Source organism: Kribbella steppae, assembly GCF_004342025.1.
GTDB classification, from domain to species: Bacteria; Actinomycetota; Actinomycetes; order Propionibacteriales; family Kribbellaceae; genus Kribbella; species Kribbella steppae.
Genome location: NZ_SLWN01000018.1, coordinates 115,344 through 171,314 on the forward strand (window position 1 = coordinate 115,344; position 55,971 = coordinate 171,314).

The following is a 55,971-nucleotide window of genomic DNA, read 5'->3' on the forward strand; positions in this document are numbered from 1 at the left end:
TGCTCGAGCAGTCGGGTGACGTCGGGGCGGCCCGGCAGGCTTATGCCGAGGCAGCGAAACGAACCACGAGCGCCCCGGAGCAGCGCTACCTCCGCAACCGCGCCGCCCGACTGCCCTAGATAGTTGCGGTGACTTTCCTGTAGATGTTGGCCGGTGCAGATCGAGATCCGAGAGCCGTCGCGCGCCGAGATGACCGATTACTACCGGGCGCTTCCGTTCGCCAACGGGTTGCCCAGCTGGGAGCCGGCTCCGGCGGCATGGCACGGCGGTCCTGAGCCGTGGCCGCCTCCACGGACGCCCGCGACGGTCGAGCAGATGGAGAAGTGGGCTGACGCCGACCTGGCCGATGCCACCTTCCACCCGGTTGCCGCACTTGTCGACACCAAGGTCGTGGGCGCCTCTGCCATGCTGTCGTTCGAGGTCACGGTCCCAGGCGATCGTTCACTCCCGATGGGAGGTGTTACTGGGACGGGGGTCATCGCAACCCACCGACGACGGGGGCTGCTACGCCGCGTTCGAGGCCACGAGCCCGGCCGCCTACCGTGCCATGTGGGCGCTGCTCCTCGACTTCGATCTCACTCAGACCATCATCGCCCCCGGTCGCCCGCGAGAGCGAACCGTTGAGGTGGATGCTCGCCAACCCTCGTGCCCTTCGGATCACCCGGCAGTCCGACAATCTGTGGGCGCGGATCCTCGACGTCCAGAAGGCCCTTGAAGGTCGCGCCTACGAAGTGCCCGGCGAGATCACTTTCACCATCGAGGACGACCGCATGTGTCCCGCCAACGTCGGCACCTGGCGCCTGGCTGCTGACGGCCCTGCCGCACAACTGTCACGGATCACCGGACCGGCGGACCTCGTCATCGATATTCCGGCACTCAGTTCGCTGTACCTCGGCGGAATGTCAGCCCGCGACCTCGCCCAGGCCGGACATCTCAAGCCTCTCACCGGAGATGCAGTCGGGAAGCTCGCACGGATGTTCCGCACCGATCCTGAGCCTCACAACTCGTTCGGTTTCTGAGCCGGGTCATGGACGAACGGGGCTGGACGAACGGGGCGCAGGAGGCTCAGAAGTCGATGCGCATGACGGCGCGGCGGTTGCCGGGCCGGCTCACCTCGGCGAACCCGGCGTCGGCGAACATGGCGAGAGTGCCGACGGACCCGCCGTCCACGAAGTCCGGGTAGCCCTCCACGGCGCGCGCGCCGCGTTCACGGGCGAACCCGACGGCGGCACGGGCGAGTGCGCGGCTGACCCCTCGGCGCCGGTAGCCGGCGCGGGTGACGAAGCAGGTCACGGCCCAGACGGTGGTGTCGGCCTTGTCCTGGTTGCGGCCCAGCCAGGGGACGCGGTAGTCGCGGAGCAGCCTCGGGTGATCCGCCCGCGGCGCGACGGCGCACCAGCCGACTGGCTCGCCATCGAGGTACGCGACCACGCCGCTCGTGGCCCGTGCCTTTCGGTCTCCGCAGGCGGTCTGGTCGCGGAGCCGCGCGGCGAGCTCTTCGGGACCTTCAGACGCCCAGGACTCCTTGGGTAGCATCCGGAACCGCTGGCACCAGCACCGTGCGGTGTCTCCGGTCGTGCCGAACACCGCCTGCAGGTCCTCCCAAGCCGCCTGGTTGGCCGGAACGATCGTCAACTGCTCGGCGGTGACCGGCTCCCGCGAGCCCGTCGGGCGGGGAACGGTCACCCGCTTGGCCGGACGTTTCTGCTGACGGGGCAGCGCGTCGAACGTGAGCCGAACGTCCACCGCGTCGCCTGCGTCCAGTCCTTGGGGCTTGCGCACGGCGTCCTTCAGCGGCAGCAGGTAGCCACCGTCCTTCGGCCACAGCGACGTCTTCCACTCGGTGCTGCCGATCCGAGCGCGGATCGGGAGCATCCCCCAGCCATAGCTGGCAGCCGAGGCCGCGGCCCGCAGCGCGACACCTTCCTGCTCCGGCACAGGGACGAAGTAGTACGGCGCCGGACCGCGCCACTCGATGACCTCGCCGCTGAACTCTTGATCCATGGCCAGATGCTAGGCCCCATTCCGGACATACCGCTTCCGGATTCACCGCCAGATGATCCGAAAGACCTGGTTGCTTCAGCGCCCGAACGCCCAGGCGACCATCAGCGGGAACTCGGCTTGCCAGAACGGGTCGCCGTGGTCTCCGACCCGCTCGGTCATCACGACGTCCGCATCGGCATCGCGCAATGCGTCCGCCCACCGGGCCGCGTTCTCGAGGAAGAACGGCTCCAGCGTGCCGGCGACGAGGTAGGTGCGCGGAAGTGGGCTTGGCATCACGGCAGGCGGGCGATAACCCCCGCCGGGCGAGGCGGAGAAGACCGCACCGTAGATGTCCGGATGCCGAAGCCCGATAGCGAGCGAGAGCTCGCCACTCGCCGACACGCCGCACACCGCGGTGCGTTCGGCCGGGAACGCGACGCTGAAGCGCGACTGCACCCAGCTGCGGACGTCGTCGACGAAGAAGCTCTCGTGGGCCGCGAACCGCTCCTCGTCGAACGACGGTGAGTACTCGCGGATGCGCACCATCTCATCCTCAGCGTCAGTCCGGTAGGTACCGACGATCATCGTGGGCGGTACGTCGGCCGCCTCGAGGTACCCGCCCCACTGCGAGATCAGCTGACCGTCACCGGCGAACACGACTGCCTCCGGCGGATCCGGCGGCACGTACACCGTGACTTGCCGGCCGCCGTCGTACTCGAACGTCTCGGTGACGAGCTCCCCCGCTATCGGATCAGCACGAGCTGGTTCCGGCGCCACTTTCCCACCACCGGCTGCTTGGTCATCCACTGGTTGCACCTCGATCTGAGTGATGAGGCGATCGACATGGCCGCAGCCACCGCACGCTGGGCCTCTGACGCCTGCATGGTTTCGCCTCGGTCCTCTCCTTTGAGAGCCGTCGAATCGCTCCAAGCGGTAGAACCTGGGCACCATACCAAGCGGTCGACAGCGACCTCAGGTCATTGCTCCGCGGCGAAGTCGGCGAGGATCTCAGCGATGAGAGGGTGCGCGTCGCGCACCGCGGCCGGATTGCGCGTCCGGTAGTAAGGGATCGCGATCATTCTCAGGGACAGGACCCAGCCGCGGGCGCGGGCCCAGGTTTCCTGGTCGATCTCCATCGCGTCACGGAAGGCCCGTCGTGAGTCACCCTCGAACAAGTACCACGCGGCCAACAGATCAGCTGCTGGGTCGGCGGCCCACGCAGTACCGAAGTCGATGACCGCAGAAAGCTTGCCGTCGGCCACCAGTACGTTGCCCGGCATGAGGTCGCCGTGGATCCACCTGGGCGGACCGTCCCAGGTGTCCGCTGCCAGCGACGCCTCCCACGCGGCAAGCACGAGTCCGGTATCGAACTCGTCGCGCAACTCGTCCAGCGCCTCGCGGAAGAGCGCGTCACGCGGCGCCAACGGCGTACCCCGACTGAACGGGTCGTCCGGCGGAACCGGAGCCCCGGTCGTGTCGACCGTCTGCAGGCAGTGAACGAACTCGGCGAGGTCGCGCGCCGCGGCGATCGGGTCGGCAAGCTGATCCTGCTGGAAAGGCTCACCCTCAAGCCACCGGTAGACGCCCCAGCTGAAGGGATAATCCTCGCCAGGCGTCCCGAGAGCCAGTGGCTCTGGTACGGCGAGCGGAAGCTGAGGCGACAGACGCGGCATCCAGGTCAGGTCCTTCTCCACCTGACCCTGCGTCCGCTCGGTGCGAGGCAGCCGGACAGCCAGGTCAGCACCGACCCGAAACGTCACGTTGTCCGTCCCCGACGAGGCGACGACCTGAACCGGAGCACCGGCCCATTGCGGGAACTGCTCGGTCAACAGCCGCGTCACCAACGACGCGTCAATGTCCACCTCGTCATCGTGCAGCTTGGCGACCTTAGACATGGCAACGGAGTTTCACACCCGCCCCGCCAACGGTCAAACGACTTCCACCCTGGTCGCCTCGCCTTCGGCGATGCGGATGACTCGTTTGCCCCGGCTGTGGCCGGATTCGATTGAACGGTGCGCCTCGGCGATGGAGTCCAGCGGGTACGTCTCTTCGACGACGCTGCGCAGGTCTCCATGGACTACTGCGGCGGCGAGTTCGTCGAGGTCGGCGCGCTTCGGTTTCATCATCGCCATGCGGACGCGCGGACCGGGCAGTACGGACGACAAGATCACGTAGCCCATGCCTTTCGAGGCCAGCGAAATCATCCGTCCGCCAGTGGCCAGCCGCCGGCGGTATTGGCCCAGCGAGGCGCCGTACAGGTCGATGATCGCGTCGAACTTCGGTGCATCGGCGAGGCTCTCCAACCGCTGATAGTCGTAGGTCACCTCGGCGCCGAGGTCGGCGCAGAACTCGGCGTTCCGGGCCGCCGCCACCGCGGAGACCCGGGCTCCCGCGACACGTGCCAGCTGGACCGCGACGCTGCCGATCCCACCGCTCGCGCCAACGACCAGGACTCGGCTTCCCGGCCGTACCCGGACCGCGCGAGTCGCTGTGATCGCTGTCAGGCCGACGGTCGGCAGTGCCGCGGCGGCGACCAGGTCGTACCCGGCAGGCGCTTGCGCTGTGAGGGATTCCTTGACCTGGACATACTCGGCGGCGGTGGCGCTGCCCAGGCCCAACTTCGTTCCCCAGACCCGCCGTCCAACCCTGGCCGGGTCGACTCCGGGGCCGACGGCAACCACCTCGCCGGAGAAGTCCTGCCCAGTGCCCTTGGGGAAGCGGAACCCGCTCATCGGCCGCATCCCACCGGCGCGGACCTGAGCCTCGACCGGGTTGACGCTGGTCGCGCTCACTCGTATCAGGACCTCACCGGACCGCGGCTCGGGCACCGGTACGCTCCGGACCTCCAGCACTTCCGGCGGCCCGTACCGCTCGTACCGCACTGCTCGCATCTCGGTCATCCACGTCCTCGTCTCTGTTGACAGCTCGAGAGTTAACGAGACACTGTGTCTCGATCGAGGCACTGCGTCTCCAGCTCCGAGTGTCGTCAGGTCGCGGTGGTTGCGACAAGGATCGGTTCTCGGTGGGTGTCCCGAGTGAGACAAGGAGCCCGAAATGTCACAGTCCGCGGACAACCTGCGCGTCCGGCGAACCCGCAAACTGCTGCGGGAGGCGTTGATCGAGCTCATTGACGAGCGCGACTTCGAGCGGCTCACGGTGGGAGAGATCACCGAGCGGGCGATGGTCAGCCGGGCCGCCTTCTACCGCAACTACCGCGACAAGTACGAGCTGGTCGAGCAGATCTTCGACGAGGCGATGAGCGCGGTGCTCGGGACGATGGCCGGCGGCGGCGCGGACCCACCGCTGGACCGGTGGGTGGTGTTCTTCGAGCACGTCGGCGAGTACCACCGGCTCTACGGTGCGTTGCTCGGCCGGCGAGGGAGCCCCTGGTTTGCCACCCGGATGCGCGGCACCCTCGCGGACATGGTCAGCGAGCACCTGGAGATCCCGAACGCACCACCGTCACCCGGTCGCGGAAAGGCCGACGGCCTGGTACCCACCGTCCTGGGTGCGATGTTCGTCCAGGCCATCACCTGGTGGCTGGACCAAGGTCGTCCCGTGGCGCCCCAAGTGATCGCCACCCAGACCGCAAAGCTCGCCGAAGCCGTCATCAACGAGGCCAACCACTGGACCTCCCAGCCAACGCTTGCCAAAAGCACCGATCACGGGCTACCTAGGGCTTGACCAGGACCTTGAGGGCTGTGCGCTGGTCCATCGCGCGGTAGCCATCGGCAACGTCGGCCAGGGGTACCTCGCTGTCGAAGACCTTGCCGGGGTCGATCTCACCCGCGAGGACGCCGGGGAGCAGGGTTTCGATGTATGCGCGAGCCGGAGCCGGGCCGCCAGTCAAGGTGATGTTGCGACCAAAGAGGCTGCCGAATCCGACCGGCGCGTCCTCATACTGCGGTACGCCGACCCGGCTGATGACACCGCCGTCCCGGACGACGCCGACCGCCTGCTCGTACGCGGGCATGTGGCCGACGGCCTCGAGTACGACGTGCGTGCCGTCACCGCCGGTCAGGTCACGAACGCGCGCGATGCCCTCGTCGCCTCGCTCGGCCACGACGTCGGTCGCCCCGAATTCGCGGCCGAGGTCGGTACGCACGGTGTGGCGGCCCATCAGGATGATCCGTTCGGCGCCGAGGCCCTTGGCGGACAAGACGGCCAGCAGTCCGACGGCACCGTCGCCGATGACAGTGACGGTCGTGCGCGGGTTGACATTGGCCTTGACGGCCGCGTGGTACCCGGTTCCGTACACGTCGGACAGTGTGAGCAGGGAAGGGATCAGCGGGGAGCTCTCCTCCACGGGTACGGCGACCAGTGTGCCGTCGGCAAGCGGGACCCGGACAGCCTCAGCTTGTCCGCCGCCGACGCCGTTGGCGTTCCAGAAGCCGCCGTGCCGGCACGAGGTCTGCAGGCCCTCGCGGCAGAAGTCGCAGGTCCCGTCGGACCAGGCGAACGGGGTGATCACCAGATCGCCGGACTTGACCGTCGTCACCTCACGGCCGGTCTGCTCGACAACCCCGACGAACTCGTGGCCCATCGAGTTGCCCTCGGGTTTGGCGGCCATGGAGTGGTACGGGTGGAGGTCGGAGCCGCAGACGCAGGCTCGCACGACGCGGACGATCGCGTCGGTGGGTTCCTGGACGGTCGGGTCGGGTACGTCGACGACCCGGACGTCACCGGCGCCGTACATGAAAGTCGCTCGCATCAGATTCCTTCAAATTCATCGGGTTCGGGATGGCTAGTCAGTAGCCAGTGGGTTCGCGCGGGGTGTACTGCGCTTCCAGCGCACGAACCTCTTCGTCAGTGAGGGTGATGTCCAGAGCAGCGGCCGCGTCGGCGAGATGGTGCTCTTTGGTCGCGCCGACGATGGGCGCAGTGACCACGGGGTTCCTCAGCACCCAGGCCAGCGCGACCCGGGCCATGGGGACACCGCGTGCGTCGGCGACCTGCTGGACGGCGTCGGCGATCGGCTTGTCGTCATCGCTGAAGAACTGCTCGGCGATCGGGTCGTTGCCCGCACGGGCGGTGCGGGTGCCCCAGGGACGCGCGAGCCGGCCTTTGGCGAGCGGGCTCCAGGGGATCGACCCGACCCCTTGGTCGGCGAGTAGCCCGAACATCTCGCGTTCTTCCTCGCGCTGCATCAGGCTGTACTGGTTCTGCATCGAGACGAACTTCGTCCAGCCGTGCAGCTGGGCGGTGTACTGCATCTTGGCGAACTGCCAGGCCCACATCGACGACGCGCCGAGGTAGCGCACCTTGCCGGATTTCACCACGTCGTGCAGCGCCTCCATCGTTTCCTCGACCGGCGTGTCCGGGTCGAAGCGATGGATCTGGTAAAGGTCGACGTACTCGGTGCCGAGCCGGGTGAGCGAGGCGTCGATCTGCTCCATGATCGCCTTGCGGGACAGGCCTTTGCCGCCTGGGCCGTCGTGCATCGGGAAACGCACCTTGGTAGCGAGCACGATGTCCTCGCGGCGCGTGTACTTGTGAATCGCCCGGCCGACGATCTCCTCGGAGGTCCCGAAGCCGTAGACGTTCGCGGTGTCCCAGAAGGTGATGCCCAGATCGAGGGCCTGGCGGAAGATCGGTTCGGCGGCAGCGTCATCGAGCGCCCACGCGTTGAACCCGCGAGAGGTGTCGCCGAAGCTCATGCACCCCAACGCAACGCGGCTCACTGTCAGGCCCGAGTTGCCCAGTCTCGTGTAGTGCATGGACTCACTCCTTCTCGGTGTGGCTGGGTACGAGCCGCAGCGTGCCGGGCGCGGCTTTGGCGCCGACGACGGTGCCGACGATCTGCGGACCGTACCGGTCGTACTTCGCGTGGTACGCCGCGTCGACCGCTGGGTGCACGTCGTCACCTGGAACCACGAAGTCGACATCTCGTTCGATGCCATCGGCACGGATTCGGCCCCGGCCGCTGATCGTTGCGTAGCGGAACCACGGGTTGTCAGTGCCGTAGGCAGACCGGACGTAGAGGTCGTCGCCGGCGCGCACCACCCAGATCGTCCTGAACCGTCGCAGCGATCCGTCCTTGCGCAGGGAGCTGACCTGCAACTCGGTCGAACCCCCGATCCGTTCCAGCTCCGTGTCGCTCCAGCCGCTCATTGTCCGCTCCCTGCGTCGCCGAAGACGTCCTTGGCGACCGTGATCGCTGACATCGCACGCGGCCAGCCCGCGTAGAAGGCCAGGTGGATGATGGCCTCTTTCAGCTCGGTCTCCGTGAGTCCGTTCGCTTTCGCACGAGCCAGGTGGCCACGCAGCTGTTCAGTGCTGCCGTTGGTTACCAGTGCTGCGCAAGTGATCAGGCTCCGGTCGCGTTGACTGAGCTCCGGGCGCGCCCAGACATCACCGAACAGCACGTCATCGGTGAGCGAGACCAGCTTGGGGGCGAAGTCGCCGATCAGCCGCTGGGCGGGTGTCTGTCCCTCGGTGTCCGTCATGGATCTGTGTCCTCCTTCTGATAGTACGTTCGTCGAATTCCCGGGTGGGTCAAGGCTGGGCCCGGTGTTTGGTCGGCTGCGTCGCGAGATGTCAGGTACAGGGCTACTCCACGGTGGCGGAGGTCGTGGCTGGTTCTGCCGGGCGAGCCCTGGAAGTAGGCGCGACGGTTTGGTGGCGCCGCGCCGGCGGCACGACGAGTGTCAACACGACGATCAGGCACAGGGCCAGTAGGCCGCTGCCGGCGAACAGCGCGGTGTCCACCCGCGCGGTGAGCGCCAAGGCGGCTGATTGCATACCTGTACCGGCTGTCGCTGAAGCTGCGACGAGAAGCCGAGCCCGAGTGCCATCCCCAGCTGGTGGAAGGTGTTCACGAGTCCGGAGGCCGCTCCGGCGTCTTCGGCCGGGACGTCAGCGATACCTGCCGAGGTCAGCGGAGCGAACGCCAGGCCCTGCCCGGCGCCAATCAGCACCATCGGCAATGCAACCGCGTCCCAGTACGAGTCGGTCGCCTGTACGCGGCTCAGCCAGACCATCCCGAGGAACGTCAGCACCACACCGACCGCCAACGGCACGGCCTGACCGAACCGCCTGGTCAACCGCGGGATCGTCAGGGCGACGGCGAAGTTCACCAGCGTCATCGGGAAGAAGGCGATGCCGGCCTGGAACGCGCTGAACCCGAGCACCCCCTGCATGAACTGGGTCGAGAAGTAGAAGAACCCGATCATCGCGCCGAGGTACAGCAGCCGTGCCAGGTAGGCGCCGACCCGCCGCCGGTCGGCGAACAACCGCAACGGCATGATCGGCTGCCGCGCCCGCCGTTCACCGGCGACCAGCACCACCATCAGCACCGCACCGAGGATCAGCATCGCGACTGTCATCGGCGATCCCCACCCGGCCTCGGCCGAATGAATGATCGCGAACACCACCGCGCCGACACCCAGGGTCGCGCTGACCGCGCCGGTCAGGTCGAACCGGCCAGAGATGCGGTTCGTTTCGGGGATGAACCGCGGCGCCAGCACGATCATCGCCACACCGATCGGCACGTTGATGAAGAAGCCGGCCCGCCACGACACCCAGTCGGCCAACGCTCCACCGATCACCATCCCGAGGCTGGCTCCGATCCCGGCCGTGGCGCCGTACAACGCAACCGCCCTGGCACGTTCCCGTCCTTCAGCGAAACTTGCCGTCAGCAACGATAGCGACGACGGTGCAACGATCGCCGCCCCGACACCCTGAAGAGCCCGGGCGCCGATCAGCCACCAGCCCGACTGGGCCGCTCCGACGAGCAGCGACGCGACCGCGAAGACAGCCAGGCCGAACACGAAGACCCGGCGCCGTCCCAACAGATCCCCGGCGCGAGCACCGAGCAGCAGCAACCCGCCGAACACCAGCGTGTAGGCGTCCTGGACCCACGCCAGCCCGGTCGTGGAGTACCCCATCGCGGTATGAATCGTCGGCAGCGCCGTGAAAATGATCGAGTTGTCCAGCAAGATCATGAAGTAGCTGACCAGGATGATCGCCAGGATCACCGAGCCGGCCGGCCGGGCAGCGTGCGGGTGCGATGGGTTCACGCTGCCAGTCAACGCCCGCTCGCGCGGCCGCGGGAGTGCCTGTTGTTCCAGGTAATGCCAGTACCTCCCTCACCGTGACCGCCCCCTCTACGGTGGTGGCATGGACAACCGAGCTGAGGTGCGTGAGTTCCTCGCCTCGCGGCGGGCGCGGATCACGCCCGAGCAGGCAGGCCTCCCGGCGTACGGCCGAAACCGCCGGGTCAAGGGACTGCGGCGCGAAGAGGTCGCCATGCTCGCCGGTGTCAGCATCGACTACTACGTCCGGATGGAGCGCGGCAACCTCGGCGGCGCCTCCGACGCAGTACTCGAAGGCGTCGCCCGGGCACTGCAACTCGACGATGCCGAGCGCGGCCACCTCTTCGATCTCGCCCGCGCCAGCGACCCGGCGCCCGCCCGAAAGCGCAAACCCGCGCCCGCCACGGTGCCCACCAGCGTCCAGCTCGTCCTCGACGCCGTCGGTGACGCGCCGGCCTGGATCCGCAACGCCCGCCATGACATGCTCGCCGCCAACCGGATGGCCCGGGCGCTCTACGCGCCACTGCTCGCCGACCCACGCAGACCGGCGAACAACGCTCGCTTCGTCTACCTCGATCCGGCGTCCCAGGACTTCTTCCCCGACTGGGAACGCGCCGCCGACGACATCGCGGCCATGCTGCGTTCCGAAGCCGGCCGCAACCCCCACGACAAGAAGCTGATCGAGCTCATCGGCGAACTGTCAACGCAGAGCGAGGACTTCCGCACCCGCTGGGCCGCTCACAACGTGCGTTTCCACCGCACCGGCCTGAAGCGGCTCCATCACCCGGTCGTCGGCGACCTCGAAATCATCTTCGAGGCGATGGAGTTCCCCGCCCACCCCGGGCTCACCTTGCCCGTCTACACCGCGGCCAAGGACAGTCCTACCGCCGACAGCCTCAAACTGCTGGCCAGCTGGGCGGCCACCGCCGAAGAATCCGGAGAGCTGGCAACACACACGTACAGCTGACCGACGTCCTCCGGCCACCCGCCGCTGAGCCTCGTAGCCGGCGCGGACTTCCTCGGTACGTACCGTCGCGACGGTCATGCGCTGGCCCTCCTCGCGCGGCGACGCGATCGGGTCCAGCCAGACGTCACCGGTGAAGCGCTCGGGCGGGTTCTTCGTGGACGGCGTACGAGGATCGATCTGCATGCGTCCTCCTCAGGCCTCGGGGATCTGGAGGCCGAAGTTCTCGCGGGTGATCTGCTCCGGCTCGGGGCCACCGCGGACGCCGGTGTCGAGGGCGTCGATCGCAGACAGTTGGTCGGTGGTGAGTTCGAAGTCGAAGATGTCGAGGTTCTCGGCGATCCGCGAGGGCGTGACCGATTTCGGGATGGCCTGACGGCCCTGCTGTAGGTGCCAGCGCAGCATGACCTGGGCGGGCGTTTTGCCGTGTGCCGCCGCGATCTCCCTGATGGTGGCGTCCTCCAACGTGCTGCCGTGGGAGCCGTCGCGGTAGAAGGTGATCCCACCGATCGGCGACCATGCCTGCGAGAGGATCTCGTGCTTGGTGTCGACCGAGAGCACCTCGGACTGGCGGAAGTAGGGGTGTACCTCGATCTGGTTGACGGCCGGCACCACCGACGTGGCCTCCAGCAGCCGGCCAAGGTGGTCGGGCATGAAGTTGCTGACCCCGATCGCACGAACCTTGCCGTCGGCCAGCAGCTTCTCCAGCGCCGTATAGGCCCCGATGGTCAACTCGAACTCGCCGGGCAGCGCCTGATGCAGGATCAGGAGGTCGATCTGGTCGATCCCGAGCTTGCCCGCGCTCTTGTCGAAGGCGTGCAGCGTCTCGTCGTAGCCGTAATCGGTGATCCAGACCTTCGTCTCGACGAAGATCTCGGAGCGGTCGAGACCGGAGCGACGGATCGCCTCGCCGACCTCGCGCTCGTTGAGGTATGCCGCGGCGGTGTCGATGTGCCGGTAGCCGGTGGCCAGCGCCGTCTCCACGGCCGCGATGGTCTCGTCCGGAGGTGTCTGGAAGACACCGAAGCCGATTGCGGGCATCTCGACGCCGTTGTTGAGCCTGAGAACAGGAGTCGTCATGCCTGGAACGCTAGTCCCCGCTGCTGCCGGGTGGGAGTGACTGTCGAGCCAGGTACTGCCAGGGCATGTCTCGCACTAGACATGCAGGGTGGGCCGGTAGATGAGTTCTTGCGTGTGACCGTCGAGCGTGCGGCTCTCGATCAGCTCGAGGTCGAAGTCGGCCGCACCCTGGAAGATCGGGTCCACCCCGGTCTGACCGGTGATCACCGGGAAGAGCGTCACCTGGACGCGGTCGACCAGACCGGCGGCCATCAGCGCCCGGTTCAGCGACAGGCTGCCGTGCGAGCGCAACGGCACCTCGGACTCCTCCTTCAGCCGGGCGACGACGTCGACGGCGTCGCCGCTCACGAGGGTCGCGTCCGGCCAATCGAGGGGCCCTTCCAACGTCGACGACACCACCGTTGCGGGCAGGCTCCTCATCCGAGTGACCCAGGGGTCACGCACCTCGGACTCCTCGGTGCTCGCGGCCAGCATCCGCGCGAACGCCCGATACGTGTTGGCCCCGAAGACCATCCGCTGCTCCTCGCCGTACAAGGCAAGGCGGTGGTCGAGCAGCTCGGGGCCTTGCTTGCCCCAGTAGCCGGTCCAGTTGGCGCTGGCGGCGCCGTACCCGTCGAGGCTGGAAAAGACGTCGAAGGTGTAGGTAGCGGTCATGATGCTCTCCTTGAGTAGGTGGGCCGCCCTCGTGGGCGGCCGCTCACCCCTGCTACGAACACATCTGCCCAGATCCGACACCGCCTCCCGGACTTCTTTCGAGGACTTTCGGTACGCCGGTTGTGACGGTGGCGAACCAGCGTGGTCAGCGACAGGGCGCAGGTTTGACAGACTCGCCGCATGGAACCTGACCGTGTTGACGAGACCAGGGCGGGCGGTGGGGCCGACGCAGCCCCCGAGGACGTGGCCGGAGCAATCGTGACGGCTCTCGCATCCGAACTCGGTACGTCGTTACTTGGCGTCATCGGCCACGGGTCGTGGGTCCACGGCGACTTTGCGCCGGGTCGGAGCGATCTGGACTTGCTGGTCGTGCTGCAGCACGACCCCTCGCCAGAGCTGATGAGGCGCATCGAGCCCATCCTGTCCACGGTCGTCGAGGCCAATCCACCGTGGCGCGACCGCCTCGAGCTGGGCTTCGTCACGCGCGAGGCTGTCCACGATGTGCTCCGAGAGTCGAGCATTCCGCACCAGTCCGCGCGGATCAGTCCGGGCGAACCACTTCACCTCATCCCCGCCACGCGCCACCAGATCCTCGACTGGGAGGCGGCAACGCGGGGTGTCGCCTTGTACGGTCCGTCCCCAGCTGAGCTTCTTCCGCCGATACCCGCCCCGATCGTGCGAACGGTCGTCCAGGAGCATCTATCCAGCTGGACAACCTGGCTGGACGGGGTCGAAACCGGCGACCCTGCTGCCTACGGATCCCAGGCGTACGCAGTCCTCACCGTCAGCCGCGCGGCCGCTCTCCTGTGCACCGGAGAGCGACTATCCAAGCGGCAGGCGGCACACTGGGCAACCACCAGGTATCCGCAGTGGGACCGCTGGATCGGCTGGGCAGAGGCCTGGTGGTACGACGGAGGTTCGCACAACGACCCGCCACCCAGCGACGGGCGCAGCGTCAAGCAATTCGCAGCTGACGTATCAGCCTCATGTGAGCAGGCAGCCCAGGCCGTCCACCGGCGCCGCTGACCTCGGCGCGGACGGGTCAGGCGTCGGCTCGGTTTCGGTGGGCAAGGCTTTGGGCGCCGCGGACAGGGGCCTCCAGCATGTAGATCGTGGAGCGGATCGCCGAGGAGTGCCACACGTTGCGCCATCTCGACCATTGGCGTTTCTTGTCCACGCAGACGACCTTGGTGTCGACAGCCGCGTCCGGATGGCCGAAGTGTGCGGCCAGGTTGCCGAGTGTCTGGCTCCAGAATCGGTTCTCCTGGCGATGGCCGCCCATCATGAGCGCCAGTTCGAAGATCGGGTCCGAGGCGCGCATCAGAACCTGCGTCTGTACGACGGTCTCGTCGTCCTGCTGCGATGCGCTGAATGTGATCCAGCCGGCGAACATGTGCCCCTGTGGCGTCATCAACGTGAATGACTCCTCGTCGGCGTACAGCACCATCACGCCGGTCGACAGCTTGGACCCGCCAGGCATCCGCATGTTGAGGAGAGCGACGTCACCGGGTTCGATGCCGGTGAGCGGTGCGTAGAAGTGGTTGCCGGGCGGCCAGAACTCACCGAAGTCCTTGCGCCAGGTGGCGATGAGATCGGTCGGCGTGACGCGCTCGGACGGCAGCCGGACCAGGTAGGTTTTCTGCCACATCTTCCCGAAGCCCTGGATCGGGCTGGTGAGTTGGCGGCCGTCCACGTTGAGGTTCATGGCACCTTCGGGCACCTGCGAGACCTTCAGCCGCGAGACCAGTTTCGCCCAGTTGGCCGCGTCGCGGTTGGCCGCGGCTGGCTTGTCGTCGTTGCTGTTGGTCATGGCGTGCACTCCCTCTATGCCGCGCCGGCCGCGGCCAGCGCATCCTGCTCGGTATCGTGGATGCCGATCGCCTCGTCGAGGCGAGTGAGCTCGAAGATCTGGCGGTAGTGCTCGGACAGGCCGTACGCCAGAAGCCGTTGCGAACGCCGCCTGGCGCGCACCAGCAAGGTGACCAGCAGCCCGATGCCGCCGCTGTTCATGTACGACAGTCCGGTGAAGTTGAGGATCACCGCCGTGACGTCGCCGGCGCTCTCGTAGGCGTGCATGAGCACCTCCTCCGACCCTGCCGTGACGTCTCCCTGGACGTCGACGACGCCGGCCGTCCCCTTTCGGCGTACGTCGAATGTCGCTGTTGCCTCAGCCATCTCTGTCCCCTCCCGCGCCGTGGACGGCGCTGTCCTCGTCGGTGTCGATCGCCATGAAGTCGGCCAGCCGGGTGATCTCGAAGATCTCGCGGTAGTGGTCGGTGAGGCCGTACGCCCGGATCGGGATGCGGTGTGCCCGCGCGCTGGCGAGCAGGCCGACCACGAGGGCGATGCCGGTCGAGTTGATGTAGCCGCTGTTCTCGAAGCTGAGGACCACGGCATCGGGCCGCTCGGTGGTCGCGGCGCTCCAGGCCTCGTCCAGTGCGGACTCGGCCGCGGCGTTGAGATCACCGACCAGTTCGATGACTGCTACGCCGTCCCGCCGGCGTACGTGTGCGAGCGCTTCACGTGTCGTCATCGTCGTCTCCTACCTTCAGCTCCGGTTCGAGGTGCATGACGAGCTCGACGGTGTGGTGTTCCCCGTCGCCGGTCTCGCGCGCCTCGTCGACCATGTTCTTGATCAGGAACAGTCCCCAGCCACGAGGCCGCTGGAGGCCTGCGAGCTTCGCCTCCAAGTCGGGCACCTCGGCCTGGTCGGGCGCCGACGGCGCACCACCGAGGTCGGCGACCTCGACGCGGATCCGGCCGGGCTCGGCGTACACCCGGACCGTGACCGGACGGTCGGCCTGGTAGGCGTTGCCGTGCTCCATCGCGTTCATCGTGGCTTCGGCGACCGCGGTCTCGAGGCGGCGGAGCCGGGCGGGTGCGAGGCCGAGCGGCGCGACTGTCGCGGCGACTCGTTCGAGCGCCATCCGCTCGTTGCCCTCGGCACTCGGTACCTCGAACTCGGCGAGCAGCTGCCCGATGACCTTGCCGTTGGGGCTGTCGCTCTGATCCGGCTCCCGTTGCAGCACGACCATGGTGATGTCGTCCTCCTGCTCGGCGTCAGATCCGGTGTGGTCGTGCAGGTCCGCGAGCACCAGGTCGATCAGCTCGCCGCCGCCCGGGTACCGCGCGACCGCTTCCTTGAGACGCGGGAAACCGAACATCTGTCCCTGCGGGTCGTGCGCCTCGACGATGCCGTCGGAGTGCAGCAGCAACGAGTCACCGGGCGCGAGAAGCGTCTCGCGCTCCTCATACTTCATCCCGGTCATCAGACCCAGCGGCATGCCGCGGGCGCGCAGTTCGACCGAGCCCAGGGCTGTCTTGACGTATGGCAGGTCGTGCCCGGCGTTGGCGAATCGGAAGTGGCCGGTGGTCGGGTCGAGAACGCCGTACAGGCAGGTGACGAACATCTTCGCGGGCATGTCCGGGCAGAGGTGTTCGTTGACCCGCTCGAGCACCGCGCCGGGTTCGATCAGTCGCTGGGCGGAGGCACGCAGCACGCTGCGGGTGGCGGCCATGACCAGCGCTGCCGGTACGCCCTTGTCGGTGACATCGCCGATGACGAAGCCGACCTGGCCATCGGCCAGCGGGATCACGTCGTAGAAGTCGCCGCCCACCTCACGGGCAGGTTGGTAGCAGGCCGCGACCTGCCAGCCGGACAACTCGGGGAGCTGTTTGGGCAGGAAGTTCTGCTGGATCAGCCGGGCCACCTCGAGCTCTTGCTCGAAGCGCTGGCGGGTGCGGGCCTCAGCCTCCTGCTGGCGGACCAGCTGGCCGACCCGCAGGGCCGGCGCAGCCTGTGCGGCGAGGTTGTCGAGCAGTTTGCGGTCGTCGCTGGAGTACTCCTGCTCGGACCTGCGCGGTCCGAGGTTCAGTACGCCGATCAGTTCGCCCTGGCTCACCAGCGGCACGGCGAGCTTGACGCCCGCGGCCTTCAGCTCTGCCAGGGCAGGCGAGTCAAGCTTGAGCGCCTCCACGTCCACCGCGCCGCTCGCGCTCTGCAGGTAGGCCAGCAGCGGGTCGTTGGGAGCGATGTCGACCGGCGTCGACTCGTCGCCCGGGACCGGTTGCACGCGGCGCTCGGGCGTCGGGTCAGCTGCCCCGGCGGCGGTTCGCCTGCGGAGGCGGCGGAAGGTGCTGCTCAATGCGACCATCACAAGCCCTTTCTACTGGCCGGTCGTCCGGGAATCGTTACGGTCGTCGGTTCGCAGCCACAGCGACACATTGGTCGGCTGCATGGTGTCGTGAACGACGTTGCGCAGGTCTGCGGCCAGCGCCTGCAAGTCGAGTTCATGGCGCAGCCGTACGCCGAAAGCCTCCAGCGTGCGTGCGGCGTCGTACCGGTGCCGGAAGAACCGCCGATCCACCCCGGCTTGGATCCGCGAGCGCACCGGGCGGAACAACCCCGCCACCGCCAGGGTCGACACCGCCACAGCCAGGCCGGACCCCTGCGTCACCGGACGCAGCACCAGCTGCAGCAACAGGACACTCCCGAGGTACGCCGTACCCAGCGTCACGGTCAGAGCGCCGTACACCAACGTCTTGTTGATCACCACGTCGATGTCGTAGAGGCGGTATCGGAGGACGGCGAGCCCGGCGGCGACCGGCAGCCCGGCGAGAGCCAGCAGCCCGACGACGAAGGCGGCGTCCGCGACCGGCCCGGCAGGCATCGCGCTGGCCGCCCCGAGCCCCACGCCGACGATCACGGCGGCGTAGGTGAACCACTTGAGCTGTTGACGTTCAACCCCTCGCGATCGTCGCAGGCGGACGACCAGGGCGGCCGCGGCGGTCACCAGCACCGGGGGTGCCAGCAGGTCGGTGGCGTCCAACAGCCAGCGTGCGAGCTCGGCCCCCTGGCCGGTCGGCGCGACCGGGTTGTCGAAGGCGGGATTGATCTCGTCGGGGGCGAGTGCCACGGCCACCGTCGCCAGCGTGACGGCGACAGCGACGAACCACCCGGCCCAACGCCATCGTCGCGACGGCAGCCGGCCCGTCGGGAAGAGCATGAACAGGAAGGCGGTGAGACCGAAGATCAGCGGGATGCTGGTCCAGCTGCCGACCCATGCTGCCCACTCGTCACCGGGCAGCGGACCGAGGCCCTCCACCAGGCTCAGCTCGGCATAGGCATCCACCGCGAACGCCAGGTCGATCCCGACACCGAGTGCGAGCAGGATCCACCCCACGGCGTTCCGCGGGAGTCGGGACGCGACGACCGCGCCGAGCGCGCCGATCGCGGCGGCACCGAGGCCGACCAGCGCCAAACCGACACCGATGAGCAGTTCCGCCGGCCCCGTCCACCCGACCGCGGTCACCACCACCGCTGCGGAGACCCCGAGGGCGCTCCCCGTGGCGAAGATCAGCCAGGGCAGCCGCGCTGTCACCGCGGGCTCCGCAACCACAGCGTCACGTGGGTCGGCTGAATGGTGTCGTGAACGACGTTGCGCAGGTCGGTGGCCAGCGTCTGCAGGTCGACTTCTTCGCGCAGCCGTAGGCCGAACGCGTCCAGCGTCCGGGCGGCGTCGTACCTGCTCCGGAAGAACCGCCGGTCCACCGCGGCCTGGATCCGCGAGCGCACCGGGCGGAACAGGGCCGCCACCGCAAGAGTCGACACCGCCACGGCCGGTCCCGAGCCCTGCGTCACCGGACGCAACAGCAACTGGAGCAGCAGCACGCTGCCCAGGTATCCGGCGGCCAGCGTGACGGTCAGGGCGCCGTACACGATCGTGCGGTTGATCACCACGTCGATGTCGTACAGGCGATGGCGCAGGATGCCGATGCCGGTCGCGACGGGAAGACCCAGAACGCTCAGCAGGATCGCGGCGTTGGCCACGGCCGGAGTGAGAAGCTCGTAGCCGGCTGTGCCGATCGCGATCGTCGCGGCGGCCAGGGCACCGGCCCAGACCAGCCACTTGATCTGCTGGCGCTGCACGTAGCCGACTCTGCCGAACCGCAGGATCAGCGACAGCGACGAGGCGACGAGGACGCCCAGTACCGTCAGCATCGTCACACCCTCGCCGATCGTTCGCACCACGCTGTCGACGGCGTACGGGTTCGCCAAGGTGGGGAAATCTTCGAGCGGACCCGGCTTCGTGGCGCTGGTAGCGAAGAGTCCAGCGATACCAAGCACACCGCACCACGCCAGCGGTCGCCACCGTCGGGACAGCAGCCGGCCGTCCGGAAACAGCAAGGGCAGGTACGCCGCCGGCACCAGGACGACCGGAATCCACGAAACGGTCGCGTACGCGGCCGCCGCCTCGGCCAAGGAGCCGGCCGAACCTGACCCGGCTTGCCGGTAGTCGGCGTAGCCTCTGGTCAGGGATCCGAGACCGTTGGCCACCGCGGACGCGCAGAAGATCCAGCCGATCGGATTGCGCGGATGCCGTCGCGCGATCAGGATCCCGACAGTGCAGAACACCAGCAACACCACAACGATCAGGTCTCCCGAGCCCAACCCGAGCGTTCCGGCGGCGGCGGTCAGACCGATAGCGATCGCAGTAAGCCCCACGGCCACCCCGCCGAGCGCCCACGCCAGGAGCGCTGCGGCACGGGCGCTCATCGGTCGGCGCTCCGCAGCCAGAGGGACACGTGGTCCGGCTGCATGGTGTCGCGCACCGCGGATTGCAGGTCGGCGCCGAGGGCATCGACATCCAGTTCGTCGCGCAGCCTTACGCTGAAGGCCGCCAACGTCCGGGTCGCGTCGTACTTGCGCCGGAAGAACCGCCGGTCCACCACGGCCTGGATTCGCGACCGGACCGGGCGGAACAACGCGGCGACCGTGAGTGTCGACGCCGCCACCGCCAGACCCGATGCCTCGGTCAGCGGGCGCAGCACCAGCTGCAGCAGCAGGACGCTGCCGACGTACGCCGCACCCAGTGAAACCGTCAGACCGCCGTAGACGAGCGTCCGATTGACCACGACATCGATGTCGAACAGCCGATGCCGCTGGATCGCGATCCCGGTTGCGACCGGCACAGTGGCGAGCGCCAAGGAGGGGATCAGTTCCTGGTAAGGAGCGGTCGCCGGACCACCCAAGGTGTCCAATCCGACCACCGCGCAGAGACCGGCGGCGACGAGCATCCCGGCGTACATGAGCCACTTGATCTGCTGGCGTTCCACGGTGCGCGCGGCGCGATAGCGGACCACCAGCGACAGGATGGAGGCGGCGACTGCCATCAGAAGAGCGACCGTTCCGACCGCGGTCAGCGCACTCCACAGGTCAATGCCGACGTCGACCCCGAACGGGTTGTCCACTGTGATGTCCTGCATCGGACCCGGTGCGAACGCGGCTGCGACGAACTGCGCCAGGAAGCCGCCGACGGCAAGCCAGGCGACCGGACGCCAGCGCCTCGACGGCAATCGGCCGGTCGGAAAGAGCAGCAGCCCGAAGGTTGGCGCCAGCCACACCGGTAGCCAGGCCCAGGTCGAGAACCAACCGACCACAAAGGCCGGCTGGTCCATGCCCAGCCGGATGAGCTCGTCGGCCGCGTAGCCGGCGAATCCCACCAGCACCGAGCTCACTCCGGCCAGGAGCAGAATCCAGCCGATCGGATGGCGTGGTCGCCGCGACACGATCAGCGCGCCGACCGACACGAAGGCCAGCACGAACACCAACCAGCCGGCGGACGTCGGGATCCCGTCGCTCCTGGTGACCTCGTCCACCACACCAGCCATCGGGACGCTGACCGCGAACAACCAGACCAGACTGATCGGTACCCACCGCTTCATCGGGAACCCCGCAACCACAGCGACACCTGGGTCGGCTGCATGGTGTCGCGCACTACGACTTGCAGGTCGTTGCCCAGCGCATCGACGTCCAGTTGGTCCCGCAGCCGCGAGCCGAAGGCTTGCAGCGTCCGGGCCGCGTCGTACTTGTGCCGGAAGAACCGCCGATCCACCAGCAGCTGGATCCGACGCCGCGCCGGGCGGAACAACGCCGCCACCGCGAGCGTGGACATCGCCACTGCCAGATCCGACCCCTGCGTCAACGGGTTCAGCACCAGTTGGAGGAGCAGCACACTCCCGAGGTACGACGCACCCAGCGTCACGGTCAGAGCGCCGTACACCAGCGTCCGGTTGATGACGACGTCGATGTCGTACAGCTGATGACGAAGGATCGCGATGCCGATGGCCGACGGCAGACCGACGAGGAGCAGGACGACCAGCGACCACCAGGCAATCACGACGAGCACGTCCAGCCACGGCGGGAGATCGTCACCCGCGACCACGCTGACCAGCGCGAGAACCATGAACGGAACGAGCGCCAGCATGCAGACGTAGGCGAACCAAGTGACCTGCTGACGCGCGCGACCGCGCGATCGCCGCAGTCGCAGGACCACGGAGACCCCACCGAGTACGAGTGTGGCGGCCGCGAGAAGTTCGCCGGCGCCGTACAGCCAGGAGAGCGCGTCGCCAACGGGTCCTCCGATGCCGAGCGGGTTGCGAATCGGGCGGTCCGCCGGGAGTTCGAAAACGCCCGGCGCGAAAGCGGTCCCGACGATGTTGGCCCCGACAGCACCGACGCCGAGCCCGACGACGACCCGCCACCGTCGCGACAGCAGCCGGCCGGCGGGGAACACCAAGGCGAGGAACAGGGCTGGGAGATAGAGCCACACGAACAGCAACCAACTGTTGAGCCACCCCGCCCACGCCGCACCGGGCGCCGACGCCCGGCTGGCGTACACGGTCGTGAAGGTATCGAGGCCTAGGGCAACAGCAGCGACGAGAAGGAGCCAGCCCACTGCGTTGCCGGGCTGCCGTGACGCGACGAGCGCACCGACGAGCGCGAAGCCGATCCCGGTCGCGACCAGCGCGTCGGAGGCATGTCCGTTGCGAACCGCCACCAGCACAGGCGTTGTCGCGGCCAGCACCACGAAGAAGCCGAACAGGCTCCAGGCGAGCCACCTGGCGACCCGGGGGCTCATCGGTCGCCCCTCCGCAGCCACAGCGACACGTGGGCCGGCTGCATGGTGTCGCGCACAACCGCCTGGAGATCGGTGCCGAGGGCATCGAGATCCAGTTGGTCTCGCAACCGTGCACCGAACGCCTCCAGGGTCCGGGCCGCGTCGTACCGACGCCGGAAGAACCGCCGGTCGACCATCGCCTGGATCCGCGACCGCACCGGGCGGAACAGGCCCGCCACCAGGAGGGTCGACACCGCCACCGCCAGGCCCGACCCTCGCGTCACCGGGCTCAATACCAACTGCAGCAACAAGACACTGCCGACGTACGCCGCAGCCAGCGTCACGGTCAGGGCGCCGTACACCAGCGTCCGGTTGACGACGACGTCGATGTCGTACAGGCGATAACGCAGGATCGCGACACCGACGGCCACCGGCATGGCCAGCAGCAAACCCGCGAAGGCCAGTTCGGACACCGGGATGCCGCCGACGTGCAGTTCGGTGGACGACAGCGCGGTCGTGATGGGAATGGACCCGATCAGCAGGGCTCCGAGGTAGAACATCCACGAGATCTGCTGCCGTTCCACCCCTCGCGATCGCCGGAAGCGCAGCGCCATTGCCACCAGCGCGAAGACGAGCCCGGCGGCCAGGGCGGGTGCGGCGAGATCGCCGACCACGGACAGGGCAGGGATCGTGACCGGGAACGGGTTCGCGACCGTCGGGAAGTAGTGCAGCTCCCCCGGCGTGAGGAACGTGCCCGCGACGTAGGCCGCTACGTCGATCGCCACCGCCCAGACGAGCCACCGCCACCTTCGCGACGGCACGTGCCCGGTCGGGAACAGCACGAACACCAGGAGCGAGGTGGCCGCGACAGAGGGCCAGATCACGGCATCGGCTATGAGGCCGGCCCAGGCGCCACCAGGCACTGTCCCCGGCGCCCGGAGCAGGGCGTAGGCGCCGTACTCGAGCAGGGCCTGCGCGAAGGCGTTGCCCAGCCCGGTGGCGAGGAACAGCCAGCCGATCGCGTTGCCCGGCTGCCGTAGCGTGATCGCCACGCCGACCGTCGGAAAGCCCAGGATCGCCACGTCGATCACGGCATCCAAGGAGCCGTAAGACCCCGCCGGCCTGGCGTCCCCGTTGATGACGAAGAGTACGAGGGCAACTGCAGTCAGTGCGACACACAGGGCCCAGACCGGCCAGGCCAGGCGGGCAGCACCCACTCGATCCCCCATGGACTCCCCTCCCCCTTCAGGCACGGATACTCCTGATCCACCTCTGGACGACATGTTCGCGCTCCGCCGTGCAAGAATCGTTACGGTTTCGGTGCGCGGTCCGCCGCGCCGCCGGCGCACGGGGTGGGGGTGTGGTGATCGAGGTCAGCCTGTTGGGTCCGCCTCGGGTCGAGCGGGCGGGAACGCTGGTCGGGTTCGACACCCGTAAGGCGGTGGCGCTGCTCGCCCATCTGGCCCTGGCCGACCGGCCGCGCCCGCGTGACGCCCTGGCTGATCTGCTGTGGCCGGACAACGACATCGAGCACGCCCGCGGTGCGCTACGGCGGACGCTGTCGACGCTGCGCGCCGCGATCGGGCCCGAGTCCCTGGAGACCACCCGTGATCACCTACGCCTGATCAAGAGCCAGGACCTGACCGTCGATGTCGACTACTTCCGGGCCCTCGTGACCGAGGGGGACCTCGAGACAGCGGTCGGGCTCTTCCGCGGCGAGTTCCTGGAGGGCTTCGGCCTGCGGGACGCCCCGGACTTCGAGGATTGGGCCCGTAATCAGGGCGAAACTCTGCGCCGCGAGCTGACAGGCGCCCTTGCACGACTGGCTGCCGGCTTGGAAGAGACCGGCGACTATTCAGCCGCGCTTGTCCACGTACGGCGCTGGCTGTCGCTCGACCCCCTGCACGAGCCGGCACATCGCGCGCTCATCCGGCTGTACGCGCTCACCGGAGATCGGGCCGCAGCGCTGGTCCAGTACCGACAGTGCGTCCGCACCCTCTCACGCGAGCTAGGGGTCTCACCGCTCCCCGAGACCACCGAGCTCTACGAGGCCGTCAACACCGGCACTCTGGTCGCGGCTGGGTCGTTGCCTGCCGCAAAGACTGCGGAGACTGCGGAGACTGCGGAGCAGGAGATCGAGCCAACGCAGACACCCTTCGTCGGACGGAACGACGACATCCGTGCCGTCCGCGCGGTCTACGACGCGATCGATCATGACGGCCGGTTGGTCGTGGTCGAGGGCGAGGCCGGCATCGGCAAGACCCGCCTGGTCGAGGAGCTTCTCCTCGACCTGTGCAAGAACGGCGCCGCCGTACTGGCCGGCCGGGCGTACGAGGACGAGGCGGCGTTGGCGTACGCGCCACTGGTCGACGCTCTGAGGGCCCGGCTGCGCGAGGACGCCCGCTGGGTCGACGACGTACCGGCCCAGACGATCGCCGAGGTGTCCCGGCTCCTGCCAGAAATTGCCGACGCCCGCCCCGAGCCCCAGGCCGAAGGTCCGGGCGCCGAAGCCAGGTTCCTGGCCGCCGTGTGGGACACCCTCGCGGCGGCTGTGTCCGGGCCGGTCCCCGGCGTGATCCACCTCGACAACGCGCAGTGGCTGGACGAGGCGTCCTTGGTCCTGCTCAGGTACGGCCTGCGCCGGCTCGCGGGTCGGCCGCTGCTGATCACGCTCACCTGGCGAACCCCCGCCGACCACCCGTTCGGCAGTGTGGTCGCGGAGGTAGCGCGAGGCGGTGGCGTCGTACGCCGGCTCGGGCGGCTCGACGTGGATGCGATAGGTGAACTGCTCGCCGCCGCGCGACCCTCGATCGACCCCGAACTGTCGCGCAGGTTGTACGACGAGACAGAGGGCGTGCCGTTGCTGGTCGTCGAATATCTCAACGCCCTCACAACCGGTGCCGATGACAACTGGCCGGTGCCGACCGGCGTCAACGACCTCCTGCGCCAACGCCTCGACCGGGTCAGCGACACTGGCAGGCAAGTGCTGGCCGCCGCGGCAGTCCTCGGGCGATCGTTCGACGTCGACACGGTCCGTGCGGTCAGCGGGCGTACTGACGAAGAGACCGTCGCCTCACTGGAGGAACTGGTACGCCGCGGGCTGATCCGCGAAGGAGCCCTCGACTACGACTTCATCCACGACCAACTGCGAAGGCTCCTGTCCGACGACACCAGCCTGGCCCGGCGCCGACTGCTGCACGCCCGGGCGGCAAACGCCGTACGCGGCCCGGCAGCAGTCGTTGCCCACCACCTCCAACTCGCCGGCCAGGACCAGGAGGCCGCCCAGGCCTACGCAGCCGCCGCCGACCAAGCCCGCAAGGTCTACGCCAACGTTGAGGCCCTCGAACACCTCCACGCGGCGCTAGCGCTCGGGCACGACAGTCCGTCCACGCTGTACGCCTCGATCGGAGACCTTGAAACGCTCGCCGGGGATTACGCCGCCGCAGTGCGCAGCTACGAGTTGGCGGCCGCTGACGCAACCACTGCCAACCTGCCCGGGATCGAACACCGGCTTGGGCGCCTGCGTCACCGGCGCGGGGAGTGGGCACTCGCGGAGGCACACTTCCGCGCCGCGTTGGAAACCCTGCCGCCTGACGAACCCGCCGAGCATGCGCGCGTGACTGCCGACCTGAGCCTCACCCGCCACGACGCCGGCGACACGGCAGGTGCGACGGAACTCGCCCGCCAGGCACTCGCGTTCGCCACCGAGTCAGGCGACCGACGAGCCCTTGGCCAGGCACACAACATGCTCGGCATGCTCGCGACCGCCGACGGCCGCATCGACGACGCCTTCCAGCATCTCAGGACCGGCCGTGACCTCGCCGAGCAGATCGGCGACCTGCCCGGCCGCGTCGCGGCCCTGAACAACCTGGCCCTGGCCCATCGCGCGCATGGAGAACTGGAACCCGCGCTCGACCTCGCCAACACCGCGCTCGCACTGTGCACCGAGGAAGGTGACCGCCACCGCGAGGCCGCGTTGCACAACAACCTCGCCGACCTGCACCACGCGCTGGGTCACCCCGACGAGACGATGCGGCACCTGAAATCAGCGGTAGCGATCTTCGCCGAGGTAGGCGACCCGCTCGGCACGAACATCGACGACGACGAACCCCGTCCGGAGGTGTGGAAACTCGTCCGCTGGTAGGCAGTCAGCCGTCGCGCCGACGAGTGCTGGTCAAGGTGCCGGGGGTGCGACCTCGAAGTGGGCGACCGTTTCCTCCCTGTCGAGGAGGTAGTCGTCGTCTTCCGGGTAGTACTTGGCGCGGTCGATGTCGTCGCCGGCGAAGGCGCGGATGTGATCGAGGTCCGGCCACCAGCTCAGCGTGATGATCTCGGTTCGTCCGTCGCCGAGATCCCGGGTGAGCAGTTGAGCGCCCTGATTACCCGCAGTACGGCGATAGCCGGACATCCCGGTGCGCTCGACGATGTCGACGTACTCGGCCGCCTTCTCGGTAGGCACCCATCCCCGCCACATACGCGCAATCATGCACCCAATCTACCGACCAGCCCACCCAGACCGGTTCGGTGGCCGCCGCCAACGAGGCACTCGGGCATCCCACGAGCAATGACCCGGACAGGCAAAACTCACTCCGTCGTGGGGTCGAGTTTGTTCAGGTGGTTGGCGAGCTCTGTTCTCGAGCGGACCGAGAGTTTGCGGTAGATCCGGGTCAGGTTGGCTTCGACGGTCTTGACGGACATGAAGAGTTCTGCCGCGGCCTCCTGATTCGAGCGGCCCGATGCGACCAGCTCGGCCACTCGGCGTTCCGTTGCCGTGAGCATCGAAGTGGTCGGGTGCAGCCCGACCCGGCCTGCTTCGTCCCGGGCTCGCTCTGCCCAGCGTGGAACGCCCAACCCGTCGAAGGCTTCGGCGGTCACGCCGAGGATCTGGTTAGCCAAACCTTTGTAGCCGGCGCGGCGATAGACCTGTCCTAGCGCGAGCCGGGTCCGGGCCGCCTCGAACGGACACTCCGTTCCCGGTTGATCCACGAGTCGGCGAAGCAGGGCCAAAGCACTGTCCGTGTCCCCGCGCGCTGCTGTCAGCAGCGCCTGGCAGCGGTCGGCCGCGACTGCGGCTTCTGGCCTGCCGGCCGCGCCTTGGCGCCGGAGCAGGGAGATCGCCGTCTCGACGTCTTCCAGCGCGCCGACCTGGAGGGCGGCATCGGCGAGGTCGACGGGCCACAACAGTTGCTCCAGGTCGACCATCTTCGTGCTGGCGAAGATCTCGGCGAGTTCGCGCAGCGGCTCGAGTGCCGAGTGCCAGTTGCGGGCGGAGATCTCGATGAAGCCGACCTGGGCCAGGAAGCCGGCGAGCCAATACATCAACCCCTTGGTTCTCGACCGGGCTACCGCTCGCTCGGCCACTGCGCGAGCCCCGTCCAGGTCGCCGGCGTATACCTTGATCAGGATCCGGGCCATGTTCTCCTGGAGGCCGAAGGCGCTCACCCAGGCACCCGAACGGTCCGCGTCGTCGAGCGCAGCCTGAGCCTCACGAATCCTCGAGCCGCGGATGAGGGCGAGGATCAACCAGATGTAGAGGCTGGACAGATCCCCGTAGCGCCCCGCTTCGACGGCGCGCACGATGGCATCGCGGACAGCTGGTTCAGCCGTGTCATCGTTCCATGCCGCATAGAAGGTCCGAGCGCCGACCCATTCCGCGGGAGTCAGCTCGAGTGACGAACTCTCGACCAGCCGCTCCATGTCGCGCAGCGTCTGCTCGGGCCGGCCCAGCCCCCAGATCCACTCGATCGACTGTCGCTGGTGCAACGCTATGAGCTGGATGTCCGGACGCCCGGCAGCCCGGGCCTCGGTGCTCGCCATCTGGGCCAAACGCAGGGCAAGCCTGCCGTTGCCTTCCATCCGGTGCTGCTCACTGAGCGTTTGCAGAATCTCCGCCCGGACCGTGCCGGGCGGAGCGATCCGGAATGCCTGCTCGGCGAGCGTCCGGGACCCACTGAGGTCGTCTGCCAGCCGCGCCCGCCGCGCCAGCACCTGGGCTCGCTGCTCCGGTGCGGAGGCCAGCTCCGACCCCTTGTCCAGGGCCGACCCTGCCGACAGGGTGTCTCCGGCGCCGATGTACGTGTCCACGGCCCGGATCCAGCGGCGGAAGCTGTCGGCGGTGTCCACATCGGTCGGGCTGGCCACTGCGGCTCTCTCGAACAGCTCGCCGGCCAGTTGCTGAGCTCCACGGCGGCGGGAGATATCGGCAGCGCGCTCCAATTCGCCGGCGACCATTTCGTCCGGCACGACGATCGACTTCGACCGGTGGCGAGCGCGCTCGACCGGATCCTCGAGTTTCTCCGCGAGGACGCGGTGCGCACGACGACGTTCGGCCGGTGCCGCGGCGTCGTAGATGGCCGAGGCGAGCAGGGGGTGGGTGAAGTCGACCACCGATCCGGCTCCGACCCGCGCGATATCAGCGTCGTCGGCAGCTTCGAGAGCTGATCGAAGTCCAGCCTCGTCGACGATCCGTTGCAGCTGCGCCACGGTGAGCCGGCCCGCCGCGGAGACCAGCAACAGGACGTCGCGAGAGCTGTGCGAGAGGAGCACCGAGACCTTCTCGCCGAGGAGTCCTGCCAGGCTCGGAGGGACCGGGAAGATGGGGTCGTGGCCCTGCTGGGCGCTCCAGCGCCACCTCGAGAGGTCGGATTGCATCGCCTGCGCGATCATCAGGGCCAGGAACGGGTTCCCGCCGCTGGCCCGGGCGACTCCGGCCGCCATCGGCGGGGTCCACCGGTGGCCGAGACGCTCGCGAAGGAGCTGACCGATCGCCCAGTCCGCCAAGGGCCGAAGCCTGAGCTCATGGCGCGGCTCGGCCAACGCACGGAGCAAATCGCTACCTGCGTTCGGTTCAGGTCTCGTTCCGACCAGCACACTCAAGCGGCGAGGGTCGAGGTTGCGCAGTGCGAAGCCGAGGCTGCCTTCGCTGGCCGGGTCGAGCCACTGCAGGTCGTCGACGACAAGCGTGATCGGTTGGATCTCGCAGAACTGGGTCAGCAGACCACGTACGGCGAGCGGCACGGCCAAGGCGTCGAGCTCACGCCCATCGGAATCGGCGCGCTGCAGAGCGACCGCCAACGCGCGCTGCTGCGGCTCCGGAAGGCGGTTGAGGGAGCCGTCCGGACACTGATTCACCAGTTCGGCCAAACCTGCGAAGGGCAGCCCTCGGTCGAACTGGGTCGGACTGACCGACAGCACCCTTCGTCCCCGGCGCTGCGCCAACTGATTGGCGACCTTGAGCAGAGTGCTCTTGCCGACACCCGGCTCGCCGATCGCCACCGCGCTGCCGCCTCGATCCAGGACATCGCTCACGACCCGCACAGCGTCGTCACGGCCGAACAGACCGTAAGCGGTCGCGGATACCTCGTCCATCAGGTCATCATCCGGCACCGCGCCGGTCCGATCGAGGGTCGGCTCGCGCTCGATCGAGGGTTTTCCCTGCTGCGATGAGAGCGCTCCTGTCCCTAGCGTCGCCGTCATCTCCCCCAACCCAAGGAGGCAACCATGAACGCAACCACTCGACCGGCCGTCCTGCTCGTCCACGGCGGGTTCGTCGACGGATCCGGCTGGCGAGGCGTCTACGACCGGCTGCGCGCGCAGGGCCATCGGGTCGCCGTCGTACAGAACCCGACAGTGTCGCTCGAGGGCGACGTGGCCGCGACCAAGCAGGTCCTCGACGAGATTGACGGCCCCACGATCCTCGTCGGGCACTCGTACGGCGGGGTCGTCATCACCGAGACCGGCAGCGACCCGCGCGTCGCCGGACTCGTCTACATCGCCGCGTTCGCCCCCGACAAGGGCGAGTCCGTCAACACCCTCATCGCCGACCCGCCGCCGGGCGCGCCGGTTCCACCGATCCTGCCGCCCAGGGACGGCTACCTGTTCCTTGACCGGGACAAGTTCCACGACTCCTTCGCCGGCGACCTGCCCAGCGACGAGGCGGCGTTCATGGCCGACTCGCAGGTCCCATGGGGAGTCGGCGCGCTCGGCGGCACGGTCACCGACCCCGGCTGGCGCAACAAGCCGAGCTGGTACCTGGTCGCCGCCGACGACCGCATGATCCCGCCGCCGGCCCAGCGCGAGATGGCCCAGCGGACCGGCGCATCGGTCCGTGAGGTCCCCGGCAGCCACTCGGTCTACGTGTCCCAGCCTCAAGCGGTCGCCGACCTCATCAACACCGCCGTCGAGTCCCTCGCCTGACTCAGCGGTCGCGGCGATCCCGGCCCAGAGCCACACTGTCCGCCATCATGAACGCCGTCCACGCGGTCGACTGACCGACCACAACCGGCGTTCGGGCCGCATCGTCGAACTTCACCCGCGCAGCAGATGGGTGCGCAGGAAGTCGACGATGCGGTCCATGACCTGGGGTGCTGCTCACTCCGGCCGCGGGTCAGCGGCTTGCGCGGAGGGTTTGGGCTAGTTCTTCCAGCGCTGGGAGGGCGTTGATGATCGTCTGGGCGGACTTCTCCGGGAGTTGGTCGAGGCAGGTGCCGATCGCCTCCGTGCGGAGCAGCTTGACGCGTTCGTGCAACTGCCGGCCCGCGTCGGTCGCTTCGACTCGGACCGCACGTAGGTCGTCGGGGTTCGGGTCGCGCTGGATCAGCCCGAGCTCCGTGAGCCTGCCGACCACCCGGGAGAGCATGGTGGGGTTGAGCCCCTCGAGCTGCGCCAGCTCGGTCAGGCCGAGCGGACCACGGAACGTGATCAGGCCGAGCACGGAGGCCTGGGTCGGCGTCAGGCCTTCGTCGGTAGCCGTGGCGTTGAGCTCCCGCGCCAGCTTGGAGATCACCCCGCGGAGCTTGCTCAACGTCTCGGTGTCAGTCATGTCACCCCTTTATTGCCTGCCAGCAAGCAATGTAGTGTATTCATCGATGGAACCGTCGAGTACACCCCCAGTGATCGCCGAGCCGGCCGCGGACGAGCCACTGGCCCACCGACGGATCGTTTTCGGCATCGTCTCGATCGCCCTGCTGATGGCCTCGATCGATCAGACCATAGTGGCGACGGCGCTCAACGCCATCCGCGGCGACCTGAACGCCGAGCTGACCTGGAGCGGCTGGACGATCACCATCTACGCGCTCGGCCAGATCATCGTCATGCCGCTGGCCGGCCGGCTCGGCGACCAGTTCGGGCGCAAGAGGGTCTTCCTCGGCGCCGCGGTGCTCTTCACCGTCGCCTCACTGTGCTGCAGCCTGGCCGACAACATCTACCTGCTGGTGGTGTTCCGCGCCCTCCAGGCGATCGGCGGTGGCGCGTTCATGCCGACCGCCACCGGCATCGTCGCCGAACAGTTCGGTCGCGACCGGGACCGGGCGATCGGCATGTTCACCTCGATCTTCCCGATCGGCGGCATCATCGGCCCGATCATCGGCGGCATCATCGTCACCTACTGGTCCTGGCGCGAGATCTTCGTGGTGAACGTGCCGATCGGTCTGCTGTTGATCGCGCTGGGCCTGCGTTTCATCCCGAGCAGTGCGCCCAAGGCCGCCGCCCGGGTGGATGGAACCGGCGCCGTCCTGCTGGCGCTGACCATGCTCTTCAGCATGTACGGGATCAGCTCGCTCGGCGGTAGCGGCGCGGAGCCGACCGATCCGTTGTTCATCGCGTCCATGGTGATCGCCCTGGTGCTCGGCTTCCTGTTCGTCCGGCACGCGAACCGGCACGCGGCGCCGTTCATCCCGCTCAGCCTGCTGCGCGGCCACGGCTTCGGGGCGATGAACACGATCAACTTCCTCTTCGGCGCGGCCATGCTGGGCTTCGGCGCACTCGTCCCGCTGTACGCCGAATCGAGGTACGGCATCCAGCCTCTCCAGGCCGGGACATTGCTCACCGCACGGGCCGTCGGGATGATCTGCGTCGCCGGTCTGGCGGTGTTCGCCCTCCGCCGAACCGGCCTTCGAGCCCCGATGATCGGCGGCTTCGTGCTGGTCGCGGGCGGCATGGCGCTGATGTCGCTGGCTCCGCACGGACTCACGCCGTACGCCTGGCTGGCGCTGGCCGCGGGGATCACCGGCATCGGGATGGGCCTGTCCATCCCCGCCTCGAACAACGCCAGCCTGCAACTCGCCCCGGACCAGATCTCGGCGATCGCCGGACTGCGCGGGATGTTCCGTCAGTCCGGTGGGATCGTGGCCGTCTCGATCACGACGACGATCCTGACCCACTCCGCCAACAGCGGTACCGCCCAGGCCTACAGCTTCCTCGTCTTCGCCGCCATCCTGCTGCTGATGATCCCGCTCACCCTGTTGGTCCCCGACCACCGCGGGACCTGGTAGGTCGGACCAGACCGGGCGCTTGGGTGACTTAGGGTGCAGGCATGGGGAGCAGCGTCTACGTCGCCTCGGTGGAGGGATCCACCGGAAAGTCCACGGTCGCTCTCGGGGTGCTGCAGCAGCTGTCGCGGCGGGTCGAGCGGGTGTCTGTGTTCCGGCCCATCGTGCGTCCGGACGCGGCCATGCACGGCGGGCGCGACTACGTGCTCGATCTGCTGATAGCCCACGACGCGGTCGACGTGGAGTACGACGAGTGCGTCGGCGTCACGTACGACGAAGTACACGCTGACCCCGAATCGGCGATGGACCTGATCGTGCAGCGCTATCGCGACCTGGCCGACCGGGCCGACGCCGTACTCGTCGTCGGAAGCGACTACACCGATGTCGGCACGCCGACCGAGTTCTCCTACAACGCGAAGATCGCCGCCAACCTCGGTACGCCGGTTCTCCTCGTACTCAACGGGTTCCGGCGCAGCTCGCGGGACCTCCGGGCGATCGCCGACATCGCGGTCGGGGAACTGCACGCCAATCACGGTTCACTCGCGGCACTCGTCGCCAACCGCGTCGCCCCCGACCGGCTCCCCGACGCCGTGGCGGCGTTGGCCGGCGCCGGCGCCCCGGCGTTTGCTCTCCCGGAAGAGCCGCTGCTGAGTCAGCCCACGGTCGCCGATCTGATGGCTCCGGTCGACGCAGGCCTCCTCAGTGGAGACCCGGCGCTGCTGTCCCGGGAGGTCACCGGCCTCGTGGTCGCGGGGATGACCATGCCGAACGTGCTCGACCGGTTGTTCGACGGCGCGGCGGTGGTGACCGCCGCCGACCGGCCGGAGGTGGTTCTCGGCGTGGTCATGGCCCACGCCTCGCTGAACTTCCCGCAGATCTCGACGGTGATCCTCAACGGCGGTTTCACCCTGCCGCCCCAGATTCAGCGACTGATCGACGGCCTCGGGGTCACCCTGCCCATCCTCGAGACCACGCTCGACACCCAATCTGCCTCGACCGCGCTGACCGCGGTCCGCGGCCGGCTCACCAAGGAGTCGCCGCGCAAGATCGACGCAGCACTGGCCCTGTTCGACCGGCACGTGGACAGCGGGGCCCTGCTCGACCAGCTGGCCGTCTCGCGCAGCAGCGCGGTGACACCGTTGATGTTCGAGCACCAGCTGATCGACGAAGCAGTTGCCCACCGCAAGCACATCGTTCTGCCGGAAGGCGACGAGGAGCGCATCTTGCGCGCCGCCGACGTACTTCTCCGCCGGGGCGTGGCCGACCTGACCCTGCTCGGGAATCCGGTGGCGATCAGCGCGAAAGCGGCTTCACTCGGTGTCGACCTGGCCGCGGCCAGGGTCGTCGACCCCGAGAACGACGAACTCGGTGACGAGCTGGCGGCGGAACTGCACCGACTCCGGCAGCACCGCGGCGTGGATCTGGACCGAGCCCGGGAGCTGGTCCGGGACGTCTCGTACTTCGGCACGATGATGGTCCAGCTCGGACTGGCCGACGGCATGGTGTCCGGCGCGGTCCACACGACCGCCCACACCATTCGGCCGGCGCTCGAGGTCGTCAAGACCCTGCCCGGGGTGTCGGTCGTCTCGTCGGTGTTCTTCATGTGCCTGCAGAACCAGGTCCTGGTGTACGGCGACTGCGCCGTCAATCCCGATCCGACCGCCGAACAGCTCGCCGACATCGCCATCTCGTCGGCCGCGACTGCGGTCGCCTTCGGCGTCGAGCCACGCGTCGCGATGCTGTCGTACTCGACCGGCACCTCCGGCTCGGGGACCGATGTCGAGAAGGTGTCGAAGGCAACGGCCATCATCCGCGAGCGAGCGCCTGAACTGCCGGTCGAGGGACCGATCCAGTACGACGCCGCCATCGACGAGGCCGTGGCCAGGACCAAACTGCCCGGCTCCACCGTGGCCGGACGAGCGACCGTCTTCGTCTTCCCCGATCTGAACACCGGCAACAACACCTACAAGGCCGTCCAGCGCTCAGCGAACGCCGTCGCGGTCGGGCCGGTCCTGCAGGGACTACGGAAGCCGGTCAACGACCTGTCCCGCGGGGCGACGGTACGCGACATCATCAACACCGTCGCGATCACCGCTGTCCAGGCCCAGGCACCTACCAGCGTCAGCGAAGGCAGCGGCCGATGAGCGACCACGTCCTGGTGATCAACGCCGGCTCATCATCGCTGAAGTACAGCCTGGTCGACGCGCTGACCGGCGAAGTGGCCGCCTCCGGGCTGGCCGAACGGATCGGTGAGAGCCAGGGACGTCAGGTCCACCGCGGCACTGGCGGCGAAACGGAGACGACGCGGAAGATCCCGACGCACGAGGACGCCCTGCGCGGAGCGATCGAGGCCTTCGAGTCGCACGGGCCGTCGCTCGCCGACACCGCGATCGCCGCAGTCGGTCATCGTGTCGTCCACGGCGGATCCCGGTTCAGCGCCCCCGCACCGGTCGACGACGACCTCATCGCCGAGGTGACCGACCTGGTGCCGCTCGCCCCGCTGCACAACCCGGCCAACCTGGAAGGGATCCGCGTCGCCCGCAGACTCTTTCCCGACCTGCCGCAGGTCGCCGTCTTCGACACCGCGTTCCACCAGAGCCTCCCACCCCACGCCTACACGTACGCCGTACCGTCGGCATGGTCGGAGGAGCACGGGATCCGCCGGTACGGCTTCCACGGCACCTCGCACTCGTTCGTGTCCCAGGAGGCAGCCCGGCTGCTCGGACGAGACCCGGCCGAGGTGAACGTCATCGTCTTGCATCTGGGCAACGGCTGCTCGGCATCCGCCGTCCGGGCCGGGCGCTCGGTGGAGACGTCCATGGGCCTGACTCCACTCGAGGGCCTGGTGATGGGGACCCGTTCAGGTGACGTGGACCCGGCGATCCCGGCGTACCTGATGCGGGAGCTGGACATGTCCATGGACGACATCGACCGCGCGCTCAACTCCGCGTCCGGCCTGAAGGGACTGACCGGCGAGAACGACTTCCGCGAGGTCTTGCGGCTGCGCGCCAGCGGGGACGCACGGGCCGGTCTGGCCTTCGACGTCTACTGCCATCGCATCCGGAAGTACGTCGGCGCGTACTACGCCGTCCTGGAGACCCTGGACGCCGTCGTCTTCACCGCCGGCGTCGGCGAGCACTCGGCCGAAGTACGCGCGGCCTCCCTCAACGGACTGCAACGCCTCGGTATCATCATCGACGACGACCGCAACACCGCACAGTCCACTCAGGCCCGCCGCATCTCCCCCGACGACAGCGAGGTCGCCGTCCTCGTCATCCCCACCAACGAGGAATGGCAGATCGCACGCGAGACCCTCAGCGTCGTCCGCCGCTGATCACCCGGGCCCGCATCAGGAGGGTGGTGGCGTGGTAGTCACGACCGTTGTCGCTCGCGGGAGGTCGCGCACCGACCGCGACACCAGTGTCAGCAGCGAGATGGCGACGTAGGCCACGCCGGCCACCACCATCACCTGCTGGATGCCGAACGCCAATCCGAGCGGACCGAACAGCAGCTGGCCGACGGGGATCGCGATGAACGAGCCAAGCATGTCGTAGGAGTAGGCGCGCGAAAGCATCTCGTCCGGCACGTGCTCCTGCATGGCGAGGTCCCAGCCCAGACCGAAGACCTGGCTGCCGATGCCGGCCAGGAAGGCCGCCACCATCGCCGCCACGAGCACGGGCTCGAGGCCGAGGACCAGCATCGGGAGGCCGTTGAGGACCATGGCGAGCATCCCCCACAGGAGCGGCCTTCGGAACGAGATGCGAATCAGCATCAGCGAGCACACCAGGAAGCCGACCGCCTGGGCCGAGCGGATCAGTCCCCATCCGGCCTCGCCGATGTCGGTCTGGGTGGCGAGCACTGGACCGAGGGTGTTGAACGCGCCGCTGGTGATGGCATTGAGTAGGGAGAACGCGGCAACGACCACCCAGAGCCACGTGGTGGAGCGGAAGTAGGTCCACCCCTCGCGCAGGTCGGCGATGGCGCCCTTGCTCTGTTGTCCCTCGGCCGGGCGCGGGATGCGCACACGCGTGAGGGCCAGCGTCGCCAGCAGGTACGTCGCTCCGTCCACGGCCAGGGCCCAGCCCGGTCCGACGACGACCACGAGCACACCGCTCACGGCCGGACCGAGCACCATTAGGGCGTTCTCGGGCACGGCGAGCACGAGGTTCGCCGCCTTGAGTTGGTCGCGTGGTACCAGCTGAGGGAGCACACCTGCCAGGGCCGGCATACCCGCGGCGGTGGCTGTGCCGTTGAGCGCGGCGAGCGCTGCCAGCTGCCAAATCTCGGCGGCACCGCTGAGCACCAGCGCGGCCATCGCCAGCTGGCTGAGACCGGATACGACATTGGTCGCCTGGATCACCAGGGTCCGGCCGAACCGGTCGGCCAGCACGCCGCCGGCCAGCAGGAACACGACCATCGGGATGCTGTAGGCGGCCAGGACCGTGCCGAGCGCGGTCGCCGAACCGCTGACCTCCAGCACCGCGAAGGCGAGTGCGACGCCGGCCATCGTGGTGCCGGCCCGGTCGATCAGCCGGGACAACCAGTAGTAGCGGAAGTTCGGCTCGCGGAGCGGGGCGAGCGCGGAGGCGTCGCTCATCGCCGTGCCTTCCTGGTCATCTGGAACGTCCAGGACGTGGCGCTGACGTGCACTGTGCCCGGCGTCCGGGGTGGCTGGTTGTGGTCGTGCATCAGCGCGGACGCCTCCATCAGCAGTTCGCGCACGCGCTCCCAGACCTCAGGCGGCACCCAGCCGTCGAGGTCGCTCAGATGGCTGGGAGTGCGGGCCCTGCGCTGCCGCATGCGCCGCTCGAGCTCGCGGGCGAGCGCACGTACCTCGGCGACCTTGCTCTCCGTAGTAGCGCGAGGGCGACGCTGTCCGCGGGCCTCGTGGGGGTAGCGGTAGCGCTTCGCGACGCCGCCGCGGATCCGCTCCTCGCCCGCCTCCACGATTGTTCCCGAATCGAGCAGGAGCCGTAGGTGGTACGACGCGTTCGCATGGGTCAGGTCGAGCTCCCGGGCCACCTCGGCGGCACTCATCGCCGAACCGGTCAGCAGCGAGAGGATGCGAAGCCGGACCGGGTGAGCCACCGCCCGCAGATCCTTGATGTCGTCCCCGGTCATCGCACCCTCACTCCCCAACACCTCTTGGGGAGCACACTGCCCGAAGACCGCACCAACCGTCAAACACTTATTGGACAGTCCGAAGCTCCGCGAGTCCCTGCTGTGCCCGGCGCGGGAGCTAGTGCGGCGTCAACGAACGTTGGGCTCGTCACCGACCTCCCACCGACCGGCCTGGAGCACCCACTGTGGTGGGTCGACCACGATGCCGTTCAGTGCGGCGGTGTGGTTTGGTCGTCACCTCTGACGGGTCCGCCTCGTGCAGTTCGACAGGACGTATGCGCCTGCTGCCAGCCATTCCAAGCCTGAGCCCACCCGGTATGCGGCTCGATCGCCGGGCACCTCCTGTCGAACTGCACCAATCTGACCGGACCGATGACAACCCCAACGTTTTCTGGATGCGGCACTAGCTGGTGGTGGGTTTGTAGTAGAGGGCTACTGCGCCGGTTTCGAAGGCGGTTGAGCTGATGAGGTCCAGGGGTTGCTGGGTCTTGAGCTCGTCGTACCAGGTGGCGCCGGGTGAGTAGGTCGGGTAGACGAAGAAGCGGTACTCGTCGACGAGGCCGAGGCGGACCAGGGTCTGGGCGAGCTTCGCGCCGCCGGACAGGTGGATGTCCTCGCCGGGTTGGGTCTTGAGATCCTCGACGAACGACCGGATCTCGTCATCGGTCGACACGACCACCGGTTCGGCGTTGTGCCACTCGAGCGTCAGTTCCGGGTCGGTCGTGAAGACGAACTTCCTCCGTCGGCACCCGAGCGGTCGTGGCGCCGGACTCCGGCCCCTGGACCGCCACCCGCCACGTACGCCCGGCGCGCCAGGCGACCAGCGTCCAGTGCGCGGTCGCGATCGACGTCATCCGGTCGATGGCGTCGCTGCGGCTTCGCCAGACCCGCTCGATGTACGGCGATTCCGACGGCCGATCGTCGAATTCGATGGCCACCTCACGACACTCGCACACGCCCGGCTCAGCGTCGAACCGCCGATTCAGGCGCCGGAGGCGGCGCACGTGGTGTGCCGCCTCCGGCTGTTCCCACCGGGAAGACTGATAGTTGCATTTCGCAACTTCAGTGTGTCGCTAGCCGGCACGATAGAGCGAGCCGCCACCGGAGATGGCGATCGAGGCGAGCTTGCCCCCGACGTTGAGGTTGACGATGAACGTCGTACCGGACCAGCGCGTGGTGTAGGTGACCGAGCCGGCGGCGCGCACCGGGACGACGAAGGACAGGATCGACGCCGACTTGCCCGATCGCGCCAGCATCAGCGTCGGCGCGGACTTACGGACATAGCTGCTCGGGTAGTACCAGCCCTGGATCGGGTTCGTCTGGGCCTGCTTGATCAGCGTCGCGCCGGCGGGCAACGCCTGCTTGAACGGCACCTGGAACATGATCGTCTTGGTCGAGTCACCCGGCGCCATCGCCACCGCCGTCGTCCGCGAGTACACGGTCGCCCGCTGATCCGGCGGCAAATGCCACAGTGTCTGGAACGCCTGCGCGGTCGTCGCCGACGCGCGATCCCAGGTGACCATCAGATCCGGGTCCTTCAGCACCAGGACCGAGCGGACGCGGCTGATCCCCGTCCCCGGGGCATCGGTGAACTGATACGCCTCTGCGTTCGCCTTCACCGACGACGCGGTCAACCGTGTCACCGGGTTCAGGTCTTTCGACAACGGCGTCGTCATCACACTGTGCGCGGCCGGGCTCATGACCCAACTGCGCCACACACCAGCCGAGTACGCCGCGTACCCGCCGTCGATGATGATGTCCCGGCCACGGGCGGTGTAGGTGATGCTGGTGTGATCGCTGTGCCCGTGGAACGCCCGCGCGGGACCGAACCTGATGCTGTACGTCGACTCGCCCGCGAACCCCCTGGTGGGATCGGTACCCCAGCCAGTGCGGCCGAAGACGTAGCCGGCCGAGTAGATCCCGACACGCCACGGCGGCACCGTCCCCTTCGTCCCCTTGGAGCCGGCGTACTCCATCGGCGTTCCCACCCACGGGTACGTCGCCTGGAGCTCGGTGTCACCGAGTTGGTGGGTCTTGCCGAGCGAGGTCGTCGCCAGCGCCAGCCACTTGGCCAGCAACGCCCGCCGGCTCGCGATCGTCGTACCGGGGTCGACGCCGCAGTTCTGCATCACGGCCACGGCACGGCCCCAGAGCGAGTAGTTGAACGCCGCGTACCCGGTCGATTGCTCGTTCGTCGAGCCCTGCGAGTCGATGGAGGTGGTGATGCCTTGGGCAAACCGCTGCTGGGCGAGGTTCTTGTAGTCGGTCCGGCCCAAGGTGCAGCCGACGCCGAACAGCGCGATGCTCTCGTCGGTGCCGTGGTTCCACGCCCCGCTCCAGTTGTACGTCAGGAACCTCGCGTGGCTGAGGAGTGCCGCGTCGACCCACGTGTAGCGGGCCGGCAACGTAGTCACCTTCAGTCCGGACAAGATGGCCTGCCGCAGGCAGATCATCACGTTCGTCCGGTGCATGGTCGACTCCCAGGCACCGACGTTGCCCTTCCACGAGTACGGGTTGTCGCGATACCAGTCGTACGCGATCGTGTTGACCCGCGTCAGCGCGGTCAGATTGCCCTGGCTCGCCGCGACGATGCCCTGGCCGAGCCAGCGCAGCGAGTGGAACCACATGTACCAACTCGCGTTCTTGTACGGATTCGCCAGCCAGTTGATGTTTCCGCCGCCGTTGCCGACCTTGTACGGCGCATAGGGCCCCCAGGCGAACACATCGCCGTACAGGTTCGTCAACGGGTTCGTCCGCTCGATCCCGCTGTAGCCCGGACACGCATAGAAGGGTGCCGCCAGCGTCTGGACCTTGTTCGTCCCGATGTCGGTGGCCGGCGGCGCAGTCGGGGGTACGACGTTGCTGCCGCCGGGCGCGAACTGTGCCTCGCCCGGCCCCTCCGGCGCGGGCACGATCTGCATGCCCGGCGTGGCCGCCGGTGTTCGAGTATCTCCTGTTGCCGTTCCGGCGCCCAGCACCAGAGCGGCGATCCCGACGGCCGCACCGGCCGCACTCGTGAATCGCATGAATGGTCCTTCCCCCCACCGTCGCCGACCGCGGCGACGCCATCGAAGGCTCGGGTCGCGATTGCTCACCAGAGCCGAATGTCGCGACCTGGGCAGGAGCCCCTCGCCCCCACCCAGAGGTCGACTGTGCCGACGCACGTGCTCGGGCATGGCCGCGGGCCTGCCCCGTGCGACTTGCCGTCGGCGAGCACGCGGACTTCCGCGGGGGCGGACCACTCGTCGAAGAAGATCTCGGCCTGAAAATCAGGCCGAGCGTGACCGCTGAAGCTCCGTCACCAAGAACCACCACCCCCTACCGCAATCCCCCACACTTGGCATGATGCACCCAAGTCACCAAAAGTTGTGACGACTTCTCAGTCGGGGTAGATGGTTGAATCCGCACTGACAGTTGGCGGTGTTCGAGGCAGCAGGGCGCGGTCGGAGCTCGCGGCGGCGGCCAGGTCGCGGCAGCGGGTGAAGTGGACGTCACCGCACGACTGGGCGTACTCGATCAGATCGCGCACGGCGAGCAGCCGGCTCGGGCGGCCGGACAGGAACGGGTGCAGGCAGAGGTTGAACAGGCAACGGTAGTGCCGCATCGCGTCCAGTTCGGCCCGCCACAGCTCGAGGACCTTGCGTGGGGACTCGATGACGGACCCGATCTGGGGGGACGGGAGGTACGCGTACTGCTCCCAGTCGTCCAGCGACCAGTGCACCGGAAGCTCCACGACCGAGCGGTCGTCGACGGCCAGGACATAGGGCCGGTCGTCGCCCATCAAGGACGAGTCATACGACAAGCCGTGCGAGGCGATCAGGTCGAGGGTGACCCGGGTGGCTTCCCACAGCGCGGCCCGGTGCCCGCTGATCTCGATGCCCTGGGCATCGAAGACCTCGATCGCCCGCTCGAAGTCCGCGCGTTCCTCCGCCGCGGTCAGCGACGTCGGCGCGCGATGACTGTACGAGTGGTGCGCGACCTCGTGCCCTCGCTCGACGATCGTTGCCGCCAGCCCCGGTCGCTGCTCGGCCACCCAGCCCGGGACGAAGAAGGTCGCCGGTACGCCGAGATCCGCCAGCAGCTCGAGGATCCGGGGTACGCCGACATCCGGTCCGTAGGCCTGGTGCGACATGGTCATCAGGTGGTCGGCGTACCGCCGCCCGGCTGCGAGGATCGGCGTCTCGGCATCGACGTCGAAGGTCAGCGTGACAACGGCTGCCGCCCCGCCGTGCCACGTCGTGACCGTCATAACCGACCAGTCTGCCACTGCCTCACGTTCGCCAGCGTCACCGTCGGCTCCAGCATCGTCCGGTCGAACCTGGTCAGTTCCAGGTTCTCGGCCAGGCGTCGCGGCAGGTCCGGGTTCGCCAGTGCGCCGCGGGCGACGGCCAGTAGATCGGCATGTCCGTCGGTCAGGACGAGGTCGGCCTGAGCGGGATCGTGCATCCCGCCGTTGGCGATCACCGGCAGGCCGCTGATCCGCCTGGCGAGTCCGGTGAGCGTGTGCCCACCCTGCAGCCGGGCTGTCTCCAGCCAGTCGCGGCCCTCGCTCGCGATATGCAGGTAGTCGATGCCGGTCGCTGCCAATCCGGAGAAGATCACCTCGGCGTCGTACGCGCCTCCTGGCCAGCGGTACTCGAAGTCGTTCACCTTGGTCTGCGACAGCCGTACGCCGACGACCAACTCCGCCGGCGTCGCCGCCACGATGGCCTCCGCGACCTCGGCGGTCAGCCGGATCCGGTTCGCCACCGGTCCGCCGTACGTGTCGGTGCGCTCGTTGGTGTAGACGGTGAGGAACTGGTCGAGCAGGTACCCGTTCGCCGCGTGGATCTCCACGCCGTCGAAACCGGCCTCCTGGGCCCGCACCGCCGCGGCCGCGAAGCCGGCGATGATGTCGTCGATCTCACCGGCCGAAAGCTCTCGCGGCGTGGGCCAAGGGCCGCGTCCGCCGTACTCGGGCATCATCTCGCCGACCGGCTGCACGGCCGATGGCCCGACCAGTTCCGAGCGATGGGGGTTGCCCTGCGAGATGGCACCCGCGTGCATCAGTTGAGCGATGATCGGCCGGCCCGCCGCATGGACCCGCCCGGTCACCTCCCGCCAGCCCTCCACCTGCGCCGCGGTACTGAGTCCCGGCTGGTTCAGGTAGCCCTGGCTGTACGACGAGTCCGGGTAAGTGCCTTCGGTGATCACCAGGCCGAAACCGCCCTCGGCGAACCTGGCGTAGTAGTCAGCCATCTCGGCCGTCGGTACGCCGTCCGGGGTCGCGGACACCCGGGTCATCGGCGCCACGGCGAAGCGGTTGGACAGGTCGATACGGCCGAGTCGGGTCGGCGCCAGGGCAGGGTGAACACGAGTCGTTGTCTGATCCATGCCGCCCACTTCAGCACCCCAGGTCCTCAGCGATCGATGGAGTGAGGTACAGCAATCGCTCCCGACACTAGAGATTCCTCCACTGAGTTCCCCAGCTCATCCTGGTTGGGTCATCCCATGACGCAGACAGTTGTCCGTACTCTCGTGCCCGCGCGCACCGGGCGAGCCGTTCGGGTTGCACAGGGCAGTCAGGTTCGGGTCGTCGACGTTGCCGGGCAGCAGGTCGGCGACCTCTTCGCGTACGTCGCTTCGCCGTCGGGGATCACCGACGAGCACCTGAGCGCGTCGCACACCCGGGCGGCCACCAGCCGGCTGTTCCCGGCGATCGGTGAGGCGTTCGTGACGGACCGACGCCGGCCGATCCTGACGCTGGTCGACGACAGTTCGCCGGGCCGGCACGACTTGCTGATCGCCGCCTGCGACGACGCCCGGTACGCCGCGCTCGGCGTACCGGATCATCCGTCGTGCGCGCGGAACCTCCGGGCAGCGCTCGACGTCGACGTCGTACCGCAGCCGGTGAACGTCTTCATGCGCGTGCCGGTCGCCGCCGACGACACGCTGGACTGGTTGCCTGCAGCAACAGCACCGGGCGACTCGATCACCTTCCGCGCCGAGCTCGACTGCGTCGTCGTGGTGTCCGCCTGCCCACAGGACCTGACCGTCATCAACGGCGCCCGGCCGACCGACCTGGCGATCGAGATCCTGCGCTAGCGCGACCGGGACATGTCGTCCGCTTCGAGGGCCAGGTAGAGATCCACCCGGTCCTCGGTGCGGGCGACATCGCGGCCGGTCAGCTCGGTGATCTTCGCCAGCCGGTTCCGCAAGGTGTTCACGTGCACGTAGAGCGCGGCTGCTGTCGCGCCGAAGTGCCCGTCGTTGGACAGGAAGGCCCGCAGCGTCACCTCCAGCTCGCCGGCCCGCGAACCGTCGTGCTCGCGGATCGGCCCGACCACGCCGTCCGCGAAACCCTGCAGGGTCCCCGCATCCTGGAGACCGAGCAGCAACCGGTGCGTGCCCAGCTCCCGGAACGAGGCCACCGCCTGCGCACCCCGTCGGCGCCGCAGCACCTGACAGGCCTCGCGCGACTGCACCAACGGCTGCCGCAACTCCCCCGCCGAGGCGGCCGTGTCACCGAGCCCCACCACCGGCCGTCGCTCGGGGAACCGCTTCCGCACCACCGAACACAGCGCTTCGGCCAACTCGCTGAGATCCAGCCGCGGACGCTGCAGTACGGCGACCACGTCCTGACTGCCACCGGCGACGACGACCGCGAGGCTCTGCGCCAGGAAGAACTCGCCGACTGTCTCCGACAGCCCCGGCAAGGTCGACTCCGCTCCGTCGGCGAAGGCGATGGTGAGCACCACCAGCTCACCCGACGGATCGACCCCGAACGCCCGGAGCCGGTCGGGAACCTCGGCTGCCCGGTGCCCACCGGACAGGATCATGTCGAGCAGTTCGCTGGCGAACCGCAACTCGATCGCCTGGATCGCCTGCTGCTTGGCCACCTCCAGGCTGAGGAACCGTGCCGCCTGGTCCAGCGCGTCCTGCTCCGCCTTCTTCAACCCGCTCACCGGCCGCAGACACAGCAGGGCGGCATCGGTGTCACCCACCGCCCCGACCAGGAACACCGTCGCCCGCCCTTCCTGACCGCCGAGGTCCACTTCGAGCGGTGGTGGGTGCCGGGCCAGGCCTTCGGCCACGATCCGGCGCTGCTCGGGCGTCAGCTCCACCCCCGCGGCCGCCAGCGGCCTCGCCATCCGGTCGACGACCGCCAGCGGCAAGTCGTGCTCACGCCGCAGTACGGCCAGTACCCCGGACGCGCCGGCACCGTGAGAGATCGCCGCGGCGAGTGCGTCGCCCCGCCGCACCATGCCGACCAGGGCATCGCGACGCTGATCGGTGTGGATCACCGACGCGGCCTCCGTCACCGCGGTGAACGGAACCTCGATCGAGATCTCGGCCAGCGGCAGCTCCTCCCGCCGGCAGGCCTCGATCAACTCCTCGGGCGTAGCCGGCGTCTCGGTGCGCAAACCGAAGACGATCCCGGCGGCACCCGCGCGCCGGACATTCGCCGCGAACGCGGATGCGGTCGTCTCGTCCTGCCACAGCCCGTTGGTCAGCACGATCTCGCCCGCGCGCACGTACGGCGACGGGTCCGGCAGCTCGGTGTTGTGCACCCACAACGCCTCGCGGTCGAGCGCACCGGCCGGACCGGGGACCAGCAGTCGCAGTTCCAGCGCGGGGTTGCCAATCAGCGCGGCCAGCGTGAGCATGCTGTGAAAATATCCACTCACACCTGCATTTCGCTAGACGTCTACCCACTGCTTCCACGAGGTGACTGCTGGTTTTCTGAGCCAACTCGTTCCCCTGGGAGGCCGTCATGACCACACCCGCAGTATCCGAGGCAGTCCCGTTCGACGCCCACGGCGTCGCCCCGATCCCGGCCGCGGACCGGGACTGCAGCCCGCGCGAACAGTTCTGGATCTGGGCCGGCGCCAACCTTGCCCCGATCAACTGGGTGCTCGGCGCCCTCGGCATCACCTTGGGCCTCAGCCTGCTGGAGACCCTCCTCGTCGTGGCCATCGGCAACGTTCTCGGCTGTGCGCTGTTCGGTCTGTTCAACGTGATCGGGCACCGGACGGCGGTCAACCAGATGGTTCTCGGCCGCGCGCCGTTCGGCCGCCGCGGCGCCGTCATCCCCGGTCTGGTCCAGTGCCTGCTGACGATGGCGTGGGTCGGGGTCAACACCTGGGTGGTGCTCGACCTCGTGCTCGCCGTCCTGGGCAAACTCGGGATCGAGGGCGGGATCGGCCTGGAGTACCTGGTCGCCGCGGTGATCATGCTCGCTCAGCTCGGACTGGCGCTGTACGGGTTCTACGCGATCCGCACGTTCGAGAAGTACACCGTGCCGCTCACAGTCGTGGTGATGGCGGCCATGACCGTGCTGGCGCTGAGCAGCGCCGACCTGCACTGGACGGCGGCCAGCGCGGACACACCGGCCGACAAGTTCACGGCCATGACGCAATTGATGACCGCGATCGGTGTCGGTTGGGGCATCAGCTGGCTGCCGTACTCCGCCGACTACAGCCGCTTCGTCCGGCCCGAAGCGTCCAGCCGCTCGGTCTTCTGGGCCGCCGCCCTCGGCATGTACGTCCCGACGGTCTGGCTGGCAGCCCTCGGAGCCTGCCTGGCCAGTGCCGGAACCGGGAGCGACCCTTCGGCCCTGGTGATCAACGCCTTCGGTGTCATGGCCGTGCCCGTCCTGCTGCTGATCATGCACGGCCCGGTCGCGACGAACATCCTGAACCTGTACTCCTGCTCGCTCGCCGCACTGTCGATCGGAATCGACATCGCGCGCTGGAAGCTGACTCTCCTGGCCGGCGTGGTCGCGTCCGCGGTCCTGGTCGTCTTCGTGCGCGCCGACAGCTTCGGGCACGCCTTCGACAGCTGGATGGTGTCCATCCTGGTCTGGATCAGCCCCTGGAGTGCGATCGTCGCGGTCGACTACCTCATCATCCGCCGCGGTCGCCTGGACGTTGCCGGTCTGTACGCCGCCAATTCGCCGTACGGACGGTGGAACGTCCGGGCGCTTGTCAGCCTCGCACTCGGCCTCGTTGCCGGCTGGAGCTGGCAGTACGGACTGGTGCCGGCCATGCAGGGGCCGATCGCGATCGCGATGAACAACACCGACTTCTCCTGGCTCTCCGGCTCGCTCGTGGCAGGTGGGCTGTACTACCTCGCGGCCCGTCGGGTCGTCGTCACGTCACCCGAGCTGAGCTTGGGGGGCCGGTGACAGTTCAGGTCCTGACGACCGGGGGCACCATCGCTTCCAGGCCCGCGCCGAACGGGTCGGTCAGCGTGGCGCTATCCGGTGCGGAACTCATCGCCGCGGCCGCGCCGGTTCGGGAGATCCTGCGAAAGCACAGCTTCGCGTTCACCCTCGCCGATCTGCTGACCATCGCCCGGGAGGTGATGTCGGCGACCGCTGGTGGTGACGGGGTCGTGGTGACCCACGGCACCGACACGCTCGAGGAAACGGCGTACTTGCTCGACCTGGTCGGCCCCGCCGCTCCCGTCGTACTGACCGGAGCACAGCGGCACGCCGGTGAGCCGGATTGCGACGGTCCACGCAACATCGCCGACGCCCTCCTGGTCGCCGGGTCTCCGCAGGCCCGCGGCCTCGGACCGTTGGTCGTGATGGGCGGCCGGATCCACGCCGCGCGACCGGCGATCAAGGCGCACACGCTTGCTCCGGACGCCTTCCGCTCCTTCGACGGCGGCCCGATCGGCGAGGTCCGTCAGGGCCAGGTCCGGATCTGGTCGACGCCGGTGCGGCCGGCCGGCTTCCCGCTTCCACTGCAGCTGCCCCGGGTCGATATCGTCGCGTCGTACGTCGGTGCCGGCGGCAACCAACTGGCTGCGTGCCGGGCCGGCGGCGCTCAAGGCATCGTGCTGGAGGCGCTCGGGGCAGGCAACCCGACACCCGCCGTCCTGGCCGAGGTCCGCACCTGCATCGACGCCGGACTTCCGGTGCTCGTCACCAGCCGCTGCGCCGCCGGTCCGACCACACCGATCTACGGCGCCGGCGGCGGCGCCGATCTGATCAGGGCAGGCGCCGTGATGGCAGGTGCCCTTCCCTCCTCGAAAGCCCGCATCCTCCTGTCCATCGCCCTGGCCTCCGAATCCCTGCACCTGATCAACGCCCACCTCCGCTGACCCAGTGTCGTTTCGTCAGCTCGGCTTGCTCGTGTCGATGAACTGCTTGATGCGGGGAAGTTGCCCGGGGTCGATGGTGTGGCCGCCGGAGAACGGCAGGAGCTCGACGTCGGCGGCTCGACGGCGGAGTTGCTCGGTCAGTCTGCTGGTCTGCTCGGGCGTGGCCATCGGGTCGCTGTCGCCGTTGACGATGAGCACCCGCTTGCCGGCGAGAGCGTTGTCTTCGGGCTCGTCCTCCGCAAAGGGCACCATCGCAGCCAGCAGCACCGCGCCGACGAGGGACTCGGGATGACGCAGGAGCAGCGCGGAAGCCATGTTGGCGCCATTGGAGAAGCCGACCGCCATCCAGGAACCAGGGGTCACGTCGTACTTCTGCTCGGCGGCGCTGAGGAACGCGGCAAGCTCGTCGGTGCGCAGCCGAAGGTCATCCTCGTCGAACACCCCCTCCCGGAGTCTGCGAAAGAACCGAGCCATCCCCTGCTCCGACACGGTCCCTCGAGGCGACAGAACGGGTGCATCGGGCGCCAGGTGCTGCCGCAGAACGAGGAGGTCGTGCTCGTCACCACCTGTGCCATGCAGCAACAGGAGCGGCGGCGCGGACGAGCCCGGTTGCCAGACATGCGGCCGCCGGAGCGGGTCCTCGCCCATCAGTCGGCTTCGTCCGGCAGCGCTTCCGGTGGCACGCGCAGCGCTGGCAACGAGTTCTGGATCTGCTCGCGGTTCGGTTCGAGCCAGGGTGGAAGCTTCAGGTGCTGGCCGAGTTCCAGCAGAGGTTCGTCAATGGTGAAGCCCGGCTGGTCGGTCGCGATCTCCAGCAGCACCCCGCCCGGTTCGCGGAAGTAGATGGAGGTGAAGTACTGCCGGTCGAGGATCTCGGTGACCTGTACGCCGGCCTCGATCAGCTCGAGCCGCCACTTCGCCTGGGTCTCGCCGTCGGGTGCACGGAAGGCGATGTGGTGGACCGTTCCGGCCGCCTGGACTCCGCGAGACGCCCGGCTGGGTCGGACGTCCACCGCCGTACCCTCAGCGCCTCCGGACATCACGAACCGCGTCCCATCGGAGGTGTCCTGGCCGTGCTGCATCCCCAGCATGCCGGCGAGCATCTCGGCCGTCGGGTCGAGCAACTGCTCCGTCATGGTGACCGAGAAGAGGCCGCGGATCGCGTTGTCGAACGGTATGGCGGCGACGCCGTCCCAGCCGGATCGGGTGTCACCGTCAGACGCGACGAGCTCGATCACCAGGCCGTCGGGATCGCGTAGCCGCAGGACCTCCTCGTCGGAGCTGGCGACCGGCGCGTCCGCGTCGACCCCGAGGCTCTGCAGCCGCTGCTGCCACCAGCCGAGCGACTCCGGCGGGATGCTGAACGCGGTGGCTGTCGTGAGGCCGGTGCCCTGTCTGCCGTTCGGGGCTCCCGGCCACGGGAAGAACGTCAACAGTGTCGATGGCCGGCCCGAGGCGTCACCGTAGTACAGGTGATAGGTGTCCGGGGCGTCGAAGTTGACGGTCCGTTTCACCAGGCGCAGCCCGAGCACCGTGGTGTAGAAGTCGACGTTGCGCTGCGGATCCTCCGCGATCGCGGTGACGTGATGCAGCCCGTGTGGTGCGACCGAGTCGACCATCGCTCGTCCCCTCCCAGTCGGCAGACCCGGGACGACATCGGCCGCCCCTCCTCGACATTACGACCGTACGTCGTTCGCGACCACGGGCAACCGATCTCGAGCGCTTGGCGGGCGGCCCGAGTCAGAGGACGTAGAAGCCGGTGACAGCGGTAGGCAGGACGCCGGCGATGAGCCAGAAGGACAACAGCGAGCGCTGGAAGATGAGCAGGATGCCGGCGACGGTGAGCAGGCCGATGACGCCGGACATGAACCACAAGCCGACGCCTTTGCCGTAGTCGGTGGCCGCGACGCCGATGCTGTACACGGCCAGGGTGACGGCGGGGACGCTGCCGACGTGGAACAAGATGGCCGAGACAACCCATCGCTGGACGGTTTCGATCCTCATGGGGGCTCTTCGACTTCTGGTAGACCTGCTCCTCATACCTCCGATTGTACGCGAATGCTTAGTGCACTAACTGTCCTCCGAGCGTGATGCTGGCCACCTCAGGTCGACAGCTCGCCCGGCACGGGCCGACGGAAGCCGTTGGCCTCGTTGGCAGCGCCGATGACCCGGGTCAGCACCTGATGGAGGTGCTGGAGCTCGGAGAGTTCCAGCCCTAGGCGACTGACGATCACCCCAGGGATCTTCTCGGCTTCACTGCGCAACCGCCATCCCGCCGGAGTGAGCGTGACCGCAAGCGAGCGCTCGTCTCCTCTCGCGCGTGGACGTTCGACGTACCCGCTGGCCTCGAGGCGTTTCAGCAGCGGCGACAAGGTGGCGGGCTCCAACTGCAGCAGCCGGCTCAACTCCTTCACCGACAGCGGCGCGTACTGCCACAGAGCCAGCATCACCAGGTACTGCGGATGGGTCAGCCCGAGTGGCTCCAGCAGTGGGCGGTAGACCGCGATCACGCTGCGCGATGCAACCGCGAGCGCGAAGCACACCTGATTCTCCAGGTCCAACGGGTTGGCGTCGCCGCCCAAGTCACTCAAGAGCACCTCCACACGATGTGCTTCATTGTCTGCACGAATCATTAGTACACAAATCTAGCGCAGGTCGAGCGGTCGGCCGAGCTCCCTCAGGCGGCTAGGGTCGGAGTATGAGCGAACTCGTGGTGGACGCGCCGATCGCCGCTGTCACTGTCTATCCGGACCGCGCCCGGGTCACCCGGCGGGGCAAGATCACCGTGCCTGCCGGCGACCAGACGGTGTACGTCGAGCCACTGCCGCTCGCATTGCAGGAGGACTCGGTCCGGGTCGCCGGCCGCGGACCGGCCACAGTGCTCGGTGTGGACGTGGCGACACAGCACCACCCACAGGCGCCGGACGAGACCGTGGCCCAATTGGAGCGGCAACGTCGCGAGGCCCAGGCCGAGGTTGCGGAACTGACCGACGCCGACGATGTCCAGGCCCAGCTCGACTCGTTCCTGGCACAGCTGGCCCGGCGAGCAGGCGGCAGCTTCGCGCGCACGCTGGCCTCCGGCGAGTCAGGCGCCGACCTGAGCGGATTCACCGAATCGCTCGCCACCCGGCTGTCCGCCGTACGGTCGAAGCGACGCGAGCTCACCCAGCTGCGGCACGAGGCCGAGGAACGCCTCGCCGCCGCCGACCGCCGGCTTGCCGCGATCGCGCAGCAACGCACGCCCGATCGCCGTACCGCCGCCGTCGCGCTGGCCCTGGACGCCGAGGCTGAAGTGGAGATCGAACTCTCCTACGTCGTGCCCGGCGCAGGCTGGACCAGCTCGTACGACATCCGCCTCACCGGCGACCAGCTGAGCCTGAACTGGTACGGCCTGGTCACCCAACGCACCGGCGAGGACTGGCCCGAGTGTGACCTCACGCTGTCGACAGCCCGGCCCACGGTGACCGCGAAAGTCCCCGAACTCGACCCCTGGTACCTCGACCGCTTCCACCCGCCGGTACCGGCCGCGCCGGCCGCAGCCTCACGAGGTCGCGAAGGTATGCAGGCCTACGGCGCCGGCGCGGTCCAGCTCCAGTCGGCCGCAGCGCCCGCCCTGGCCGACCTCGCCGCGACCGTCGAGCAGGGCGTGACAGCCGCGACCTACACCCCACCCCGGCCGGTGGCCGTACCCGCCGACGGCGCCTCGCACCGCGCGACGATCGCCTCGATCGACCTCGACACCGAACTGGACTACATCACCGCGCCGGTCCGGTCGACCGACGTCCACCTGCGCGCCACGGTCGTCAACTCGTCCACCCACACCTTGCCTCCCGGGAAGGCCGCCGTCTTCCACGAGGCGGACTTCGTCGGCTCGGCCGCGCTGCCGATGTGGGCCCCCGGCGAGGACGTCGAACTCGCCCTCGGCCTGGACGACCGGATCCGCGTCGAGCGGAAGCTGGTACGCCGGAACGCGAGCAAGGCGACCCTCGGATCCACCCGCCGACGTGAGGTCGAGTACGAAACCAAGATCGAGAACCACACCCCACGCCCAGCCCGCGTCACGGTACTCGACCAGCTGCCGGTGTCACGCGACCACGAGATCACCGTCAAACCGAGCACCGCCGTGCCGGAGCCGACCGAGACCACCGACCTCGGCGTCGTCACCTGGAAACTCGATCTCGCTCCCGGCCAGGAGATCGGGATCAAGCTCGGCTTCCGGGTCGACACCGGAAAGTCCGTCGAACTCACCGGCTGGCGCGAGTAAGGCAACCCAGCGGGGGCTGGATCATTCGCTCACCCCTCGGCTCAGCATCACGGCAGCGATGAACGTATGGAACAGGTGGAGTGGGTCGTCATTGCGCATGGCAACGACCTTCTCGTCTCGTCGCTCGACGCGTCTCGTACCACGGGTCGGCGAACTCCACGTCGTCGGTGCTGTACCACACGGGTCGACAGGAAGATCTTCACAGCTGACTCCTCTTGCGGACTTACGACCGGCTGTCAGTCGGTGAATGCGTTGCGCATCGACACCAGCTCGATGCCCCGCTCCTCGATCGCCTTGCGGATCTCGGGGTCGGTCACGATGGCCTGGTCGGAGAGCCGGTATTCCTCGGCCCATCGGTAGGTCTCCGTGCCGGGTGCGTGGATTGCGGCGAGTTCCGGTTCCGCGACGGCGCAGTGCGTGACCAACAGGTGCACGCCTGGCGTCAGGCCGGCGATGTGCTCGAGCATCCAGGGCTTCTTGGTGGCCGCTTCCCGGTCGCTCAGAATCTCGATCGAGGCGAACCGCCGCGACTCCACGGGGCCATAGATGTACGGCTTGCCGACGGCGTTCGAGATCTCGGCGTACGCATCCGGCGCGCTCTCGCCCATATGGACGTCCAGGTAGTGAATGTCGAGCCCTTCCGCAGCGAATTTCGCTGCTTGAGCTGACAGCTCACGTACGGCGTCGGTCCGCGTGATCGAAGCCCGGGCGTCGGCCACCGTCCGGAAGAACGTTCCATCATCACTCACGAGCGAGGGTCCATCGGTCAGCGGCCGCCACCGCAGAAAGTCCCATTCGCAGGTCAGGGTCTGATGAACCCCGAGCGGAATCCCGGACTCACGCGCCAGCGCCGCGGCCTCGGTGAACCACGGGCACGCGGCCATGGTGGAGGCCTGCGTCAGGATCCCCTCCCGAAACGCCTGCATGGTGCCGACATTGACGGCATGACACATCCCGAAGTCGTCACCTTGAACGATCAGCCTGATCTCACCAGCCACGAGCACTCCTGTGATAGCGAACGAACCGGAAGGCGACCGTACCTCAGGCCGATGGCCGGAGGGCGGTGGTGGCTTGGTCGACGGTCAGGCGGTCGGCCGGGTGTTTGGCGAGCAGGCCTTCGATGATCGGGCGCAGGTGGCCGGCGTTCACGAACGCGGCGGGCCGGGCCTCGACCACGGCGACCAGTGTGCTGAACGGGTCGCCGGCGCCGAAGGGTGACTTCCCTTCGACAGCAGCGAAGAGGGTCGCGCCCAGTGAGAACAGGTCGGAGGCCGGACCGACCGCGTCACCACGGGCCCGCTCCGGTGACATGTACGCCGGGCTGCCGGCCATGGCCTCGCTCGACAGGGTCTGCTCGTCGTCGAGGGCGGTGGCGATGCCGAAGTCCATCAGAACAACCCGCCCGTCGTCGCACAGTTGGACGTTCGCCGGCTTGACGTCGGAGTGCACCAGACCCGCCCGGTGGACGGCCCGCAGCGCGTCGACCAGGTGCAGCGCGATCCGCCGTACCTCCGTCGCCGGGAGCGGTCCATCCGAGGTGAGCGCATCGGCCAAGGTGCGCCCTGACAGCAGTTCCATGACGATCCAGTGGTCGCCGGAGTCCTCGATCACGTCCAGCACCTTGACCACGTTGTGGTGATTCAATCGCGCCGCCGCGCGTGCCTCGGCCAGCGCGCTGGCACGGACGTGCTCGGACGCGTGGCCAGGAAGCACTACCTCCTTGAGCGCGACTCGCCGCCGCAGCAGCTCGTCCTCGGCGAGCCAGACACGGCCCATGCCGCCGCGGCCGAGCAACGTCGTCAAGCGGTAGCGGCCGGTCACCAGACGCCCTGAGCCGACGACCGTCGGTGCTGACTCCACCGCGATGGTTCCCATGATCGCCTGCCTCTGCGGGTCCGGATACGCCTTTCGTGCTCTCTACACGGACCCCGGGCCGATCCGGTTCGACGTCCGATTGCTGACAATCCCGATCGTCCTCGCCACCGCTGCGCAGCACATTGTGGATGTCCCCGGGTCGAACCCCGGTCGCCACCCGCCGCACCCCTGAGGGAAGCGCGGACGACGGCCGGGGTCCGATTCTCTTATTTGCCCTAGGCAACATCTTGTGAAACTCGGCAGAGATTGGTTTGAACCGACCGGCGGTGGCGCCCGTGTAGGCCCCGTAGACATCTACAGCGCGGCGTATCGATCCGATCGGCCGTGACCAACAGGGAGGGATCACATCATGAGTAGAGGAACACGACGTTTCCGGCGGGGTCTCAGCGCGGCAGCTGTCGCGGCCGTCGCCGCCGGTATCGCCCTGAGTCTGACCGGCACGGCATCCGCGGCACCTGACCGCCGCGTCGTGATCGACACCGGCCAGCTGATCGTCACCGGCACGAACCGCGCAGACGAGATCGACCTGCGCGTGCCGGCTGCCGACACGACGGTTCTCGAGGTCGAGTTCGGCGACGGTACGACGCGCACGGTGAAGCGGAGCGACTTCAGCCAGATCCAGGTCAACAGCCGGAACGGCAACGATGTCGTCCGGATCGACTACGGCGCCGAGGTACAGCCGGCCACGATCGTCGACACCGGCAACGGCAACGACACCGTCTCCGGTGGCAGCGGCAACGAACTGTTCCGCACCGGCAACGGCAACGACTCCGTCGACGGGAACCGGGGCACCGACACGGCGCTGCTCGGCAACGGCACCGATTCGTTCACCTGGGATCCGGGCGACGGCAGCGACGTGATCAAGGGCGGTCGCGGCCAGGACACCATGGTGTTCAACGGTTCCGCCGTCGCCGAGCGGTTCGTTGCCTCCGCCAACGGTCCGCAACTGCGGTTCACCCGGGACGTGGGCAACATCGTGATGGACACCGACGAGCTCGAGCGGGTCAAGCTGAACGCGCTCGGCGGCGCCGACACGGCCACCGTCGGCGATCTGCGCCGTACCGATGTCCGGAGGGTAGACATCGACCTCGGCGCGCAGCTCAACACGCGCGGCGGCGACTCGGCGGTCGACTCCGTCACCGTGACCGGCACCAACGGCAAGGACCGCATCAAGGTCTCCGGTTCCGACGGGAACGTGCGGGTCTCTGGACTGAGCGCCGACGTCCGGCTGAAGGACGCGGAACCGACAGACACCCTGACCATCGACACCCTGGCCACCCGCGACCGGGTTTCCACGGGCAGGCTCGCCCCCAACACCATCAACCTCAGCATCCTCTGAGCACCAACCCGGCGTCCGCCCGACCGCGGACGCCGGGTCCTCGAGCCGGGCCTGTCTGTTCACGGAACGTCAACCTGTAGGCACGTAACGTATGTGCGGTGGTGGGAGTGACCTGTCATCGTCAACTCGTTGTTTCCGCCCCGAGGTCCCGCCGTACGCCGGCTGGACCTGACGTTCCTGAAGGAGCGACGCATGCCCGACTCCGCCCCTCATCCCCCACGTCGACGTCGAGCGAAGCGCCTGCTCGGCGTCGTGCTCGGCACCACTGCGCTGATGATCACCTCGGCCGCAGCCGCGTACGCCGTCCCGCCGCCGCATCTCCCGCAGAACGCCGGCGGGTACGAGCAGTCGTTCTCACCGGCCTACGACTACGACACCGACGGGTGTTACGCGACGCCCGCCATCGGCTCGAACGGCACGCTCAATCCCGGCCTCAACCCGACCGGCGCTCTGAACGGCAACTGCCGGGACCAGTCCGACCTCGACAACTCCCAGACGTATGCCCGCTCGAGGTGCAACAACGGCTGGTGCGCGATCGTGTACGCCAGCTACTTCGAGAAGGACCAGGCCCTGCCCGGCAGCAGCCTCGGTGGTCACCGGCACGACTTCGAACACGTCATCTCCTGGATCAACCAGTCGACCAACCAGGTCGAGTACGTGACCACCACCCAGCATGCGAGCCAGGTGACGTACCCGCGGTCCCAGGTGCGTTTCGACGGATCGCATCCCAAGGTCGTCTACCACAAGGACGGCGCGAGTACGCACTTCTTCCGGCTCGCCAACAGCAACGACGAGCCGCCGGAGAACCACTACCACAACTGGCGGTATCCACCGCTGGTCGACTGGAACGGCTGGCCGAGCACGTCACTGCGGGACCAATTGATGAACGCCGACTTCGGCTCCGCCACGATCAAGGTGACCGACAACGGGGATCGCTTCCGGTCCCTGCTCAACAACTCCAAGCCCGCCGGAATCCCGTTCGACCCCTGGGCCTGACCTCACCGCACGTGGCTCGGTCTGACCAACTCGGACCGAGCCACGCCGCGGTCTCAGGCCAGGCCTACGGGCGTGGTCGAGGGCGGAGATATCCGGCCGATGAGGTGTTGCCAGGCTTGGTCGAGGCCGGCGGCGATGCATCCGGCCACGACAGTCTCGGTGCCGAGCACGGTCGCCTTCACGTCCGGCAGCACCGGTGCCAGCACCCGCAACTGGTCGACAACGGCGTCGAGGAAGCCCGGCGCCTGCCCGATGCCACCGCCCAGCACGATCAGCTCGGGGTCGACGACGGTAATGACGGTGCAGACTGCCTTGGCCACGAGCAGCGCCTCTTCGGCCACGACCTCCGCTGCGACCGAATCGCCGCGCGCAGCGGCCGCGAACACCTTCTCGGCCGACGATGCA

At 68.3% G+C, this 55,971-nt stretch carries 55 protein-coding genes (2 of these 55 running past the window's edge); 17 read left to right on the forward strand and 38 right to left on the reverse strand.

The annotated features are described in order from the left end of the window. From EV652_RS38170 to EV652_RS44890, 3 genes are all read left to right on the forward strand, one after another. Positions 1-119 carry the final stretch of an RNA polymerase sigma factor gene (locus EV652_RS38170; RefSeq protein WP_242002258.1) on the forward strand. The gene continues 1,135 nt to the left of window position 1, outside the view, so 119 of the gene's 1,254 nt are visible here — the last part of the coding sequence; its start codon lies beyond the left edge, outside the window; the stop codon is at positions 117-119. A 286-nt stretch (positions 120-405) separates the two neighbouring features. Next, positions 406-624, forward strand: coding sequence for a GNAT family N-acetyltransferase (locus EV652_RS46280; RefSeq protein WP_369410064.1), 219 nt, complete (start codon positions 406-408; stop codon positions 622-624). A gap of 5 nt (positions 625-629) precedes the next feature. Next, positions 630-1,019 carry a sterol carrier protein domain-containing protein gene (locus EV652_RS44890; protein ID WP_199238634.1) on the forward strand — a complete coding sequence of 130 codons (390 nt, stop codon included), beginning with the start codon at positions 630-632 and terminating at the stop codon, positions 1,017-1,019. Positions 1,020-1,065: 46 nt separating this feature from the next. On the opposite strand, the gene EV652_RS38180 is transcribed toward EV652_RS44890, so the two are convergent. The 4 genes from EV652_RS38180 to EV652_RS38200 form a co-directional block, all read right to left on the reverse strand. Next, positions 1,066-2,004, reverse strand: a complete 939-nt coding sequence (locus EV652_RS38180) for a GNAT family N-acetyltransferase (protein WP_199238635.1) — start codon at positions 2,002-2,004, stop codon at positions 1,066-1,068. A gap of 75 nt (positions 2,005-2,079) precedes the next feature. Further along, positions 2,080-2,790 carry an alpha/beta hydrolase gene (locus EV652_RS38190; RefSeq protein ID WP_242002259.1) on the reverse strand — a complete coding sequence of 237 codons (711 nt, stop codon included), beginning with the start codon at positions 2,788-2,790 and terminating at the stop codon, positions 2,080-2,082. 170 nt (positions 2,791-2,960) lie between these two features. Beyond that, positions 2,961-3,878 carry an aminoglycoside phosphotransferase family protein gene (locus EV652_RS38195; protein ID WP_132214782.1) on the reverse strand — a complete coding sequence of 306 codons (918 nt, stop codon included), beginning with the start codon at positions 3,876-3,878 and terminating at the stop codon, positions 2,961-2,963. Between the two features lie 33 nt (positions 3,879-3,911). Beyond that, a complete protein-coding gene (locus EV652_RS38200) occupies positions 3,912-4,883 on the reverse strand; it encodes an NAD(P)-dependent alcohol dehydrogenase (RefSeq protein ID WP_158441468.1) in 972 nt (323 codons plus the stop codon). Between the two features lie 154 nt (positions 4,884-5,037). Between EV652_RS38200 and EV652_RS38205 the strand changes: the two genes are divergently transcribed. Beyond that, positions 5,038-5,667, forward strand: a complete 630-nt coding sequence (locus EV652_RS38205; RefSeq protein WP_132214786.1) for a TetR/AcrR family transcriptional regulator — start codon at positions 5,038-5,040, stop codon at positions 5,665-5,667. Here the strand turns inward: EV652_RS38205 and EV652_RS38210 are convergent. The 5 genes from EV652_RS38210 to EV652_RS38230 form a co-directional block, all read right to left on the reverse strand. Then, positions 5,657-6,694 carry a zinc-dependent alcohol dehydrogenase family protein gene (locus EV652_RS38210; protein WP_132214788.1) on the reverse strand — a complete coding sequence of 346 codons (1,038 nt, stop codon included), beginning with the start codon at positions 6,692-6,694 and terminating at the stop codon, positions 5,657-5,659. The two genes, EV652_RS38205 and EV652_RS38210, sit on opposite strands and share 11 nt — an antisense overlap. 37 nt (positions 6,695-6,731) lie before the next feature. Further along, positions 6,732-7,700 carry an aldo/keto reductase gene (locus EV652_RS38215; protein WP_132214790.1) on the reverse strand — a complete coding sequence of 323 codons (969 nt, stop codon included), beginning with the start codon at positions 7,698-7,700 and terminating at the stop codon, positions 6,732-6,734. 4 nt (positions 7,701-7,704) lie between these two features. Next, positions 7,705-8,094: a DUF2255 family protein gene (locus tag EV652_RS38220; protein WP_132214792.1), complete on the reverse strand. Its 390-nt coding sequence runs from the start codon at positions 8,092-8,094 to the stop codon at positions 7,705-7,707. Beyond that, the gene (locus EV652_RS38225) at positions 8,091-8,429 is read right to left on the reverse strand and encodes a carboxymuconolactone decarboxylase family protein (protein ID WP_132214794.1); all 339 of its coding nucleotides are present in this window, start codon (positions 8,427-8,429) and stop codon (positions 8,091-8,093) included. Before EV652_RS38225 ends, EV652_RS38220 begins: the two co-directional genes overlap by 4 nt. A gap of 213 nt (positions 8,430-8,642) precedes the next feature. Then, on the reverse strand, positions 8,643-10,001 hold the full coding sequence (locus EV652_RS38230; protein WP_199238636.1) for an MFS transporter: 1,359 nt from the start codon (positions 9,999-10,001) through the stop codon (positions 8,643-8,645). A 100-nt stretch (positions 10,002-10,101) separates the two neighbouring features. Here EV652_RS38230 and EV652_RS38235 point away from each other — a divergent pair, with 100 nt between their 5' ends. Next, the gene (locus tag EV652_RS38235; RefSeq protein WP_132214796.1) at positions 10,102-10,983 is read left to right on the forward strand and encodes a helix-turn-helix transcriptional regulator; all 882 of its coding nucleotides are present in this window, start codon (positions 10,102-10,104) and stop codon (positions 10,981-10,983) included. Positions 10,984-11,175: 192 nt separating this feature from the next. On the opposite strand, the gene EV652_RS38245 is transcribed toward EV652_RS38235, so the two are convergent. Then, positions 11,176-12,060 carry an aldo/keto reductase gene (locus EV652_RS38245; protein ID WP_132214798.1) on the reverse strand — a complete coding sequence of 295 codons (885 nt, stop codon included), beginning with the start codon at positions 12,058-12,060 and terminating at the stop codon, positions 11,176-11,178. Positions 12,061-12,135: 75 nt separating this feature from the next. Next, the gene (locus tag EV652_RS38250) at positions 12,136-12,714 is read right to left on the reverse strand and encodes a dihydrofolate reductase family protein (protein ID WP_132214800.1); all 579 of its coding nucleotides are present in this window, start codon (positions 12,712-12,714) and stop codon (positions 12,136-12,138) included. 180 nt (positions 12,715-12,894) lie between these two features. Here EV652_RS38250 and EV652_RS38255 point away from each other — a divergent pair, with 180 nt between their 5' ends. Continuing rightward, complete coding sequence (locus tag EV652_RS38255; RefSeq protein ID WP_132214802.1) at positions 12,895-13,740, forward strand: aminoglycoside adenylyltransferase domain-containing protein; 846 nt, start codon at positions 12,895-12,897, stop codon at positions 13,738-13,740. A gap of 16 nt (positions 13,741-13,756) precedes the next feature. On the opposite strand, the gene EV652_RS38260 is transcribed toward EV652_RS38255, so the two are convergent. From EV652_RS38260 to EV652_RS38300, 9 genes are read right to left on the reverse strand one after another with little or no spacing between them, the layout of a single operon-like run. After that, complete coding sequence (locus EV652_RS38260) at positions 13,757-14,524, reverse strand: hypothetical protein (RefSeq protein WP_132214804.1); 768 nt, start codon at positions 14,522-14,524, stop codon at positions 13,757-13,759. Positions 14,525-14,538: 14 nt separating this feature from the next. After that, positions 14,539-14,889 carry an STAS domain-containing protein gene (locus EV652_RS38265; RefSeq protein ID WP_132214806.1) on the reverse strand — a complete coding sequence of 117 codons (351 nt, stop codon included), beginning with the start codon at positions 14,887-14,889 and terminating at the stop codon, positions 14,539-14,541. Further along, positions 14,882-15,247, reverse strand: a complete 366-nt coding sequence (locus EV652_RS38270) for an STAS domain-containing protein (protein ID WP_132214808.1) — start codon at positions 15,245-15,247, stop codon at positions 14,882-14,884. Before EV652_RS38270 ends, EV652_RS38265 begins: the two co-directional genes overlap by 8 nt. Next, complete coding sequence (locus EV652_RS38275) at positions 15,234-16,868, reverse strand: ATP-binding SpoIIE family protein phosphatase (RefSeq protein ID WP_132214810.1); 1,635 nt, start codon at positions 16,866-16,868, stop codon at positions 15,234-15,236. Before EV652_RS38275 ends, EV652_RS38270 begins: the two co-directional genes overlap by 14 nt. A gap of 12 nt (positions 16,869-16,880) precedes the next feature. Further along, positions 16,881-18,095 carry a hypothetical protein gene (locus EV652_RS38280; protein WP_132214812.1) on the reverse strand — a complete coding sequence of 405 codons (1,215 nt, stop codon included), beginning with the start codon at positions 18,093-18,095 and terminating at the stop codon, positions 16,881-16,883. After that, positions 18,092-19,270: a hypothetical protein gene (locus EV652_RS38285; protein WP_132214814.1), complete on the reverse strand. Its 1,179-nt coding sequence runs from the start codon at positions 19,268-19,270 to the stop codon at positions 18,092-18,094. The genes EV652_RS38280 and EV652_RS38285 overlap by 4 nt, the downstream gene beginning before the upstream one ends. Beyond that, positions 19,267-20,439, reverse strand: coding sequence for a hypothetical protein (locus tag EV652_RS38290; RefSeq protein ID WP_132214816.1), 1,173 nt, complete (start codon positions 20,437-20,439; stop codon positions 19,267-19,269). The genes EV652_RS38285 and EV652_RS38290 overlap by 4 nt, the downstream gene beginning before the upstream one ends. Continuing rightward, positions 20,436-21,635 carry a hypothetical protein gene (locus EV652_RS38295; RefSeq protein ID WP_132214818.1) on the reverse strand — a complete coding sequence of 400 codons (1,200 nt, stop codon included), beginning with the start codon at positions 21,633-21,635 and terminating at the stop codon, positions 20,436-20,438. The genes EV652_RS38290 and EV652_RS38295 overlap by 4 nt, the downstream gene beginning before the upstream one ends. After that, positions 21,632-22,843 carry a hypothetical protein gene (locus tag EV652_RS38300; protein ID WP_132214820.1) on the reverse strand — a complete coding sequence of 404 codons (1,212 nt, stop codon included), beginning with the start codon at positions 22,841-22,843 and terminating at the stop codon, positions 21,632-21,634. Before EV652_RS38300 ends, EV652_RS38295 begins: the two co-directional genes overlap by 4 nt. A gap of 131 nt (positions 22,844-22,974) precedes the next feature. On the opposite strand from EV652_RS38300, the gene EV652_RS38305 reads away from it, so the two are divergent. After that, positions 22,975-25,758, forward strand: coding sequence for an ATP-binding protein (locus tag EV652_RS38305; protein WP_132214821.1), 2,784 nt, complete (start codon positions 22,975-22,977; stop codon positions 25,756-25,758). A gap of 30 nt (positions 25,759-25,788) precedes the next feature. Here the strand turns inward: EV652_RS38305 and EV652_RS38310 are convergent, their stop codons facing one another. Further along, positions 25,789-26,100: an antibiotic biosynthesis monooxygenase family protein gene (locus EV652_RS38310; protein ID WP_132214823.1), complete on the reverse strand. Its 312-nt coding sequence runs from the start codon at positions 26,098-26,100 to the stop codon at positions 25,789-25,791. 98 nt (positions 26,101-26,198) lie between these two features. Continuing rightward, positions 26,199-29,090 (reverse strand): ATP-binding protein, encoded by a 2,892-nt coding sequence (locus EV652_RS38315; RefSeq protein WP_158441470.1) that lies wholly within the window; start codon positions 29,088-29,090, stop codon positions 26,199-26,201. A gap of 24 nt (positions 29,091-29,114) precedes the next feature. On the opposite strand from EV652_RS38315, the gene EV652_RS38320 reads away from it, so the two are divergent. Then, positions 29,115-29,810 (forward strand): alpha/beta fold hydrolase, encoded by a 696-nt coding sequence (locus tag EV652_RS38320; protein WP_132214827.1) that lies wholly within the window; start codon positions 29,115-29,117, stop codon positions 29,808-29,810. 190 nt (positions 29,811-30,000) lie between these two features. Here EV652_RS38320 and EV652_RS38325 read toward each other — a convergent pair whose 3' ends face one another. Further along, positions 30,001-30,435 (reverse strand): MarR family winged helix-turn-helix transcriptional regulator, encoded by a 435-nt coding sequence (locus tag EV652_RS38325; protein WP_132214829.1) that lies wholly within the window; start codon positions 30,433-30,435, stop codon positions 30,001-30,003. 46 nt (positions 30,436-30,481) lie between these two features. On the opposite strand from EV652_RS38325, the gene EV652_RS38330 reads away from it, so the two are divergent. The 3 genes from EV652_RS38330 to EV652_RS38340 are packed head-to-tail and all read left to right on the forward strand — an operon-like array spanning position 30,482 to position 35,216. After that, positions 30,482-31,885 carry an MFS transporter gene (locus EV652_RS38330; protein ID WP_132214831.1) on the forward strand — a complete coding sequence of 468 codons (1,404 nt, stop codon included), beginning with the start codon at positions 30,482-30,484 and terminating at the stop codon, positions 31,883-31,885. Positions 31,886-31,926: 41 nt separating this feature from the next. After that, positions 31,927-34,026 carry a phosphate acetyltransferase gene (pta, locus tag EV652_RS38335; RefSeq protein WP_132214833.1) on the forward strand — a complete coding sequence of 700 codons (2,100 nt, stop codon included), beginning with the start codon at positions 31,927-31,929 and terminating at the stop codon, positions 34,024-34,026. Then, a complete protein-coding gene (locus EV652_RS38340; protein ID WP_132214835.1) occupies positions 34,023-35,216 on the forward strand; it encodes an acetate/propionate family kinase in 1,194 nt (397 codons plus the stop codon). Before pta ends, EV652_RS38340 begins: the two co-directional genes overlap by 4 nt. A 15-nt stretch (positions 35,217-35,231) precedes the next feature. Here EV652_RS38340 and EV652_RS38345 read toward each other — a convergent pair whose 3' ends face one another. From EV652_RS38345 to EV652_RS38375, 7 genes are all read right to left on the reverse strand, one after another. Then, positions 35,232-36,479, reverse strand: coding sequence for an MFS transporter (locus tag EV652_RS38345; RefSeq protein ID WP_132214837.1), 1,248 nt, complete (start codon positions 36,477-36,479; stop codon positions 35,232-35,234). Next, positions 36,476-37,003: an ArsR/SmtB family transcription factor gene (locus EV652_RS38350; protein ID WP_132214839.1), complete on the reverse strand. Its 528-nt coding sequence runs from the start codon at positions 37,001-37,003 to the stop codon at positions 36,476-36,478. The genes EV652_RS38345 and EV652_RS38350 overlap by 4 nt, the downstream gene beginning before the upstream one ends. 403 nt (positions 37,004-37,406) lie before the next feature. Next, complete coding sequence (locus tag EV652_RS38355) at positions 37,407-37,682, reverse strand: dihydrofolate reductase family protein (RefSeq protein ID WP_242002260.1); 276 nt, start codon at positions 37,680-37,682, stop codon at positions 37,407-37,409. After that, on the reverse strand, positions 37,663-37,941 hold the full coding sequence (locus EV652_RS38360; RefSeq protein ID WP_132214843.1) for a hypothetical protein: 279 nt from the start codon (positions 37,939-37,941) through the stop codon (positions 37,663-37,665). Before EV652_RS38360 ends, EV652_RS38355 begins: the two co-directional genes overlap by 20 nt. 135 nt (positions 37,942-38,076) lie before the next feature. After that, complete coding sequence (locus EV652_RS38365; protein WP_132214845.1) at positions 38,077-40,029, reverse strand: heparinase II/III domain-containing protein; 1,953 nt, start codon at positions 40,027-40,029, stop codon at positions 38,077-38,079. Positions 40,030-40,382: 353 nt separating this feature from the next. Then, complete coding sequence (locus EV652_RS38370; RefSeq protein ID WP_132214847.1) at positions 40,383-41,252, reverse strand: polysaccharide deacetylase family protein; 870 nt, start codon at positions 41,250-41,252, stop codon at positions 40,383-40,385. Then, on the reverse strand, positions 41,249-42,376 hold the full coding sequence (locus EV652_RS38375; protein WP_132214849.1) for an oxidoreductase: 1,128 nt from the start codon (positions 42,374-42,376) through the stop codon (positions 41,249-41,251). The genes EV652_RS38370 and EV652_RS38375 overlap by 4 nt, the downstream gene beginning before the upstream one ends. Before the next feature lie 117 nt (positions 42,377-42,493). Between EV652_RS38375 and EV652_RS38380 the strand changes: the two genes are divergently transcribed. Then, the gene (locus EV652_RS38380) at positions 42,494-43,087 is read left to right on the forward strand and encodes a DUF1989 domain-containing protein (RefSeq protein WP_132214851.1); all 594 of its coding nucleotides are present in this window, start codon (positions 42,494-42,496) and stop codon (positions 43,085-43,087) included. Here EV652_RS38380 and EV652_RS38385 read toward each other — a convergent pair. Continuing rightward, positions 43,084-44,649, reverse strand: coding sequence for a PucR family transcriptional regulator (locus EV652_RS38385; RefSeq protein WP_132214853.1), 1,566 nt, complete (start codon positions 44,647-44,649; stop codon positions 43,084-43,086). The genes EV652_RS38380 and EV652_RS38385 overlap by 4 nt on opposite strands. A gap of 107 nt (positions 44,650-44,756) precedes the next feature. Here EV652_RS38385 and EV652_RS38390 point away from each other — a divergent pair, with 107 nt between their 5' ends. Continuing rightward, positions 44,757-46,169, forward strand: coding sequence for a purine-cytosine permease family protein (locus EV652_RS38390; protein WP_132214855.1), 1,413 nt, complete (start codon positions 44,757-44,759; stop codon positions 46,167-46,169). Next, on the forward strand, positions 46,166-47,092 hold the full coding sequence (locus EV652_RS38395) for an asparaginase (RefSeq protein WP_132214857.1): 927 nt from the start codon (positions 46,166-46,168) through the stop codon (positions 47,090-47,092). Before EV652_RS38390 ends, EV652_RS38395 begins: the two co-directional genes overlap by 4 nt. A 15-nt stretch (positions 47,093-47,107) precedes the next feature. Here the strand turns inward: EV652_RS38395 and EV652_RS38400 are convergent, their stop codons facing one another. From EV652_RS38400 to EV652_RS38415, 4 genes are all read right to left on the reverse strand, one after another. Next, positions 47,108-47,740 carry an alpha/beta hydrolase gene (locus tag EV652_RS38400; RefSeq protein WP_132214859.1) on the reverse strand — a complete coding sequence of 211 codons (633 nt, stop codon included), beginning with the start codon at positions 47,738-47,740 and terminating at the stop codon, positions 47,108-47,110. Further along, positions 47,740-48,711: a ring-cleaving dioxygenase gene (locus EV652_RS38405; RefSeq protein ID WP_132214861.1), complete on the reverse strand. Its 972-nt coding sequence runs from the start codon at positions 48,709-48,711 to the stop codon at positions 47,740-47,742. Before EV652_RS38405 ends, EV652_RS38400 begins: the two co-directional genes overlap by 1 nt. Positions 48,712-48,832: 121 nt before the next feature. After that, a complete protein-coding gene (locus tag EV652_RS38410; RefSeq protein WP_132214863.1) occupies positions 48,833-49,096 on the reverse strand; it encodes a hypothetical protein in 264 nt (87 codons plus the stop codon). A gap of 98 nt (positions 49,097-49,194) precedes the next feature. Next, positions 49,195-49,683 (reverse strand): MarR family winged helix-turn-helix transcriptional regulator, encoded by a 489-nt coding sequence (locus tag EV652_RS38415; protein WP_132214865.1) that lies wholly within the window; start codon positions 49,681-49,683, stop codon positions 49,195-49,197. A 107-nt stretch (positions 49,684-49,790) separates the two neighbouring features. On the opposite strand from EV652_RS38415, the gene EV652_RS38420 reads away from it, so the two are divergent. Then, positions 49,791-51,356, forward strand: coding sequence for a DUF4139 domain-containing protein (locus EV652_RS38420; protein ID WP_132214867.1), 1,566 nt, complete (start codon positions 49,791-49,793; stop codon positions 51,354-51,356). A gap of 236 nt (positions 51,357-51,592) precedes the next feature. Here the strand turns inward: EV652_RS38420 and EV652_RS38425 are convergent, their stop codons facing one another. Then, positions 51,593-52,354, reverse strand: a complete 762-nt coding sequence (locus tag EV652_RS38425; protein WP_132214869.1) for a carbohydrate deacetylase — start codon at positions 52,352-52,354, stop codon at positions 51,593-51,595. A 43-nt stretch (positions 52,355-52,397) separates the two neighbouring features. Beyond that, positions 52,398-53,231: a serine/threonine-protein kinase gene (locus tag EV652_RS38430; protein WP_132214871.1), complete on the reverse strand. Its 834-nt coding sequence runs from the start codon at positions 53,229-53,231 to the stop codon at positions 52,398-52,400. Between the two features lie 349 nt (positions 53,232-53,580). Here EV652_RS38430 and EV652_RS38435 point away from each other — a divergent pair, with 349 nt between their 5' ends. Beyond that, a complete protein-coding gene (locus tag EV652_RS38435; protein ID WP_132214873.1) occupies positions 53,581-54,570 on the forward strand; it encodes a calcium-binding protein in 990 nt (329 codons plus the stop codon). Between the two features lie 192 nt (positions 54,571-54,762). Beyond that, positions 54,763-55,566, forward strand: a complete 804-nt coding sequence (locus tag EV652_RS38440; RefSeq protein ID WP_132214875.1) for an NPP1 family protein — start codon at positions 54,763-54,765, stop codon at positions 55,564-55,566. 53 nt (positions 55,567-55,619) lie between these two features. On the opposite strand, the gene EV652_RS38445 is transcribed toward EV652_RS38440, so the two are convergent. Further along, positions 55,620-55,971, reverse strand: partial view of an ROK family transcriptional regulator gene (locus tag EV652_RS38445; RefSeq protein ID WP_132214877.1) — the 3' end only. It continues 866 nt past the right edge of the window; 352 of the gene's 1,218 nt are visible here — the last part of the coding sequence; its start codon lies beyond the right edge, outside the window; its stop codon occupies positions 55,620-55,622.

What these genes read in the sequence shown, in the direction of transcription:
- EV652_RS46280 (WP_369410064.1), top strand. Translation starts at nt 406, where the DNA reads ATGCTGTCGTTCGAGGTCACGGTCCCAGGCGATCGTTCACTCCCGATG.
- EV652_RS44890 (WP_199238634.1), top strand. Translation starts at nt 630, where the DNA reads ATGCTCGCCAACCCTCGTGCCCTTCGGATCACCCGGCAGTCCGACAAT.
- EV652_RS38180 (WP_199238635.1), bottom strand. Translation starts at nt 2,004, where the DNA reads ATGGATCAAGAGTTCAGCGGCGAGGTCATCGAGTGGCGCGGTCCGGCG.
- EV652_RS38195 (WP_132214782.1), bottom strand. Translation starts at nt 3,878, where the DNA reads ATGTCTAAGGTCGCCAAGCTGCACGATGACGAGGTGGACATTGACGCG.
- EV652_RS38200 (WP_158441468.1), bottom strand. Translation starts at nt 4,883, where the DNA reads ATGACCGAGATGCGAGCAGTGCGGTACGAGCGGTACGGGCCGCCGGAA.
- EV652_RS38205 (WP_132214786.1), top strand. Translation starts at nt 5,038, where the DNA reads ATGTCACAGTCCGCGGACAACCTGCGCGTCCGGCGAACCCGCAAACTG.
- EV652_RS38210 (WP_132214788.1), bottom strand. Translation starts at nt 6,694, where the DNA reads ATGCGAGCGACTTTCATGTACGGCGCCGGTGACGTCCGGGTCGTCGAC.
- EV652_RS38215 (WP_132214790.1), bottom strand. Translation starts at nt 7,700, where the DNA reads ATGCACTACACGAGACTGGGCAACTCGGGCCTGACAGTGAGCCGCGTT.
- EV652_RS38220 (WP_132214792.1), bottom strand. Translation starts at nt 8,094, where the DNA reads ATGAGCGGCTGGAGCGACACGGAGCTGGAACGGATCGGGGGTTCGACC.
- EV652_RS38225 (WP_132214794.1), bottom strand. Translation starts at nt 8,429, where the DNA reads ATGACGGACACCGAGGGACAGACACCCGCCCAGCGGCTGATCGGCGAC.
- EV652_RS38235 (WP_132214796.1), top strand. Translation starts at nt 10,102, where the DNA reads ATGGACAACCGAGCTGAGGTGCGTGAGTTCCTCGCCTCGCGGCGGGCG.
- EV652_RS38245 (WP_132214798.1), bottom strand. Translation starts at nt 12,060, where the DNA reads ATGACGACTCCTGTTCTCAGGCTCAACAACGGCGTCGAGATGCCCGCA.
- EV652_RS38250 (WP_132214800.1), bottom strand. Translation starts at nt 12,714, where the DNA reads ATGACCGCTACCTACACCTTCGACGTCTTTTCCAGCCTCGACGGGTAC.
- EV652_RS38255 (WP_132214802.1), top strand. Translation starts at nt 12,895, where the DNA reads ATGGAACCTGACCGTGTTGACGAGACCAGGGCGGGCGGTGGGGCCGAC.
- EV652_RS38260 (WP_132214804.1), bottom strand. Translation starts at nt 14,524, where the DNA reads ATGACCAACAGCAACGACGACAAGCCAGCCGCGGCCAACCGCGACGCG.
- EV652_RS38265 (WP_132214806.1), bottom strand. Translation starts at nt 14,889, where the DNA reads ATGGCTGAGGCAACAGCGACATTCGACGTACGCCGAAAGGGGACGGCC.
- EV652_RS38270 (WP_132214808.1), bottom strand. Translation starts at nt 15,247, where the DNA reads ATGACGACACGTGAAGCGCTCGCACACGTACGCCGGCGGGACGGCGTA.
- EV652_RS38275 (WP_132214810.1), bottom strand. Translation starts at nt 16,868, where the DNA reads ATGGTCGCATTGAGCAGCACCTTCCGCCGCCTCCGCAGGCGAACCGCC.
- EV652_RS38285 (WP_132214814.1), bottom strand. Translation starts at nt 19,270, where the DNA reads ATGAGCGCCCGTGCCGCAGCGCTCCTGGCGTGGGCGCTCGGCGGGGTG.
- EV652_RS38290 (WP_132214816.1), bottom strand. Translation starts at nt 20,439, where the DNA reads ATGAAGCGGTGGGTACCGATCAGTCTGGTCTGGTTGTTCGCGGTCAGC.
- EV652_RS38295 (WP_132214818.1), bottom strand. Translation starts at nt 21,635, where the DNA reads ATGAGCCCCCGGGTCGCCAGGTGGCTCGCCTGGAGCCTGTTCGGCTTC.
- EV652_RS38300 (WP_132214820.1), bottom strand. Translation starts at nt 22,843, where the DNA reads ATGGGGGATCGAGTGGGTGCTGCCCGCCTGGCCTGGCCGGTCTGGGCC.
- EV652_RS38310 (WP_132214823.1), bottom strand. Translation starts at nt 26,100, where the DNA reads ATGATTGCGCGTATGTGGCGGGGATGGGTGCCTACCGAGAAGGCGGCC.
- EV652_RS38315 (WP_158441470.1), bottom strand. Translation starts at nt 29,090, where the DNA reads ATGACGGCGACGCTAGGGACAGGAGCGCTCTCATCGCAGCAGGGAAAA.
- EV652_RS38320 (WP_132214827.1), top strand. Translation starts at nt 29,115, where the DNA reads ATGAACGCAACCACTCGACCGGCCGTCCTGCTCGTCCACGGCGGGTTC.
- EV652_RS38325 (WP_132214829.1), bottom strand. Translation starts at nt 30,435, where the DNA reads ATGACTGACACCGAGACGTTGAGCAAGCTCCGCGGGGTGATCTCCAAG.
- EV652_RS38330 (WP_132214831.1), top strand. Translation starts at nt 30,482, where the DNA reads ATGGAACCGTCGAGTACACCCCCAGTGATCGCCGAGCCGGCCGCGGAC.
- pta (WP_132214833.1), top strand. Translation starts at nt 31,927, where the DNA reads ATGGGGAGCAGCGTCTACGTCGCCTCGGTGGAGGGATCCACCGGAAAG.
- EV652_RS38340 (WP_132214835.1), top strand. Translation starts at nt 34,023, where the DNA reads ATGAGCGACCACGTCCTGGTGATCAACGCCGGCTCATCATCGCTGAAG.
- EV652_RS38345 (WP_132214837.1), bottom strand. Translation starts at nt 36,479, where the DNA reads ATGAGCGACGCCTCCGCGCTCGCCCCGCTCCGCGAGCCGAACTTCCGC.
- EV652_RS38350 (WP_132214839.1), bottom strand. Translation starts at nt 37,003, where the DNA reads ATGACCGGGGACGACATCAAGGATCTGCGGGCGGTGGCTCACCCGGTC.
- EV652_RS38365 (WP_132214845.1), bottom strand. Translation starts at nt 40,029, where the DNA reads ATGCGATTCACGAGTGCGGCCGGTGCGGCCGTCGGGATCGCCGCTCTG.
- EV652_RS38370 (WP_132214847.1), bottom strand. Translation starts at nt 41,252, where the DNA reads ATGACGGTCACGACGTGGCACGGCGGGGCGGCAGCCGTTGTCACGCTG.
- EV652_RS38375 (WP_132214849.1), bottom strand. Translation starts at nt 42,376, where the DNA reads ATGGATCAGACAACGACTCGTGTTCACCCTGCCCTGGCGCCGACCCGA.
- EV652_RS38380 (WP_132214851.1), top strand. Translation starts at nt 42,494, where the DNA reads ATGACGCAGACAGTTGTCCGTACTCTCGTGCCCGCGCGCACCGGGCGA.
- EV652_RS38385 (WP_132214853.1), bottom strand. Translation starts at nt 44,649, where the DNA reads ATGCTCACGCTGGCCGCGCTGATTGGCAACCCCGCGCTGGAACTGCGA.
- EV652_RS38390 (WP_132214855.1), top strand. Translation starts at nt 44,757, where the DNA reads ATGACCACACCCGCAGTATCCGAGGCAGTCCCGTTCGACGCCCACGGC.
- EV652_RS38400 (WP_132214859.1), bottom strand. Translation starts at nt 47,740, where the DNA reads ATGGGCGAGGACCCGCTCCGGCGGCCGCATGTCTGGCAACCGGGCTCG.
- EV652_RS38405 (WP_132214861.1), bottom strand. Translation starts at nt 48,711, where the DNA reads ATGGTCGACTCGGTCGCACCACACGGGCTGCATCACGTCACCGCGATC.
- EV652_RS38410 (WP_132214863.1), bottom strand. Translation starts at nt 49,096, where the DNA reads ATGAGGATCGAAACCGTCCAGCGATGGGTTGTCTCGGCCATCTTGTTC.
- EV652_RS38420 (WP_132214867.1), top strand. Translation starts at nt 49,791, where the DNA reads ATGAGCGAACTCGTGGTGGACGCGCCGATCGCCGCTGTCACTGTCTAT.
- EV652_RS38430 (WP_132214871.1), bottom strand. Translation starts at nt 53,231, where the DNA reads ATGGGAACCATCGCGGTGGAGTCAGCACCGACGGTCGTCGGCTCAGGG.
- EV652_RS38435 (WP_132214873.1), top strand. Translation starts at nt 53,581, where the DNA reads ATGAGTAGAGGAACACGACGTTTCCGGCGGGGTCTCAGCGCGGCAGCT.
- EV652_RS38440 (WP_132214875.1), top strand. Translation starts at nt 54,763, where the DNA reads ATGCCCGACTCCGCCCCTCATCCCCCACGTCGACGTCGAGCGAAGCGC.